Below are 57671 nucleotides of genomic sequence, written 5' to 3' on the forward strand. Positions count from 1 at the left end.
TAATCAGGGATAGTTTTATTATTGTTAACAGCTTCCTGGCAGTGATTGTAGGTCTGAATTCAGAGGCGTTATCCGCCATACCAAGCAGTCCCGTGAACTGGAGTCCGCTTGCGGCGGATTTGAATGCTTTTATTGGCTGGGTCGTGGTGTTGGATTGCCTATTCATCGTATTTACCCCACGCAAGCGGGCGCTGCATGATCTGATGGCCCGAACTTATGTGGTGAACAAAACAGCGCTGGACCGTGATCAGACAGGAAAATTCATAGCATAAGGCAATGTGTATAATACCTGGATCAGGAGGCCTGCACCTGCAACCTTTGTTACAGCCCCTGCGTCATAGGGTACAGTTTAGACACACGAGGATGTTTCCAACAACGAAGGAGATGGCAGCATGACTACATCAATTAGAACAATCACAGGTATTCTTATCATTGGTGCGATGCTAAGTCTTACAGCCTGTAATTCCGGCAAAACGAATACATCGTCAAGCAATACGGCTGCGGCTACAGCGACTGTGCAGACAGGGGATAATGCTTCATCTGCAGCAGAAGGTGCGCGGGTAAGCGGATCTAGTACAGATGACGGCGCTGCTGCGGGTGCAGAGCCTGTAACTGCTGACCCTGAAGCCGCTGCCGGAGCTGCATCAGAGTCTACGGTCACTGAAGCCGCAGGGGCTGAAGCAGATACCGTAGCTCCCGCCACTCCGCAGGAACGCAGCAAGCAGCTGAAGGAGCTGCTGGAGCTTGCTAAGCAGGGCAAGGTGCCCGGCGTCGAATATGCTGCACACACCGGACTTATTGATGAGGTGGAAGCAGCATGGGGAGAGCCGGATCTCAAGGAATCGGCAGGCAAAGGGATCTATTCCACCTATTCAGGCAAGCAGGTGGTAATCGGCTTCAATAAGGGCAGCAAGATTTTCGATGTGCGCTCCAGCGCCCCGGACCTGCGTAACCTGACACTGGAACAGATTGAAGAGGTGCTCGGGAAGCCGGATGCCACCACCGTGAATGGTGAGCATAACATCTATATTTATCAGGCCAACAAGCAGTATCAGCTCAAATTCATCATTCCGGAATCAACAGGAACGGTAGATCATATCTCCGTGTTTTCGGAGCAGGATTCTATTAATAATATGGCAGGCTAGTCAGCTCAGAGCATCTTAGAGCAACTATGATATCCCCTTGCAGCGGCAACTGCAGGGGGATTTTTTCGGTTTACAGCCATGTAATCGGAAAACCGATTACAATGGGACCGAAGGCGGCGCGCAGGTCAAATGTAATCGAAAAACCGATCACAATGGGACCGAAGGCGGCGCGCAGGCCAAATGTAATCGAAAAACCGATCACAATGGGACCGAAGGCGGCACGCAGGCCAAATGTAATCGAAAAACCGATTACAACGGGACCGGGGGGCGGTGCGCAGGCCAAATGTAATCGGAAAACCGATTACAATGGGACCGAAGGCGGCGTGTAGGCCAAATGTAATCGAAAAACCGATTACAATGAGACCGAGGGACGGCGTGTAGGCGAAATGTAATCGAAAAACCGCTGGCGCGTGAGCCAGGCCGCCTTAACCAGTTGCGAGTACTTAAATAAAGTCAACGCATGATGTATACTTTCTCTTATGAAAGAAATCAGAAGAAATGAGGCACGGCCATGCATCTGGAGCTGATCGCAAGTGAATATAAGGTATCCGCCGGAGGATTAACGGTAGAGCTGTTGCCCAAGGAGTTCGCACTACTGCAGTTTCTGTACCGCAACCGGGGGCGGACCTTCAGCCGCGAGCAGCTGCTGGATAAAGTGTGGCCGATGGAGTATCCGGTGGAGCGGACGGTGGACGATCATATCTACAGGCTGCGTAAGAAGCTGAGGCCGTTAGGCGGGATCGACATTAAGACGATCCGCGGCTTCGGCTACAGTCTGACAATTCCAGGGAGTCTGGAAGGCGTAGCGGTGAATCCGGCAACGCATGATTCTGGGCTGCGGGATACCATGCGCGAGGTCTTCTCGAAATTCCATGTGTACGGCCAGGGCAAATCGATGCTCACTCTGGCCCGCCAGCAGGACATCCTTGGCTATGAGCTGGACCCGCATTATGCGATGGTTGTTCATTTCGTGCAGGGAGATCTGGAGTGGCTGATTCATACGGACGAGATACCGCTGAAGGACCGGCTCTTTTACCTCAATCTGTTCTACTTCTTCACTGGCAATCCCAAGGAGAAGGTGGAATACGCCGAGCGCCTCATAGAGCGGAATCTGCTGAACGCCCCTGAACAGCTGGAGCTGGAGATTCTGACGATGCTGGACTTGTACACCCTTGCCGGGTTGCCGGAGCTAGCGCTGGAACGCCTGAAACGAACCTACCAGGTCATCGCTGAACCCGGCTTCGAGAATTTCATACCTGTTACGATGATTACCGAGTTGTTCGTCCGTCTGGTGGCGGGTGCCGGTGAGGAAGAACTGGAACGGCTGGATGAAGCAGTGGGCCGAGTGCTGCGGGATAAGCCTTTTTTGCGCGAGATTGGCAGTTATAAGGTGGTAAAAGGTCTCTGGGCGCTACGGCGTGAACAATGGGCGGAAGGGGATAAGCTGATTCAGGAGGGGCTGCAGGTGATGGAGATGTCCGGCTTCGTTCCGCTGCGGCTCTATTCGATCTACCGGATTCACCATTTCTGCCGCATGTTCCTGGCGGGAAGCTCCTTGGACCGCAAATATGAGGAACTGTTCACTACAGGCCTTGAAGTTTGCGGCCTGCCCCGGCTGGAGCAGACGCTTGAGGATCTGCTGCTGGGATTGCCGGAAGCCCTCTGATATTTCTCTGACAATCCTCCGTTATCTTAGGATCATAGATGGATCATCTAAGATTACAGGTAACCTGGAGGAATGTCAGATGGAGATTTCAACCAAGCAGGGAACAAGCCTGCTGCACAACAAAACGTATATGCGGGTCTACACGGCGTTCGCCACTGCCAGCTTCGGCGACTGGTTCGATGCGCTGGCCATTCAAGTGCTGGTCGGCTACCGCTGGCAGGCCAGTCCGCTGATGCTGGCGCTCATTCCGGTAGCCCTAGCGCTGCCGAGCATTCTGCTCGGCTCGGTTGCCGGCGCGGCCGCCGACCGGATGAACAAGCTGAAGCTGATGCGTATCTGCGACCTGCTGACCGCTCTCTTGACCCTACTGGTGCTGTTCGCTCCGAGTATGGTCTGGCTGCTGCCGCTGCTGGCCCTGCGCTCCGCGCTGTCCACGCTGAATATGCCGGCTCAGCAGTCCCTGACCCGCAGTCTCGTGAGAGAAGACCAGCTGCTGCAAGCCTCATCACTCAACGGACTGGTCAACCAGGGCTCCAAAATCGCAGGTCCCTTGCTCGGAGGTCTGGCCCTCGCCTTCCTTACGCCGCAGTGGTGCATCCTGCTGAATGCCTTGCTGCGCGGCTGCTCTTATCTGTTGTTGTTGTCTATCAAGAATATCCGCACGGATGAAGCAGACAGCAAGCTGTCTGAAGCGCAGGAAGGCAAGCTCCCGCTTCTCACAATGTGGCGGGAAGGCTGGGGCTTCCTGCTGCGCAGCCGGCTGCTGCTGACCGCGATGTTCTTCGGACTGGCCGGATCAATGGTCATTCAGGTGGTTGATTTTCAGTTCACCAGTCTGTTCCGGATCTTCGCACCGGAGCGGGAAGCGCTGCTGGGCTGGATGGTTGCCGCCACGGGAGCGGGAGCCGTGCTGATCATTCTGGTTCTGAACAAGCTGAAATCCGAATACGGGTATGGCTGGAAGCTGGGCCTCGGGTATGTGCTGATTGGCGGGGCGATTGCGGCGCTGGGTCTGCTTCAGCCGGGGGCGTCAATTCTGTGGGTGCTGTTCATCGGCTTTGTGCTGGGGATCGGCAACGGTATGTTTATGGTGACGTTCAATTATTGTCTGCAAAAAGAAACCCCGCCGCACATGATAGGCCGAATCTTCGGGATCCAGAATACCGTACTCAGCGCGGTGCTGATTGTAGCGCCTCTCCTGGGCGGTGTGCTGGTGCAGTATGCGGGTCCGGCCCGTATATTTGTCAACATTGGCTTGCTGCAGGTGCTCCTGGGTCTGACAGGTGTGGTGTTTGGCCGGCAGCTCTGGCCGGTGGCGGGGTCTAAAGCGGAAGCCGCTCATCCGGCAGCAGAGAGTAGCTAAGAAGGTTGATAGATCACTAATGTCTGTATGGACGAACAGGAGGAGCTTATGACTACTTATATCTACATGGTGAGGCACGGGGATTCGCTGCGGACCGGGGTGGATGAATGGACGCGCGGCCTGTCGCCCAAGGGGGAGGAGGATGCCCAGCGGGTCACGGAATGCCTGAAGGATGAAGGCATAGATGCCCTGTACAGCAGCCCGTATATCCGGGCGGTTAATACAATTGCGGATTTGGCGGATAAGCTGGAGCAGGAAATCATTCTGATCGATGATCTGCGGGAAAAGGTCTGGATGGAGGGCAACCAGCAGCTAACCGACGATGACCTGTATCTTGAGCTCCAGAAGATGTACACCGATCCGGATTACGCCCTGCCGGGCGGGGAATCAAACCGGGAGTGCCAGGCACGTGCAGTGAAGGCGCTACAGGACATTCTGCGGACCCATGCTGGGGAGCGGGTGGTCATCGGCACCCATGGCATGGTGATGTCCTTGATGATGGGCTATTTTGACCCGGGATATGGTCTGGACTTCTTACTACAGACGACCAAGCCGGATATCTATGTCATGGAGTTCGAAGAAGATGAAGTACTGGTCCGGCGGATGCCTGTGTAAGCTAAGGGCAGAATAATTACCATTATTACAAAAAATGGTGAAGTAACATGATAGTCATTACGCTAAAAGGTAACAATCGCCCAATAAATTCAAGAAGGCAGCCGACCAAAGTGGTGGCTGCCTATTTAGCTTTTCTTAATCAGCTAGTCGCAAACGGATAATCCGGAATTTCCCTCTTAAAATCATGCGCGCGCCTAACAGCGTCTTCTTGCTCTGCTATAGAGACATCTTCAAAGACTGGGTTCGAAGCGAACATTCGGGGATAGTTGTATTCTATACATTTAAAAACAGTCAAAGGGAAGGATTTCCTCTTCTAGCTGTAGTTTGTACAACTAAATTTGCCCGAGTGGGCGAGATCCCGGATAATGAGGCATTTTATATGTATGAAATACAACTAAACGGTTATTCGGCGGTAAATCAAACGATTTAGTTGTACTAAATACACTTAAGCATTTCGCCTGCACCCTAATCAGTTCTGATGCTGTACTTAAGTAGAGTGGCTAGCCCTATAGCCCATAGAATCGTTTTGTGTTGGCCGTCAGCAGGGCCTGGGCCTCTGGAACGGAATAACCATGCAGTGCTCCCCAGGCGGCAGCAACGTCATGGACCATAGCCGGATGGGTGGTGCGCCCGCCGAACGGTCCTTCAAACGGCCAGGGGCCATCCGTCTCCGCCATGACCAGCTCCGGCGGATAGCGGCGTGCCAGCTCCTGAATCTCCGGTTCGTAGAGGATGTCGGGAGTGAAGGAAATGTAGTAACCGCGGCTAATCATCCGGTCAACGGTAGCAGTGGGGCCCTTGAACCAGTGGAAATGGGCCTGCGCAAGGCCATGCTGCTCCAGCAGATCGCATACGGTCCATGCATCCTCATAGACGGCATGCAGTACTACAGGCTTGCCCAAACGTGCAGCCAGTCCAAGAAGTATGTCCAGAAGCTGAATGTAGGGTGCCATATCCCAAGCTTCGCCACGCTCCACAGCTTCTGCCCGGGAGTAGTAGGGAAGACCGATTTCACCAATAGCGACTATATTGTCCGCATGGGTTGTAATCCAATCCAGTAGTGTATTTAGCTCTTGTTCCGCAGGCAGCACCTGCTCGGGATGGAAGCCGTAAGCCGGCTTCACCAGACCGGGATACCTGGCTGCGAGCTCCCAGGTACGCTTGCTGGAGGCGAGATTCATGGAGACCGCGATCAGGGCCTTAATGCCCTGATCCGGCAGTCCCTCCAGCAGCGAGGACACTGCGTGATCGTCATATCGGTCAAGATGAATATGGGCATCAATCATTGGCAAGTCTCTCCTTCCGGCAGCCGATTATTTCTCCACAATGGCTTCACCCCGTTCATGCGGCTCAAAAGCAATAGACCCCAGCTCCATCCCCGTCTTGCCTGACTTATATTCCAGCTTCAGGGTACCGACACTCTCGGTCATGCCGACCATTAAGCTGGTATCTGCAAGCAGCTTGTTATTCTCAACTTTGTAGTAAGTCACTGCGCCAATGGCCGCTTTGCTGCCGAAATACTTCAGGCCGTCCTCAGCACGGTCCGGGAGTCTCAGCGTCAGTTTGGAGGGCGCGGATCCTGTAAGCTCAAGCTTCAGCAGGACATCGTCCTTATCGAGCGAAATACTGGAGGATACTACAGCAGAAGCCGCCTTGTCCGCAGCAGGCACGGAGAGCTCCTTCCCCTGCTCCGGCTTCACGACATGAACCTCCTGTGCAACCAGCGAGGTTCCGGTTCCCAGAGTGAACACAACCGTAGCCTCCGGTTTGCCGTCCGAATCTACATCGGCATAGAAGAGCTGAGGCGGGTGCGAATAGTCTCTGGGTACGGTCCAGTTGAAGTGTTGCTTCTTGCCGTTAACCTCAAGGATGAAGCCTTTGTAGGTATTGCCGTCCTTCAAGGCAGCATAAAGCTTCACCTTGCTGTTATTGCCGGCAACGGCAAGAGGCTCTGCGGGAACCCTGACCGTGGTGCTCAGATCGCCTGGGGTAACAGTGACCCGGCTTCCGCCAGGCTTGAGCTCCGTGACAGCTCCTGTAAGGGAATCCAGCGTAGCTGCTGCGATATATACACGCCCCGCCTTCAGCAGTACGGGCGCATCCAGCGTTTCATTAGCGCCTCCATCCGTTTGCATGGAAGCGCTGCCGGGCGTAAGAATCGTCTTGTCCCAGCTTGTGGACAGAGTAAGCTGCTTGAGGGTGTTGTTCCATTGCAGCTGCATCGGATAGAACTCCAGCAGCGTGCGGGCCGGAACATACAAGATGCCGCCGGAATGGAAGGGCGCAGCATAGGGCAGGACGGCTTGTCCATCTACAATAAGAGATAGCGGTGCAGGAGCAGAAAGGGCTGTATCTATAGGTGATGCCGCAGCAGCGCCAGCGAGGAGCAGGGCAAGGGCAGTAGCAGCGAGAATTTTTTTCATAAGATAACCTCCGGAGTCTGGAAATTCCAATCTCTTGTATTATAAATGAAAAACGCCGCCTGCGGGTCACGTTCTGTTAACAAAGATAAGACAAGCCTGTTACAGCCCTAGCTCATACAGCCCATACTGCCCATACTGTATTGTGCCTATCCGCCTGCAACTTGCCATCCCTTATATAGTAGTCTTGCAGGAACCTCAAGCTTCAAGCGCCTTAAGGGCAAGCGACACCAGGGATCTGACGGAGGCCTCGCTCAGTTCTCCCCCGGTCAGCAGCAGCCGGTAAAAAATAGGGCCGTAGACCAAGTCGATACAACTCCCGATATCGAGTCCCTGCTTCAGTTCCCCCTGGGCAATCCCCCGTTCGAACAGCTTCCGGGCTTCCTCGCGGCGCGGGCCGAAATATCTGCTCCGGTATGCCTCCGCCAGTCCGGTATCGGATTGCCCTTCACCGATCAGCTCCGTAATGACTTTACCTTCCCGGCTGGTGAGGAACTGCGCGAGCGTCCCCGCATGAATCAGAATGTCCTCCTTGGCGGAACCGGTATCCGGGATCGGAAGTCTCGCATTAGCAGCATACAGATATCCGTCCATCACCACTGCCGCTTTATTCGGCCACCATTTATAGATCGTTGCCTTACTGACCTGGGCCTGCTCCGCAATCTTCTCCACGGTAACTGCGCCGAAGCCGGTCTCCAGCAATAATTCATATGAAGCGTTCAGAATAGCGTTCTTGGCCTCGGTATTGCGCGGGCGGCCTCTTTTTTTCTCCATGATGATTCCTCCTGACAGTGCTGGTTCAACTATAATTGGAGTATAGCATAAAATCGCCTATTTACAATACTGAACGTTTAGTATATTATTTGCTCATAACTAATTAGTGTACTTAGCGTTCAGTATTTAAAAACTGGAAGGTGGCGCTTCAAATGAAAGCTGGAATTCCTGCGCAACAACAATCAGTATCCCCTGTTACTCAAAAGGCTGTTCCCGGCTGGATCACATTTCTGCTGGCTGTCTCCTGCGGACTGATCGTGGCGAATCTCTATTATACCCAGACGCTGGTTGGGCCCATCGGGCAGGCCATTCATCTGTCCGCTGGAGCGACAGGGCTAATCGTTACCCTGACGCAAATCGGTTACGTAGCCGGGCTGCTGTTCATTGTCCCGCTCAGTGATATTATCGAGAACCGCCGGCTGACTGTGATGTCGCTGATTCTGGTTGTGGCCGCCCTGGTGCTATCCGTCCTGGCACCGAATGCACCGCTGTTCCTGGCCGCCTCCCTGCTGATCGGGCTGGGCTCGGTAGCGGCGCAGGTCCTGGTGCCGTATGCCTCCTATCTGGCGACGGAGGAAGATCGCGGCCGCGTCGTCGGCAATGTGATGAGCGGCCTCTTGCTGGGCATTATGTTCGCCCGCCCGGTTGCCAGCTTCATGGCCGGACTCTGGGGCTGGCAGTCCATCTTCATAGTCTCGGCTGTCGTAACTGCGCTGTTGACGCTGCTACTAGCCCGTGTCCTGCCTGCCCGGAAGCCCGCTCCCGGCTTGAGATACGGACAATTGCTCCGCTCTCTGGGCACATTGCTCATGCATACGCCGGTGCTGCGGCGCCGCGCTTTATACCAGGCTAGCCTGTTCGGTGCCTTCAGTCTGTTCTGGACGACAGTTCCCTTGTATCTGTCCAGCGAGTATCATCTGTCCCAGCAAGGAATCGCCCTGTTTGCCCTGGCTGGTGTGGGCGGAGCCGTAGCTGCGCCGATTGCGGGCAGATTGGCTGACAAAGGCTGGACCCGGTTATTGACCGGTCTAGGCATTTCACTGGCCGTTCTCTCCTTTATCCTGGCCTATCTGCTGCGGGATACCTCCAATCTTACACTAGGCCTGCTGGTGCTGACGGCCATTCTGCTCGATATGAGCGTGTCCGGTAATCTGGTGCTGGGGCAGCGGGCGATCTATTCACTGGGCAATGAGACCCGGGGGCGGCTGAACGGCTTGTTCATGGCGATTTTCTTCATTGGAGCGCCGTGGGATCATCACTCGGGGGCTGGGCATATGCTTACGGCGGCTGGAGTCTGACCACCCTAATCGGGCTGGCACTGCCAGTGCTGGCGCTGATCTACTTTTTGACCGAGAAGAAGCAGCGCGCTTGAGAAAAGCAGACATGGCGTTCAGCAATAATCCGCATAGCCAGTAATTCCTAAAAAAACTACAGTAGGCAGAGGAGCTAGATCCTCTGTCTTTTTTTCGAAATATAAGGCGTGTCCAGAAAGCGCGTATCTTCTAACCGGTGAAAGTCCGGTCACGGGAGGGGCCAAGCCCCCGTGTAGCTAGGATGCCTGCGTACGGCGAAATCCGTGCGTAGAAGCGCATCGACAAAAGTCCGGTCAGAGACAGGGCGAGCAACCCGCCAGGCCGTAACATGAAGTGAATCCTGCCGCGTCGTCATAAAGGCCCCGCAAGGGGGAAGAGAGGAAGTCGAACCTCGCTTATATGGGTGAAGACCATGGAAGCTGCAGAGAACTTGGAACGGCAGTGAAGAATCCTCCGGCGTATGGGGATCGGCATGGAAGGAAAGAAGACATAGTGAACTGGGGAGACCCTCCCCCACACGGGAGGATTTTTTTTTTTTTTTTTTAGAAACCCGTAAAAAGACGCTCTATAAGTCCAAAAGATGAAATGAACCGTCTGTGGGAAGGGAGTCCGAGGGGCTCATAGTACCGAGGAACCTAAGGACAACATAACCTTAGGGAGAGAAGGAGCCCTGCTTTGTTTATGCTTTTGGAGGAGGTACGAGTGAGTGAATGCCAGTAGGCTAACGACACCCAAGGAAAAAGTTCAAGAACTCCAAGAAAAGCTAGGTCATGCGGCCAAGGAGAACAACAAGCGTAAATTCCATGCGCTGTACGACAAAGTCTACCGCTGGGATGTGCTGAGCGAAGCCTGGAAACGGGTGAAAGCGAACAAGGGGGCTGCCGGAGTAGATGCGGTGACGCTCGCGGATATTGAGAAACAAGGAGAAGTGCAATTTCTCAAAGACTGCGAGCGAGCATTAAAGGATGGTAACTACCACCCACAGCCCGTACGGCGGCACTATATCCCAAAGAAAGACGGGAAACCAAGACCGCTGGGCATACCCAGCGTGCGCGACCGAGTGGTGCAGATGGCAACCAAACTCGTCATTGAACCGATCTTCGAAGCAGATTTCGAAGAAGTATCCTTCGGATTTCGCCCGAAGCGAAGTGCGAAAGGAGCACTGGATCGAATCCGGAAAGCCTGCAACCGCAAAGGAAATTGGGTAGTCGACGTCGACATCCAAGGTTACTTCGACAATATTAACCAGGAGAAACTGATGAAATTGGTACAAATGCGTATCAATGACAGACGAATCCTGAAGTTAATACGGAAGTGGCTTCAGGCGGGAGTCATGGAAGAAGGAAACGTAAGACGTTCCGATTTAGGCACACCACAAGGTGGAGTGATCTCACCACTTTTGGCGAACATCTATCTGAACTATTTTGACCGACTGTGGGAAAAACACGGGAAAGGAGTAGGTGAACTCACGAGGTATGCAGACGATCTTGTGGTGGTCTGTAAAACTAAAAAGGACGCCGAACACGCGTATGAACTCATACGCAGAATCATGGAACGTCTGGAGCTGACGCTACACCCAACCAAAACCCGTATTGTCGGCTTATGGACAGGAGACGAAGGATTCGACTTCTTAGGAATGCACCACCGGAAAAAGAAGGCAGAAACATCCCAAGGCAAGGTGTATTACACCACGCAGCAGTGGCTAACGAAGAAGGCGGAGGAACGAATTCGAGGCGTGGTTAAAGAAAGATTAGCACCGCCCAGCATGCGTTCGAAATCGTTTGCGGAACACGTGGAATGGCTCAATCCCAAGATTCAAGGATGGAGAAACTACTATTACACAAAGTACAGCCAAAAGAGGTTAGCAAAACTGGATTGGTATATTCTGCAACGATTTACCCGGTGGTATGCGAAGAAGAGACAACGAGGAAGATGGATGAGATCCCGGTCAGAAGTTAGATATTTGACCATCCAATATGGACTAAAAACGCTATTGTAATCTGCATGCCCATGAATGACAAACATCGGAAAGCCGTATGAGGGAAAACCTCACGTACGGTTTGATGAGGAGGGGCTGGGTTGCACCAGCCCTTTACTCTAGAATGTATAGGTTTCACGCTATACATTATCCTTCTATTTCTCGCCGAAACGGTACCGTCCTATAAAAGGACGGCAAAGCCGTTTCCACTTGCCTGCATATGTAATGGATTCGATAGATAGAGCGTATTAGCTCATGTAAATTACTTGGCCAAGTAAATTCAGCCTGGAAGGGAGGGCTTAAGGAATGCAAGAGCGCGCATTGCTGCCTTTGATACATGACAGGGTTCCTGCTCATATAGAGACAGAGCTGGAGTTTGCAGCGGTTTTTGAAGCCTATTATAAACGGATATTCAACTATATCGCCTACCGGGTGAGCTGCCGTTATACCGCCGAGGATCTGGCCAGCCAGGTATTCGAGAAGACGCTATCCAAGCTGCCCGCCTACTCCCCGGAGAAAGCGCCGCTGGAAGTGTGGCTGTTCGCCATTGCCCGCAACGTAGTGAATGATTATTACCGGAGCCGCGCGCGTCAGCGCTTCTTCTCCCTGGACAGTATCCGGGAGCTTGTGTCGGGCAAAAAAGAGCCGGAGAAGCTCATCCTCGGCAGAGAGCGCAGCGATAGGCTACAGGTGGCGCTGGACACGCTCAGCCCGAAGGAACGTAACCTCATCGCTCTGAAATTCGGGGCGGATCTGAAGAATACGGAGATTGCCCGGATTACCGGAATCTCGGAGAGCAATGTCGGAGTCATTCTCTATCGCAGCATGCGAAAACTGAAATCTGAAATAGGGAGTGTGGAAGAGCTATGAATGACAAGAAGAGCGCCGCACAGGCAGATGAACTTGAGCTTCAGGAGCTGGGGGACTATCTGGCCCGCCAGGACTTCTCACGGGAGTCCGATCCGGCGGAGGTTCTCCGCCAGGTGAAGAGCCGCTCCATTCAGAAACAACAGGAGGATGATAGAATGAAGAACAAACAACGGGTCAGACGTCCGGTAATGATTGCAGCTTCCCTGCTGGTAGCTGCCGTGGTGAGTATATCCTTCGTCAGACCCTCGTTCGCACAGGAAATGCTGGAGCGTGTGCTGAATTCAGTCCATCTGGGACATATTGAGGTCGCTCAGATGGACGGGAGCCACCCTAAGGAGTTCCCGGACGACTGGAAGGGCAAGATATTTGACCAAGAGGGTAAGCCCGTCACCTCATTTAACCCCATGCCGGAAGCCATCTTCAATGCAGCCGGGGAGGCCATCGTCAATTTCGACGGGGATAAGCTGATTACCCTGAGCGAGCAGGAGCAGCTTGACAAGGAAGCGTCAGAGCAGAAATTTATCGTCAAGGAGACAGCGAAGCTGGATCAATACGCTCTCTTCAAGGTGAAGCTGCCGGAATACCTGCCAGAGGGCTTTGCCTTTGAACGCGGGGAGTTCTATAAGGATGAGACGGGCGTAAGCGGGCAGATTGTTGAACTGTTCTTCGCTAGCAAAGATAAGGATAAGCGAATCTGGATGCAACTGCGCCTTGCTAATGAGGAGAATGCCTTTTCAATGGCAACTGACGATAAGGTGGAGCAGGTGAAGATCAAGGGGACGGATGCGGTTCTGGTCAGTGACAGAAGCCTGGACTGGGAAGCGAACGGCGTGATGTACGGCCTCAGCACCCGTGGCCTTGACCGGGCTGAGGTTCTGAAGATCGCAGAGTCGATTAACTGGTAAGCCGCTGAGGAGCGGATAAGGGAACAGGTACGAGGCATAGACAGGCATAGGAAGAATCAGAGCATCAGACTGCAACCCCCGAGCATGGGGGATCGCGGGCTGGTGCCTTTTTGTAATAGCGTTTCTACTATATAGAAGGAAATAAGAGGAACCATACATAGATTGTTAGATTCCCGGGTGGCGGGAGCGGATTCGCGGCTGGAATAACACTTCTCTTCATGCTTGTCATGCCCGTCTGCATATTGAGGCCAAGTCCTTCATAGACATGTACTAATCAATGCATTCAAAACAGGTTAAGGGGATGATGTCATGCGCCGGATAACATGGGTACTCGCGATCATTATGAGCGTGGCCTTAGTATTGGCGGGGTGCGGGAAGAAGGATGCCGCCTCTGTAGTCAAGGATCTGAATCAAGTGTCTGACAAGCTGGAGAGCAAGCAGGGAGCTTATCAGGGCTCAGGCACGATGACCTTGTACACCGGGGAGCAGCCGCAGGATTACAAGGTGGAGGTATGGTATAAGAATCCTTCGTATTACCGGATCAGCCTGTCGAATGTACAGAAGGATGTGAAGCAGATTGTGCTGCGCAATGATGAGGGCGTATTCGTCCTGACCCCAAGCCTTGGCAAAAGCTTCCGCTTCCAGAGCGACTGGCCGGACAGCCAGGGTCAGGTCTATCTGTACCAGACACTGCTGAAGGGTATTGTCAACGACAATAACCGGCAGTTCGTGGAGGACGGGGATAATTATGTGTTCGAGGTCGCTGCCAACTATCAGAGCAGTGCGCTGGTCCGCCAGAAGATCTGGCTGAACAAAAAGACCTATGAGCCGAAGCAGGTGCAGGTATCGGATTCTGAAGCCAAGGTTGTGGTGAACGTGACCTTCGACAGCTTCAAGTTCGATCCGGAATTCACAGCAGATTCCTTCGATATGCAGAAGAATATGGCGGCCGGCAGCCCTTCCGAGAACACGATGGCGGAAGTGGACCAAGAGGGCAATCCGGTGGTCTCTGAAGACGGCGAACAGGCCGGTGAGCCGGTTGCGGCCGAGATGGGCGACTTCGGGATCATTGAGCCGGCTTACATTCCGGCCGGTGTTAAGCTGAAGGACACGAACAAAATTGAAGGCAGCAAGGACCATGCGGTGCTGATCCGTTATGACGGCGTCTACCAGTATACGATTATGGAAGCCCGTCCGCTGGACCGTGCGGTGTCCCTGGCTCCCGGAACATTGGTCGATCTGGGCTTCACGGCAGGCCTGCTTAGCGGGGATGAGCAGCAGACGCTGACCTGGATGAGCGAGGGTGTTGAGTACCGGATTACAAGCGCAAATCTGCCAGTTACGGAAATGATGCAAATAGCCGCTTCTATGGAGGAACAATCGGGTAAATAAAAATCAGTGGGCGGATACTGCGCAAGGTGGGAATCATTCCTCTACCCGCGGTATCCGTTTTTTGTCTACATCTGCCCACATTGACAGCGGCCTTCACGAGCATTACCATTGGCAGTAAGACTTCTGATCTGTGCGAATTAGGCAGAGATGTTTTACTACAATGTAAGAAGGTGACCTGAAGTGAAGGCAAGCTATCGGCCGACAGCAGCCGAGATTAACCTGGATGATTTGCGTGCCAACTACGAAGCTTTTCGCGGCGTATTGCCGCAGGAGACCAAGTTCATGGGATGCGTCAAAGCAAATGCGTATGGACATGGAGCAGTGGAAGTGACGCGGGAGCTGGAGCGGCTTGGAGCGGACTACGTCAGTGTTGCTTTTCTGGATGAGGCATTGGAGCTGCGTCAGGCGGGAATACTACTTCCTATCCTGGTGCTGGGCTATACTTCACCGGAGGGCATTGCCGTAGCCTGGGAGAACAATATTACCGTTACACTGTTCACACCGGAGGTACTGGAAGCGGTTAGCACCCTTCCTGTAGAGAAGGAGCACCGGCTGAAGGTACACATCAAGATTGACAGCGGAATGGGCAGACTGGGATTATTGCCGGAGGATGCGCCTGCATTCATCGCTAAGGTGCATTCGGTGGCACAGGCGGAGCTTGAAGGTATGTTCACCCATTTTGCCAGAGCAGACGAACGCAACAAAAGCTATACACTAATGCAGCACCGACGTTTCATGAGCGTGGCGGAAGCGCTTCGGGACATGGACATTACCATCCCGATCATACATACGGGCAATAGCGCTACGGCCATTGATACACCTCTACTATCCATTAACATGGTGCGTGTAGGCATAAGCTTGTACGGATTCTACCCCTCGGCTGAGGTGAACCGTGAGCTGGTGGCCTTGCACCCGGTAATGACGCTGAAGACGCAGGCTGTATATGTCAAAACCCTGCCGCCTGACTCAGGCATCAGCTACGGCACCCGGTACTTCACGGCAGACGATGAGATCATCGCTACGCTCCCCGTGGGGTATGCTGACGGATATTCCCGCATGCTAACAGGCAAAGCGGAGGTGCTAATACGCGGACGCCGCGTTCCTGTCGTCGGAACCATCTGCATGGACCAGTGTATGGTATCACTGAAATCTTTCGCTCTAGAAGCGGAACAAATCAAAGCAGGCGAAGAGGTTGTACTCATCGGCCGCCAGGGCACCGAGTCGATCACGGCAGATGAACTGGCGCTCCATTTAGGGACGATCCACTACGAAGTAATCTGTATGCTGGCTCACCGTGTACCGCGCGTGTATGTACGCGAAGGTACGCTACTAAGCCTCGTCAATCCCTTGCTGCAAGCCTAATACCCTGACCAGATACCTAGTACAGGAACTGAATATAAGGAACGTACCGTATAGAGCTTGTGACTTATAGTCTATACGAACCGCCATTTCTAGTTTATAATGGGATGCAGCATACTTGATATACTGGCGGCATATATTCCTTGTATAAAATTCCTTGTATATTGTAACACTGGAACACAAGGGCAGAAGGTTTGTGGGGGTGGAAGAGAAGGTGGCCAATTTGCAGAACACCAAAAGAATCATGATCAGCTTGCCCGATCATCTCTTGCAGGAAGTAGATGGGATCGTTCAACTGGAGAACTCTAACCGTAGTGAATTGATCAGGCAGGCCATGAAGCTGTACTTGAGCGATCGGAGGAAACGCACCATCCGCGAGTCCATGCAGCGGGGCTATATGGAAATGGCTAAGATTAATTTGACCATGGCATGCGAGGCCTTTCTCGCTGAGGAAGATGCAGACAGTACTCTTGGCCGCTTAGTAAGCGGGGTGTAACTATTGATTGTTAAACGCGGCGACGTTTTTTTTGCCGACCTTTCACCGGTTGTGGGTTCTGAGCAAGGTGGAGTAAGGCCGGTACTGATTATTCAGAACGATATTGGCAATCGTTTCAGCCCGACTGTGATTGTGGCAGCTATCACTGCCCAGATCCAGAAGGCCAAGCTGCCGACGCATGTGGAGATTGATGCAGCTGCTCATGGCTTTGACCGGGATTCCGTGATTCTGCTGGAGCAGGTTCGTACCATTGACAAGCAACGCTTAACGGATAAAATCACCCACCTGGACGATGAGACCATGAAGCTGGTGGATGATTCGCTGCAAATCAGCCTCGGGCTGATTGATTTCTGAACCCTACGGGGATATAACATCAATCATCGTAACAAAAGGCAGGCCGGAGCAACTTCGGTGCTGCCTTTTTTGATATACCCGAGGATAGATGAGCATGGATGATGGGGGTTGTGCGAGGGCATAACTGCGTGCTATAATTGGACCGATCGGTCGGTCTAGAGGAGGGATAACCATTAAGGGACGTTCAGATGGAGAAGAAACGAAGAGCCGGATTCTGGAGCATGCCACCAGTTTATTTGCGCAAAAGGGCTATGGCGCTGTAAGCATGAACGAGGTCTGCACAGCCGCGAAGGTCAGCAAGGGCAGTCTGTATCACCATTTTCCGGGCAAGGATGAATTGTTCCTGTACGTGGTGGAGGTGGATACCCTGAAGTGGCTCAAGGAGTGGGAGGAGCTGCGGAGCGGAATTAGCGGAACGGAAGCCCGTCTATACGCGCTTGGGGAGCATTATGCAAAAGATATCCAGAATCCGCTGATTCATGCCCTGGAGGAATACGGAAGATCCCATACGCTGTCGAAGGAGATCAGCGAGCGCCTTTCACATATTTTCGAATCGGTGACAGATGCCTGCCGGGTGCTGCTTCAGGAGGGGATGGATTCCGGTTACTTGATCCGTGGTGACCTGGATAAGTATGTGATCACGCTTAGCGCTATGCTGGAGGGGATCAGCCGGGTCCATGAGATCACAGGCCGGACCGATACCCCGGAGACGATCAGGGCATACTACCGTGCGGGAATTCAGATCCTGCTTCAGGGGATAGGGTCCGGGAAGATGGAGCAATGAATAGAGATAACTGATGAATTAGAACTAGAGCATATAGCAAGGCTCTGGGATATACGGAGGGAAACACCATGTCATTACTGTTAAAAAACCGGGGAGCGATGCTGCTCCTGATGATGAATATCTTTTTGGCGTTCACGGGGATTGGTCTGGTTGTGCCTATTATGCCTACCTATATGAACGAGCTGGGCATCGGCGGGAGTGTGGTCGGACTGCTGGTGGCAGCCTTCTCGCTGACGCAGCTGCTGGTCTCGCCCTTCGCCGGAAGACTGTCGGATAAGATGGGCCGCAAAAAAATCATTGTCGGCGGGCTGGCCGTATTCGCCTTCTCGGAGCTTCTGTTCGGTCTGGCTAATGCCTCCTGGGTGCTGTTCGTATCCAGAATGCTTGGCGGTATCGGTGCCGCGATGATCATGCCTGCGGTTATGGCTTATGTGGCAGACACCACTACCTCGGAGGAGCGGGCCAAGGGCATGGGCTTCATCAACGCAGCCATTACCACCGGCTTCATCATCGGGCCGGGAATCGGCGGCTATCTTGCGGAGCTGGGCATTCGCGTCCCTTTCTTCGTCGCTGCGGGAGCGGCCGCCATCGTTGCGGTTATTACCCTGCTGGTTCTGCCGGAATCGCGTTCAGCGGAGCTGCGGGAAGAAGCAAGAACGATGGAAGGTAATAATGATAGTCTAATCATGCAGCTCATGCGCTCGTATCGCGAGCCTTATTTTTTCGGATTAATTATTGTATTCGTGCTGTCCTTCGGTCTGGCCAATTATGAGACGGTATTCGGACTGTTCGTAGATCATAAATTCGCGTTCACCCCTAAGGATATTGCGTTTGTCCTGACATTCGGCTCCATTGCCGGGGCGGTGGTGCAGATTACCGCATTCAGCTGGATTCTGAACAAATTCGGGGAGAGCCGGGTCATTTCCGCGTGCCTGCTGATTGCGGGCCTGTCGATTCTCCTGACACTGTTCGTGCATGGCTTCGTAGCGATTGTTTCTGTGACCTTTGTTGTTTTTCTGGCTATGGATATTCTTCGCCCGGCTGTCGGCACCCAGCTCTCCAAGATGGCAGATGATTCGCAGCAGGGCCTGGTGATGGGGATGAATTCTGCTTATACGAGCCTTGGCAACATTGCCGGCCCGATTGTGGCGGGGGTTCTGTTCGACCTGGATATCAATTTTCCTTATGCGGTGGCTGCGCTGGTCTTGTTCATCAGCTTCATGTTGTCGGTTGGCTATGCCCGGCGGAGAAGAAGCAAGCAGGTTACTGCGGTGCGCTAGTATCCGGAGCATGAATAGAATAACGGACTTATGATTATGATTGCGGCTGTGCTATCCCGGTGGGGACGGTGCAGCCGCTTCTTCTTGTGTACGGGGTAAACTTTGGTCCTGCGGCAAACTGTGATAGTATTTCAGTAGAGAGCTATGAACTCAGACTGTGTATAGAAAGAGGGATCTACTTGAGCGTTGATACGAATCAGGCGGCGAAGGCGGCGGAAGATGCCGCTGCCCGTCAGGAGCAGGAACTGATACTTGCAGCGATTGCGAAGGAGCTGAGCATCAGTCTGAAGCAGGTAAGAACTACGGTGGGGCTGCTCGATGAGGGCAACACCATTCCGTTCATCGCCAGATACCGCAAGGAAATGACCGGGGAGCTGGACGAGAATGTCCTCCGCGATGTCGAAGAACGTCTCGGATATCTGCGTAACCTCGGTGACCGCAAGAAGGATGTGATCCGCAGCATCGAGGAGCAGGGCAAGCTTACGCCTGAGCTGCAGGCGAGCATCATGAAGGCGGTGAAGCTGCAGGAAGTGGAGGATCTGTACCGTCCGTTCAAGCAGAAGCGCAAGACGCGGGCCAGTGTCGCCAAGGAACGTGGACTTGAACCGCTGGCGGATTGGGTGATGGAGCAGAGACGCCAAGGGGTTCCGCTGGAAGAGGCTGCGAAGTATATCGATGCGGACCGGGGTGTGGAGAGTGCCGAGCTGGCGCTGCAAGGGGCGATGGATATCATTGCCGAGAATATTGCCGATGATCCGGCGATCCGTTCCTGGGTACGCCAGTATACAGCGAGTCAGGGGATTCTGGTCTCCGAGGCCAAGGATGCCCAGCAGGAAAGTGTATACGAGAATTATTATGCGTACCGGGAGCCTGTGCACCGGATCCCGCCGCACCGTATTCTCGCGATCAACCGCGGGGAGCGGGAGAATATCCTCAAGGTCGGCATCGAGGTGGTGCCGGACAAGATCCATGCATTCATCATCCGTAAGCTGGTGAAGGGGCCTTCTCCGGTCAAGGAGCTGTTGGAAGCGGTGACCGAGGATGCCTACAAGCGGCTGATTGCCCCTTCTGTTGAGCGCGAGGTGCGCGGAGAGATGACAGAGAAGGGGGAGACGCAGGCGATCTCCATCTTCTCGGGCAATCTGCGCAGCCTGCTGCTGCAGCCGCCGGTGAAGGGACGCCATGTTCTGGGCGTCGACCCGGCCTACCGCACCGGCTGCAAGCTGGCCGTCGTGGACGATACCGGCAAGCTGCTGGAGGTAGCGGTCACGTATCCGACGCCGCCGAACAACAAGAAGCGTGAGGCGGCGGCCAAGTTCAAGGAGCTGATCGCCAAATATGGCATCCAGCTCATTGTGATCGGCAACGGCACCGGCTCGCGGGAGACGGAGCAGTTCACGGCCGAGGTCATTGCCGAGGTCGGCGACCCTGACCTGGCCTACCTGATCGTTAACGAGGCAGGGGCCAGTGTGTATTCGGCCTCCAAGCTGGCGCAGGAGGAGTTCCCGGATCTGGATGTGGCGGAGCGCAGCGCCGCCTCCATCGCCCGCCGCGTGCAGGACCCGCTCGCGGAGCTGGTCAAGATCGACCCGAAGGCCATCGGTGTCGGGCAGTACCAGCACGATGTGTCGCAGAAGCATCTCGAAGAGAGCCTGAGGGGCGTCGTGGAGTCGGCGGTTAACCATGTCGGCGTCGACGTGAATACCGCTTCGGCCTCGCTGCTCTCCTATGTGGCAGGAGTGAATACGACGATTGCCAAGAATATTGTGAAGTTCCGCGAGGAGAACGGCAAGTTCACTACGCGCAAGGCACTGCAGAAGGTGCCGCGCCTGGGCGCGAAATCCTACGAACAGTGCATCGGGTTCCTGCGTATCCCCGGAGGGGACAATACGCTGGACCGCACGCCGATCCACCCGGAATCCTACGCGGTGGTGGACCGGTTGTTCCGCGAGCTGGGGCTGGATGTGAAGCAGCTCGGCAGCAAGGAGGTTGCAGAGCAGCTAAGTGCTCTGGATGCGGAGGAACTGGCGGTGAAGCTTGCGGTGGGCGTGCCCACGCTGCGTGACATCATGGAGAGTCTTCAGCGTCCGGGCCGCGACCCCCGCGAGGAGCTGCCGCTGCCCATCTTCCGCAAGGATGTGCTGAAGATGGAAGACCTGCTGCCCGGCATGGAGATGCAGGGCACGGTGCGCAACGTAATCGACTTCGGCGCCTTCGTTGACATCGGGATCAAGAACGACGGGCTGGTCCATATCTCCCAGCTTAGCGGCAGCTATGTGAAGCATCCGATGGACGTGGTCTCCGTCGGCGACAATGTCACCGTATGGGTGCTGGGCGTGGATGTGAAGAAGGGCCGGGTCAGCCTGACGATGCGCCAGCCGCGCGAGGCTGCGGGCAGCGGGGAATAGAGGAAGAGGAAGTTATGGACTCAGAGGACCTTATTTTGCTGAAATCGGCATTTTGTGGGTCGTTGCGGACTCAGGAGCCGCTAATTCAGGCTTCGGAGCCTGTAATTAGGCCTGACAGCCTCATTAACGTCTTCTGAGTCCGTTTAGGCCGACAAAAGAGGCATTTCAAAGAGAATAACGGCATCCTGGTCCGCAAAGACCGGAGAATGAAAATAAGCTGTGCTATCCTTCAACAGGATTGCACAGTTTTTTGCGAAATGGAGCTGATGAATGTGAGCTGGAGATTCACCTCAGCAGTATAAAACAACTATAGTCATTCAAGAACGGAAGCCCCCTGACCGGCAGTGGTATGATGGACAGAAACAGAAGGTGGCGGATGGGAATTGAGCAACAGAGTGATCCGGCAGTTTGAAGAGAGGGATATGGCGGCGCTTGGCGCGATGTACGAGCAGTTGCCGGCGCAGGAGGATGTGCTGTTCTGGTGGGTGGGGGATGCGGATAATTGGGAGAATGTCTTCTGTGCTTTTGAAGGGGAGCAGATGGTGGCCAAAGGCCAGCTGCAGCTCTTTAATGTGGTGCCACCGGGACGCGCGGCGGAGAGTAAACACAAGATGTTCGTGAATCTGAAGACATTGCCCGGACGGGAAAAAGATCTGGAGCTGCTTGACAGTGTCTACGCCCTTCTGCTGGAACGGGCACATGTGCTAAAGCATACGCTTCCTCCAGAATATGGAACCCTCCTGTGCACAGGTAATTATGCGGCGGAGGAGAGCAGCCATGCTTATTTCGAAGAGCACCTTGGTTACCTGCCGGATAGCCGCTTGTATACACTTCAGCGCGATCTTCGTGAACCTATCCATGCGGTGGAACTGGAGGAGGGTCTTGAATTAACTAGTTCGCCTATGGATTCACCGGAGCAGCGGGCGGCTTATCTGGAGCTGGAGGCGGAGATCTGGCCGGAGACCCCGCTTGGAATGGAGCGTCTGCTGGAATATCAGGCGAATCCGCACTGGACATCGATGGTTGTGCGGGATGAAGGCCGGGTGGCGGGCAGTCTGATGGTCTGGCAGGAAGAGGAGCTTGGCATCATTGAGGATGTATTTGTCTGCAAGCCCTGGAGAAGAAGAGGCATTGCCAAGGCGCTGCTGAATCATGCGTTAATGTATCTTCAGGAGAAGGGTCTGGAGCAGGCGCAGCTGGTCGCATTGACCACGAATGATTCTGCACTGTCCCTGTACCGGTCAGCCGGATTCAAGATAGGGCGTCAGGAGATCCGATACGCTAAGGAGCTGGGCTAACGAACGGCCCCCTGATTCATAGTGACTGTGAATATCACTGTGAAAATCGCATATCACAAAAAGCGCACCAACTAAATATCCGGCGGTGCGCTCTTTGTGGTGATCTAGTTAAGCGGAGGCTGTTACTTTATGACTCTGGAAGCAGCAGAGGTTGCCGAGCCTGGTACAGCTTGGGCTACTGCGGTATAGCCTTCCGGCAGATAGGTGACGGCGGTGCCTGCCGAGATGACCTGGGGGTTCATGGAACCGGGCTTCGGTGAGGTTACCTTGAAGTAGATCACTGCGGTTTTGTCAGCGCCGAACTCAATCCGCTCAATGACCAGGCCATATCCCGGGTTCGGCAGGTTGGATACGGTCACCGTAGCTTTGTTGACACCAGCGGCGGCTTTGTCCAGTGTAACAGCGGCATCATAGGTGCTTGACGGAGCTGAAATGTTCTCATCCATCATAATCACTTCCTTCACGAATTTGGCGGCATCGTAGACCAGGACGGCAGCTTCTGCACGGGTCACCGGCTCGTTCGGACGGAAGGTATTGTTCTTCTCCAGCGTGACCAGTCCGGTGTTGATCAGAATCTGCAGACTGTTCATCTCCGCAGCGGATAGCTTGCCGCCGTCCGTAATGTTGGCATACATCTCCGTATACGCGAAGTCCCCTTTGTTCTGAAGCGCCTGAAGCAGCAATTGTGCGAACTGGACCCGTGTCATCACAGCATTAGGGTCAATAGACCGCTCCAGCGGCAAGCCGCTTTCTTTGGCCTTCAGGAATGCGGAGGCATACCAGGCGGTGTTTTTTACATTGTCAAAATAATCGCTGGCCTTCTTGCCGGAGGGGCGCTGCGGAGCAAGCTTCAGGCCGCTTACCATGAACTGCACGCCTTGCGCATACGTAAGGCTGGACTTTGGCGCGAACTTGTCGCTGGTCACTCCGTTAAGGATGCCCTCCTGATGAAGGGCATTGATTTTGGCTTCGGCCGCATGGCCCTTCAGATCCGAGAAAGCGGAAGCCGGTGACCCGATAGCTAAGGTTGCCGCCAGAATGCTGCAAGCCAGCGAGATTTTGGCCGTGCGCATCCGGGTTAATGTATTCTTCATTATACCTCACCTCTTATCCTCATAGATGGGATTCAGGAGCAAAAGGTTGCAGCCAATCACTCCATAGATGGAATTATTATTCTCTATCCCGCCAGCGGTGATTCCCCGTTGTCCAAAACAATTCATCATGTGTCAATTTTCACCTACCGGAAGTCGAATCTTCGCCTGAATTCAGCTCCTCTTGCAGCTAAAAAGGTCAATATACGATGATTAAAAGGTAATATACGGTGAGACAGGGTGCGGAAGAAAAATTATAATAATGATAACGCTTTCGTAAAAAGAGGGGGTAATCAAATGGGAAAAAAGAGTATTCTGGCCTTGGTCTTGGCAGGTTGTCTGGCGGGACTATCACTCGCAGGCTGCAGCAGTAAGGGGAACAGCTCAGATGTGGGGAATGACAGCAGCAACACGCCGGAGGGGAAAACAAAGCTGAAGGCGATTATCGTGAAGCATTCACTGACCAAAGATGTCACGCAAATGAAATGGCTCGCTGAAATAGAAGAGAAGGCGAATGTCGAAATTGAATGGCAGCAAATCTCTGCGGACTGGGATCAGAAGAAAAGTGCCCTGTTTGCCAGCGGTGAAATTCCGGATTTGCTGTTCAATGCGACCTCGAACTCTGATTTTGTACAATTCAACGGGTTGTTCGAGGATCTGGGCCCGTTGATTGAGAAGGACGCTCCTAATATTCAAAAGATGTTCAGCGAGCACCCGGAATTGAAAACGCTTGCTACACAGATCGACGGGAAGCTCTACGGCACTCCGCGTTATAAGGGCATCTGGCCCGGCTCCACCGCCTCGATGTTCATTAACAAAACCTGGCTCGACAATCTCGGCCTGCAGGTTCCAACGACTTGGGATGAGCTAGAGACTGTGCTGCTTGCCTTCCGCGATGGCGACCCGAATCAGAATGGGGACAAGACGGATGAGATTCCGATGGACTTTAACCCGATTGGCTGGGACTTCACGCCGAAGCTGCTGCTGGGCAGCCTGGGGCTGCCTCTGTCCAACGGGGCGAGCGACGGCTACTTCACCGAAGGGGCACAGGTTAAGAATTTCTATGTAGATGAACGGTTCAAGACGCTCATGCAATTCCTGCAGAAGCTGTACAGCCAGAACCTGATCAGCAAGGAAGTGGTCACGCAGGATTACTCCAAATATCAGTCCGTTGCCCGCGGGAATGGAACTACGGCTAAGGTCGGATTCACCTGGGGCTGGGAGACAGGGGACCGCTTCGGCAACGAGTTGAAGGATCAATATGTTACCCTGCCGCAGCTGAAGCAGCATGCAGATTCTACGAATGAGCTGTACTGGAGCAATGACTACTACTACCAGAATTACGGCTCTAATGCGGTGTCGGTCAGTGCCCGCTCCAAGAATAAGGAAGCTGCGATGCGGTTCATTGATGCTTTTTATGAGCCGGTTGTCAGCTTGCAGGTACTGTTCGGCGGGATGAATGACACGGATAAGGGAATCAAGGATAACGGGGATGGCACGTATGCGATTCTTCCTCCGGCGGATGCATCCCTCGACCCGGGCTCATGGAAATGGACGAATTCGTTCGCCGATAACGGCCCGATGTACATTGCCGATGCACTGAAGGACAAGGTGATGCTTGGCTCGGATATGCAGAATGTGCTGAAGGAGAAGGCCGTCTATGATGAGCTGCTGAACAAGGCGGACGAGAAGAGCAATGTCTATCCGCAGAACTTCATGAAATACAGCACGGAGGACACTAACACCCTGGCCATGAATCAGGCGAACGTCAATAATATCACGGATCAAAAGTGGGCGAACTGGCTGACCACCAAGGTTGACATTGAGAAGGAGTGGGCGGCGTATGTAGCCTCAGTCAATAGCTCCGGTCTTGAACAGAACCTGCAAATCCGCCAAAAGGCTTATGACGAATACCTCTCGACCTTGAAATAGTGGACTCGAATGGAAGGGGCGCTCCCAAATGAAACCAGCACAGACCACGGTGCCGCATCAGACGCTGCGCGGGAACGGATGGCTTCGTAAGCAGGCGGGGCATTATCAGCTATGGCTGATGGTGCTTCCTGCGGTCATTTATATCGCCATTTTCTGTTATGGTCCGATGTACGGTATCCAGCTTGCTTTTCGTGAATTTGATTTCAGCAAAGGACTGACGGGCGGGGAATGGGCCGGACTCAAATATTTCGAGCAGTACTTCAACAGCCCGATGTTCTGGCCTACGCTGCGAAATACGTTTATTATTGCCTTTTTCTCCATACTGCTGGGCTTCCCGATGCCGATTCTGCTGGCGCTGGTGGTTAACTCGATCCGCAGCAACAGACGCAAGCGTATCCTGCAGACTACGGTGTATATGCCTTACTTCATTTCTACTGTTGTTCTGGTTGCGTTACTGCAGATTATGCTGTCTCCTACCACCGGGCTGATCGACGGCTTCCTGAAGGCCTTGCACCTGATCCCTGCGGATACGAATCTCATAGGTGACCCTGGCGCCTTCGTTCCGGTGTATGTCATCTCTGCCATCTGGCAGGCCTGCGGCTGGAACAGCATTATCTTCATCGCCGCCCTGTCCTCGGTGGATGCACAGCAGTATGACGCCGCCCGGATTGACGGGGCTAACCGCTGGCAGACCGTCTGGCACGTGGAGATTCCGGCCATCCTGCCGACCATTATTATTTTATTGATTATGAATATGGGCAGCATACTCAGTGTAGGCTTCGAGAAGACTTTTCTTATGCAAAATAGTCTCAACAAGCCCGTCTCGGAGGTCATCTCCACGTATGTCTTCAATGTGGGCGTGAAATCCAACCAGTTCAGCTTCGGTTCTGCGGTCGGACTATTCAATACCCTGATCAACTTCACGTTCCTGATGCTGGCGAATGCACTGGCCAAAAAAACTTCAAAAATCAGTCTGATGTAAGGAGGAAATGGGATGTCAAACAGTCAAGCCGCTCATTCGCAAACGATCAAGCATTCGGGCGGCATCGCAGACAGGCTGTACACGCTGGTGGTTGCGGTCATAAGCATCGCAGCGTTTATCATGGTCGCGTACCCGCTGTATTTCATCATCATAGCTTCCGTCAGCAACTCCACCATGGTGAATCAGGGACAGGTTATTCTATGGCCTAAGGACATTAACCTGTACGGCTATGAGCAGATATTCAAGGACACCCGGATCTGGCAGGGGTATAAAAATACGATTATTTACACGGTGCTGGGTACGCTGCTCAATCTGCTGGTCACGCTCCCTGCGGCGTATGCCTTGTCCCAGCGGAAATTCCGGGCACGCAGGTTCATTATGCCGCTGTTTGTGATCACGATGTATTTTGGCGGGGGCATGATTCCTACCTATCTGCTTATCCGTGACCTGAATCTGTTGAATACGCCCTGGGTAATGATTGTGAACGGTGCCATTAGTGTATACAATCTGATTATTACAAGAACCTTCTTCGAGACCGCTATCCCGGAGGAGCTGCACGAAGCGGCTACCCTGGATGGCTGCTCGCACTTCCGTTATTTCATCTCGGTGGTGGTTCCGCTGTCCAAGGCGGTAATCTCTGTCATCACGCTCTATTATGTGGTGGGTCACTGGAACGACTTCTTCAACGCCTTGCTCTATATCAATACGGATAGCTTACAGCCGCTGCAGATCGTCCTGCGCAATATTCTGTTATCCAATCAGGCGTTCGCGGGCGGAGCCGGATCAGGTGCCGGGGCCGGTGCGGGCAGCTATGCCCAGCAGTTCGCGGATCAGATCAAATATGCGGTCATTATCGTATCGACGGTGCCGGTGCTGATTATCTATCCGTTTATCCAGAAGTACTTCGAGAAGGGCGTAATGATCGGTGCGGTGAAGGGCTGAGCGTATAGCTGACGCTGCGGGCAGCATCCGGTGGGCCGGGAGGGAGGGAACCTCAGTGAAAAAAAGTCTTGAACTGCTCGATTCCATCGGCGAACCTGTATCTCAAGATATGAAGGAAAAGCTTATTCATGGCAGCAGACAATTCCGCATGAGTGTGCATGTAACCAAGGTACCTTCCATGAATAATCTGGTGCTGTATTCCCACTGGCATGAAGAGCTGGAGCTGCTGTTCATGATCAAGGGCACGGCCAAGTTCCATGTGGGGCAGGAGAAGCTGGTTGTTCAGAGCGGAGAGGCGGTCTTCATTCAGCCTAATATGCTGCATTCGGCGATCCGGGTGGATCAGGAGGAGATTATGTTCTGCGCGGTGCTGGTGCATTTCAATTTCCTCTCGAGCCTGGAGAATGACCAGATTCAGCAGCAGTATATCTTCCCGCTCTTCCTCGACAACCGGCGTTATCCGCTGCTGATCGGGCGGGAGCTGGAGGAGAAGCTGCGGCTGATTCCACTGCTGGAGGAGGTACGGGATCTCTATCAGCAAGAATCGCACGGCTATGAGATGCTGATTAAGGCCAGGCTGTTCGAGCTGCTGTACCGGCTGGAAAAGTGTGCGGCTGAGCATCCGCAGGCAGGACTGCCCGGGCAGTCCCGGGGCGGCAACAGCTCGATGCTGGCCAAAAAAACGCTGGCCTACGTCCAGCAGAACTACAGTAAGCGGATCACGCTCTCCGACATGGCGCAGCAGGTCAACATGAGCCCGTCTTACTTTTGCCGGTTCATGAAGAAGCAGTTCGATCTGTCCCCGATGGACTTCCTGAACGAATACCGGATCTCGGAGGCGGTCAGCCTGCTGGAGACCACGGATAAGAAGATCATGGAGATCTCCGGCATGACCGGCTTCAGCAATGTCAACCGGTTCACGGAGATGTTCAAGAAAACCTACGGCTGCCGCCCGATAGATTACCGGAACAGGCTGCGGCAGAGTAAATAGCTTGGACTAGAAGAAAAAGCAGCCCCTATCGCAGGGACTGCTTTTCTTTGTGCTGTGGCTTGTGAACGGAAGAGAGCCCGTGTTACTTCGCTGGAGCCGATGGCTCAAGCCAGCGTGAATCCATTACAGGCTCAGCGGTTGCGGTGTAGCCTTCAGGCAGGTAAGTGGATACCGTGCCTTTGGTAATAACTTGCGGATACATTTTATCCGGGTCAGGCAGGGTGACCTTGAAGAAGATCACTGCTTTGGTGGCACTGGTGAATTCGATACGCTCTACCGTCAGGCCGTAACCGGGGTTAGGCAGATTGTCAACGGTGATGGTGGCTTTGTTGACGCCTTCAGCGGCTTTGGCCAGGACTACATCGGAGACGTAATTGTTAGCCGGAACCGGCTCCGGCTCAGAAGGCTCATTGCCCGGATTGTTCGGCGTAATCACCCGGTCGGCGAATTCAGCGGCATCATGGATCATGACAGCGGCTTCAGCGCGGGTAATCGCATCGGACGGGCGGAATTTGCCGTTATCCAGCGTGAGTACCTTCGTGTTCAAGAGCACCTGCAGGCTGTAATTCACCTCTGGAGTGAGCTTATCGCCATCCTCAATCATGAAGAACATCTTAGTTACCGGGAAATTGCCCTTGCTCTGCAAGGCTTGGGTCAATAAATGGGCGAATTCCGCACGGGTCATCGGTGCATTCGGGTTGATATCCTTTGCCAGCATCAGGCCGCTCTGCTTCGCAAGGGCGAAGGAGGAGGCGTACCAGGCATTATCTTTTACATTGTCAAAGAGCTGGCTGGCCTTAGCACTGCTGTCGGTACCTGCTTTCGGTGCAAGCGACAATCCTTTTACAAGGAACTGTACGGCTTGCGCATTCGTCACTTTGGCATTGGGGGCAAACAGGTCATTCGTAATTCCGTTAATTACACCGGCGTTATGCAGCGAATTGATCTTGGTTTCGGCTGCATTTCCCTTGAGGTCCGTGAAGGCAAATGCGGACGCTCCGAAGGATAAACTGGCAGCCAGGATTCCGCACGCGATGCTCATTTTTTTTGCGTGCTTCGTTAGATTCGTTGGTTTCATTGTGCATCACCTCTATTACTCAGATGGTTATTAGCGGCGAAAGGTTGCAGTTGACCGGAAAAAAATAAAAAAACTTAGGACAACGGGATAAACCGGGTGGACCACAGGTAAAATTTATTTTGCGGATCGGTAAATCCTCTTTTATTCTGATCCAGGGCTGCAATTCTCTTCATCTCTTCGTCCGACAGGGAGAAATCAAACAGCTCCAGATTTTGCTTCAGCCTGGCAGGAGTAACCGACTTCGGAATCACAGCGATATCCCGCTCCAGATTCCACCTCAAGATGACTTGCGCTGCTGTCTTATCATACCTCTCTGCCATTTCGGTGAGCACAGGGTGGGTAAGCATCTCCTGGTTACCGTGTCCAAAAGGGCTCCACGCGACATGCTGGATACCGTGCTTGCTCATATAGTCATGAAGCGACCCTTGCTGGAGCAGCGGGTTCGTCTGAATTTGATTCACTGCGGGGACAATCGTCCCCTGCTTCATGACCTTATCCAGATGCTCCTGCTCAAAATTAGATACCCCAATTGCCCGGATTTTGCCCTCCTTGTATAAAGACTCCAGGATGTGCCAGCTTTCTAGATAGTGCTTGGCCGGCCAGTGGATCAGGTAAAGGTCAACATAATCCGTTTGGAGTTTTTGAAGACTGGCTTCAAAGGCTTTACGGGTCTTTCGCCCCAGGTCAGTGCTCCATACTTTGGTTGTAATAAAGAGCTCGCTTCGAGGTACACCCGATTTCTGAATAGCCCTGGCTATCAGCTCCTCGTTGCGGTAAGCTGCTGCCGTATCCAGATGCCGGTACCCGTTCTGAAGCGCCCATACTAGAGCGTCTTCATTATTGTCTTTGATGTTATACACACCCAGACCCACCTTCGGCATCTGGACTCCATTATTCAAAACGAAATGTTCCATTTAACATCTTCCTTTCTTTTTAAGTTCGTATAACCAGCCCTCTTGGTCAACGATTATAGCATAAGAAGGCAACTAATCATCATTGGGAAAGAAAATCGAGACGGATGCACTTCGTAGGATTTTGAAGGGATGCTCTTTTCCGCTGTCGCACTCCATATAATAATCAGGCTTGCATTCCCAAATATGAACCCATATAATTAAACCGAACAGTCGGTTTTTTGTAGGAGGGATGAAATGAGTACACCAAAAGGTTCAGTAAAGCGGAGTATGATCCTAGACCAGGCGTTGGAGCTTTTTGTGCAGAAGGGATATGCCGCCACCTCGATGGAGGATATCGTCAAGCACACCGGGGTCAGCAAGGGCAGCATTTATTACCATTTTTCCAGCAAAGATGATTTGTTTGTGAGTATGGTCGAAAAAATCAACCGCGAATGGGTGGAGGAGTGGTCGGAGATTCGCCGCCAATTTCCGGAGGTCGGAAGCAGACTAATGGGAGCAAGCTTGCATTTTGTGAACAGCTTCCAGAGTCCTCTGACGAAGGTGGCTGAAGAGTTCTCCATGAATATGCAGGAGGGTTACCAGGAGATACATCAGCGGCTGATTGAGATCTCAATGGTGCAGATTGAAGTATTTACCGAGATCTTCCGGGAGGGGATGGAGCAGCAGGTATTTACTATGGCGGACTCGAGCCGGCTGGCTGTGTTATTCACCAGTATGTTAAGCGGCTTGACGCTGTATCCCCAAGTGTTCCCCAAAGACGGGATGCACCAGCATACGCAAGAAGCGGTAGCTCTGTTATTGGAGGGAATTAAGAAGAAATGAATGAAGCGCAGCCTGTTCGAGTCGTTGAACCGCAGTTCTCGGGCAGGCCCGCTTCATTTGAGAATTATTAAACCGAACGGTCAGTTTTATCGAAAAGGAGGTAATACGATGAAAGAATTGTTGCGAAATCGGGTATTTCTGCTGGTAATGGCCTCGGATGTGCTGCAGCAGGTGGGGATTTGGGTGCGGAATATGGCTTTGCTCTATTATGTGGTGCAGCAGACGCAGGGTGATCCGGTGGCTGTGTCCTTGCTTACGGTGGTGGAATACGCGCCGATTTTCTTATTTTCCCTGGTGGGCGGTGTGCTGGCTGACCGCTGGCGCCCCAAGCGCACCATGATCTGGGGCGATGTTCTAAGCTTTCTCTCCATTGTGCCAATTTTATTTGTGGTGGCATGGGGATACTGGCAGGCGGTTTTTATTGTGACGATGATCTCCGCGATTGTGTCGCAGTTCTCCCAGCCATCCTCGGCCAAATTGCTTAAAACCCATGTTCCTGAACAAGAGCTGACGGCTGCCATGGCGATGACCCAGATGGTCAGCTCGCTGTTTATCATTCTGGGCCCCATCCTCGGCACCTTTGTTTACTACACCTTCGGAGTTATGGTTTCCTTGAGCAGCCTCCTGGTAATCTTTGCGCTTTCCGCTTGTTTTTTGCTCTTCCTGCCGGATTCACCGCGCTCCATGGAAAGGTTGTCAGTGCAGGCTGTGGTCAACGATTTACGCGGCGGACTGCTCTACCTGCGGGAACATGCCAACTTGAAAGTGTTGATGGTGATGTTTGGCGTCCTTGCTCTGGGAGCCGGTCTGACCGCTCCGCTTGACATCTTTCTGGTTACGGAGCGGCTGGGATTGGCAGAAGCAGACTTGCAGTGGTTTACCGCCTTGTCCGGCTTGGGCCTCCTGATCGGGGCAATAATCGCCGCCAGCCTGTCCGGTCGCCTTAAGGGCAAAGGGGTGGTTTTCGCCGGTTTGATTTTGCTCGGGGCGGGGACAATGATTGAAGTATGGTCGGTCTGGCCCATTCTAACAGGCGGGATGCGGCTGATTACCGGTCTGTTCCTGGCTTTGACGCAGACTGTAATTGGCACGTATATGCTGACTTTGGTTCGGGCTGAATATATCGGACGGATTAATGGCCTCATCACTCCAATTTTTACCGGGTGCACGCTGATCGGGACAGGACTTTCTGGTATGCTGGTGGCGCAAAGCTCGCTTATCTTTGTCTATATGCTATCCGGTTTGATTTTGATGCTGGCGGCCTTGGTAGCGCTTCGTCTACGCTTCGACAACCCTGCAGCTAAGCAGGCAGAGGGGGGAGAAGCAGCGGGGAAGTAATGCAGATAGAGGGTTGTCCGTAAAACAGAGGACCGTAGCGAAAATGCGCGGCCCTTTTTTGTTCATTTTTCAAGTAAGAAGCTATGATATTTTTCCTTTTATATCCCAAAAAATACTATATTATAGAAAATGTAATCTTTGTGAAACCGGTAGTATTTGAGAAGAATGGGATTGGAGAGAAGTTCATGCGTGTTGCGCTGGTGTGTTGTGCAGATTCCACAGAGCCTTGTGAGGATTGCAGGTTTAAGAATGTTCATTCCTTTTTTGCACAGGTGTACGGTTGTAAGGTATTGCATTTCAAGGAGCTTGATGCGCTGGTCGATATTGTGAAGGAGGGCCTCCGGCTCGATGGTGTAATCATTAGCACCCCTGACTTCAACCCGGGATTCATTCATAAGATGCAATACCTGCAGCAGATGCATACGCTGAGAATATTCTTCATTGTGGAGGAGATCAGCGCTCACGGCAACCCTGTCCCCTTTCCTTCCAATCATATCTACATCAGCAGCTTTGAGCGCTACGGCTTCCAGGAGGAATTGTTCAGCCGGTTGCGCTGCTGGTTCGACGAAGGACTGGACCCTTATACACATCGCACCAGACAAATCAAGGATATCGCCCTTCATCTACACTCCAAATCCCTGAAGGTCGGAGAATTCGTCATTGAGCTTACCTGTAAAGAATTCGAACTCCTGGATCTGCTGCTGGAATGCCAAGGCCAGTACATCCCCACCGAGCAGATTCTGCACCAGCTGTGGGACAGGTATACATCCCCTGAGATTGTAAGGCAGTACGTATACAAGCTGAGGCACAAAATCGAGATCATCTCCGGACGAAGCGACATCATCCTGTTTCGCCGGGGGATCGGATATTCGGTGAACCCATTGATCTGACAGAGTTCTGTCAGGTCTTTTTTTTGTGCCCCGGGAAACACATAGATTGCACTCTTCCGTATCCTCCCATAAATCAACAATAACTGTAAATTAACGCAAGCTTAACAGCCGGGTTATGTCTCCTTCCGGGCTTAAGCGTTACGATGTCATTAATACGAATGGGGAGGCATATGGAGTGGCAACGATTCAGAACAGTATCTGGATTCACGCAGACCGGATCACCGTATTTGAGCGGACGAATGATATTGCGCACTGGACAGATTTATTCACGGAATACAAGGAGACGCGGGTGCTGGAGCAGGGGGACGCCTACATCCGGTTTGAGCTGACGACACATCCCGAGGGGAACCGCCCTTCACGCACATGGGAATCAGAACGCTGGCTGGACCGGCCGAACTTCCGGATTACGGCCAGACGCCTTGCGCCGCTGCTGCCGTTCAAGCATATGAATCTCGAATGGCTCTATGAGGAGCAGGACGAAGGGACGTATATGACCTGGATTCAGGAATTCGAGGTAGATCCGGCAAGCGGGCTGACCGGGGAGCAGGTGGAAGCGCATCTGAACCGCACGACCAAGGAGCAGATGGCAGCGATCAAGCACAATATCGAGAAGCAAACGGTTCGGAGCTGAGGGCTTACATGGAGAATGTGACAAGAAAAAGAGTCGTAATCACCGGGATGGGGCTGCTTACCCCGCTGGGGAATACGCCGGAGCAGTTCTGGAGGAACAGCCTGCAGGGCAAGGTGGGATATGACCGCTTGCAGGGCTATGAGCATATGGCGCTCAAAAGCCGCGTTACCGGCACCATACCGCAGTTCGAGCATTTGGGCCGGACGGCTGATGAAGCGCAGCGGGCAGGCATGGGGCGGCCGGGTATTCTGGCGGTCAACGCCGCGATAAGGGCGGTTGCCGATGCGGGGCTTGTGTTCACGAAGGAGCTGCGGGAGCGTTCCGGGGTCTGCATCGCCAATGCGATTGCCGACACCCCGTTCTCGGAGCAGACCTTCCTGCGGATGACGGAGGGCGGGCAGGGGCCGATTGATCATGGACTCTGTCAGGAGGATTTGTACCGCAAGGGCATGTTCTCTTATATTGCCTTCGAAGTGGCGCATGAGTTCGGGCTTCAGGGAGAGGCACTGGTCATGTCCACAGGCTGCACGGGCGGCATTGATGCTGTCGGATATGGCTATGAGTCGATTACAGCCGGGGAACATGACGTGATGATCTGCGGCGCAGCGGAAGCACCGGTCAGCTCGATGACTATTTCCTCCTTCGATGCCATCGGTGCGTTAACCTCCAAGTTCAACGATGATCCGCAGCGGGCTTCGAGACCTTTTGAGAAGAACCGCAGCGGCTTCGTTCTCAGCGAGGGGTGTGCCGTCGTTGTGCTGGAGGAGCTGGAGCATGCGCTCCGGCGGCAGGCGCCGATCTATGGCGAGGTGACCGGATTCGCCAGTACGAATAACGCTTTTCATATGACCGATCTGCCGCAGGACGGGGATGCGCTCAGTCTGACGATGAACGAGGCGCTCGGCAACGCGGGTCTGACAGCGGAGGACATTCAATATATCAACGCACATGGAAGCTCGACTCCGCAGAATGATGCTTTTGAGACCGCCGCTTATAAAAGAACGTTCGGAGAGCTCGCCTACTCCATCCCGATCAGCTCCACGAAATCGATGGTAGGCCATCCGCTCTCGGCAGCGAGTGCCATTGAGATTGTACACTGCCTGCTGGCCTTGAACGAGGGCTATATCCCGCCAACCGCCAACCTGGACGAGCCGGATCCGGCCTGTGATTTGAATTATGTGCCGAAAGAGGCGATCCAGCGCGACCTGTACCATATTCTGACCAATGCCAGCGGATTCTCCGGGATTCACTCCGCGATGATTCTGGCCGCGAACGAATACAGCAATCGGGCAGGCAAGCTTCAGACTGAACAATGGATGTGCAGCCTATGAAGAATACAGTATTCGTAACCGGAGTAGGGATGGTGGGGCCGTGCGGGAATAGTGCCGGGGCCTTCTGGGAAGGACTTCTGAGCGGCCGTAATTATATGACTCCGCTTCAGCTTGAGGGTACGACTGGTAACGCGCCTCCCTTCGCTGGACAAGTCAGCGGGATGGAGCCGGAGCGGGTCATCTCGAAGCGTCTGCTCAAGAAATGCTCCCGCTTCTCTGTCATGTCGATTCTGGCTGCGAAGGATGCCATGGATGATGCGCACTGGGAGCTGGATCAGATGCGCCGCGAGCGGATCGGCATCTTCGTCGGCAACAACTCGGGCGGCTGGGAGAGTGCGCGCAATGGCCTGCGTGTCCTCCATACCGAGGGGGCGCCCTTCATTGACCCGAACCTGGCGAGCAACTGGTTCCCGGCGGCGGCACAAGGGCATATGTCCCTGGCCTTCGATATCAGGGGCTACAGCAAGACGGTGATCGCCGACCGGAGCAGCGGGCTGCTCGCCATTGCGTATGCGGCCAGAGCCATCCGCAGCGGGATCATCGATGCGGCGATTGTGGGCGGAGCCGAGACGCCGCTTGATCCGTGGGCGCTGTCCTTCTATAACACGGAGGGGCTGCTGAATCTGAGTGCGGACCGCCCGCAGGCGGCATACCGGCCGTTCGTGGAGGGACGCAGCGGACTGGCCCTGGCTGAAGGAGCCGCGTTCCTCTGCCTCGAATCAGAGCGCAACCTTCAGAAGCGCGAGGCGTCCCGCCGGGTACGGGCGAGCATCCAGGGCTTCGGCTTCACGAATGACGGCCAGGCCGCCGCCCCACCTGAGGAGAGTATAGCGCAGTGTGCCAGGGCGATCCGGCTGGCGATTGGACATTCGGAGACGCACCCGGAGAGAATCGGCTATCTGTCGCTGGATGGGGCCGCCTCCGCCCGCGAAGACGGAATTGAATGCTCGGCCATTCAGGAGGTGTTCGGCAGTAGTACAGAAGCCAAGTGGGCGGGCTGCCCCAAGACCGTCTTCGGCAACACGATTGGAGCGGCAGGGGCGTTCGATGTCGCACTGAGCGTGCTGGCAATGAATAACGGGGAGCTGCCCGGCCTTCCGTATCTGGCAGAATCCGTTCAGGACAATGGCTTGAACTTCGTGCCGGGGATCAGCCGCCGGACCGCTGTGGAGTCTTCGCTGATTCTGTCCAGAGGGAGGGGGGGTGTCTCTTCGGCACTGGTTGTGAACAAGGAAGAGCTGTGAACCGTGAATTGTAAAGCAAGATGCGTAAGGCCCATTAACTCTAAAGGAAGGGTGTATCTAATGGTATTCGAGAAGGTAAAAGCAATCATTGAGGATATTGGCATTGAGGATGAGATTATCGAATCATCACGGCTCTATGACGATTTGGCCCTGGATTCAACAGAGCTGGCGCTGGTCTCTACAGCACTTGCGAAGGCGTTTGGCATCTTCATTGAGAGTAGGGTGCTTAAGACTTATTCTGTAGCCCAAGTGATCGAAGCCGTTGCCTTGAAGGCATGATCAGAGGGATCGGCATGGATCTGGTCAGTATCAGCTTCGTGGAGCAGATGCTGGCCAAGTGCGGTGAACTCTTCATCCAGCAGTACTATTCAATGGAAGAAAGGGAACTGTTCGCCTGTAAAAAAAGACATGCGGAACAGTTCCTGGCCGGCAGATTCGCCGCCAAAGAAGCGCTGCTGAAGGCCTTCGGCACCGGAATGAACTGTGAGCTGGACTGGAATGAGCTGGAGTTCCTCAATCTTCCCAGCGGCCAGCCCTATCTGGTCCGCAGCCGAAGACTGGAGTCTTATATACAGCAGCAGGAGAGCATCCACGTAAGCATTAGTCATCACGGTGATTATGCTGCTGCATTCATCATTATTGAGAGCAGTCAATGACTGTGAGGAGGACGAATCACATGAGCAACAACAAAATATTCACACTTTTGGCCATCAACATTCTGCTTGTATTCTCTATTATGGTCAGCATCTTCCCGATCGCACCCCTGATCAGCAGTGATCTCGGCATGACCTCCGGTGAGATTGGAACCATAGCGGGGATTGCCTCGCTGGTGATGACCTTTCTGTCGATTCCCTCCGGCGTGTTCGCGGACCGCTACGGGCGGAAAAAGATTATTATCGCTTCCATGGCTCTGTCGGCCGTGGCCGTATTTATGGTAGCTGCATCCCACGGAGTCCTGCTGTTCACGGCGGGGTGGCTGCTGTTCGGCTTCGCCAGAGGGTTCGTGTCCACGCCGATCTTCGCGGTGGTGATGGATGTGTGCAAGCCCGAGGAACGGGGCAGAGCGATGGGTATTGTGTCCGGGGCGATTGGCGCCGGGTCGGTGCTGGGGTATGTGGTGAGCGGGCTGCTGAGCAATTATTTCGGCTGGCATACCTCCTTCGCGGTGCTGGCTTCCCTGCTGCTGCTGTCCACGCTGGTTACTACGCTGCTGCTGCGGGAGACCGGAGTCAAGAATACAAGCCGGAGCATCGGGCAAGCCTTCAAAAGCTCCTTCAAATGGCTGGGCGTCCGCGAAATTCTGCTGGCAGGCATTGTGGGAACCCTGTGCTTCATGGTGGGTGTCTTCACTACCTTCCTGGTGCCGTTCGCGGCTAAGGAACAGGATATCTCCCTGGTGCTGCTCAGCTTGCTGTTCATTCCGTATGAAGCGGTAGCCTCGTTCGGGGCGGTCTTCATCGGATGGATCTCGGATAAGGTAGGCAGACATGCGCCCCTGATCTGGGCCCAGTCGATCTGCGTGGGAGCGCTCGTGCTGCTGTATGCACTGGACTTCAACCCCTGGCTGCTGACCTTCGGCTATGCCCTGATCGGGCTTACGGAAGGGCCGATTATTACCCTGGTCAACACGATTATTACGGATAAGGTCATTAAGATTAATCCGATGGAGATGGGCGCGGCCTTAGGAACCTTCCGGACCCTTCAGGGAGTCGGGATTGCGCTGGGGTCCACGCTTGGCGGATTCTTCTACAGCCGGATTGGAACGCATCCCAGCTATCTGGTGGCCGCCGGGCTGATGGTGCTGACGATTCTGATCTCGCTGAGTCTGGGCAAAAAGGAAGAAGCGGGTGTCACCGAATATAAATCTGCGGGATAAGGGGTGCAGTATGAATCAGGTCTACACGAGAACAGTGGTCCATATGGATGAAGTGCCGGTGGTTCATTCCAGAGGAGGACAGATGCGCGTGCTGGCGAGTCCGGCGACTGTCGGGTCCACCCAGCTGATCATGGGCCATGTCCTGCTCCAGCCGGGAGAAGAGATTAAGGAGCATCTCCATGATTACGGCGAAGAGAATGTCTATGTCGTCCGGGGACGGGGAACGGCGTTCATCGAGGATATTCCGCATGCCATCCGGGAGAATAGCCTGTTCATTGCGCGGAGGGGTGAGCGGCACCGGGTAGTCAATGAGGGTCCGGGCGAGCTGGAGCTGGTCTTCGCTACAGCGCCGCTGGCCCCGAGGCCAGAGATTGGGCACAGAGAGGTCTGACCTCCCTTCTAGGCAATACCAATTCTAAGCAAAGTGGTGAGAAGACAAACGTGAAGAGTGAGCTTGTGATTGTAGATACCCATGCCCATTTCGCCGTCAAGGAGAATAAGAGCCGGGAGCTTAGTCTGGCCGCGGCCGGGACCATCCCGGATTACAAGAAGCAGAAGGGCTTCGATGACCTGCAATATTTGAAGAAAATGGTGGGCGCTGACGGAAACGGCTTCGTGGACGAGAACAATATGCTGGAGGATTACCTCGCCTGTATGGACGAGAACCAGATTGCCATGAGCTGGGTCCATCAGCTGAGCTTCGAAGATGTCTACGGCTATGAGGTGCTGTCCAATGAGAAAATCGCCGAGGCGGTCCGCGCCCACCCCGACAAGCTGCGCGGCTTCGCCAGCGTCAATCCCTATAAGGGGAAGGAAGCGCTGGCGGAGCTGGATTATGCCATTAAGACGCTGGGCATGCAGGGCTTCAAGCTGAACCCAAATGATTACGGCGGCTTCGTCCTGAATGACCGGGATTTGCTGTATCCGCTGTATGAGCGTTGCAGCGAGCTGGGCGTTCCGGTCAGCGTGCATACCGGGATTACGCCGGGCAGTATTTTTCGGATGAAGCATAATTACCCGATTCTGCTCGATGATGTGGCTGTGGATTTTCCCGACCTGACCCTAATTGTTGAGCATATGGGCCATCCCTGGAATGACCTGTGCTATTACATGGTCGGCCGACACGACAATATGTATGTGACGATCACGGCGGTAGCCAATATTCTGATTCACAATAACCCGAAGGTATTCAGGATGGAGCTGGCCAAGATGATCTCGGTCTGCGGCAGCCACAAGATCCTCTGGGGCTCGGACTGGACGGTTACCCCGAACATCGCCGAGGTGCTGAATTACATGCAAAAGGTAGTGATCCCGCTGCCCATGAAGCTGATGATGGGGGTGAAGGAGATCAAGCGGGAGGATGTCCAGAACATCCTGGGACGCAACGCACTCAGAATTATGAAGTAGGTGAGAACTTTGGCAGTTCAATTCATTGATTTAAGCGTGCCGATGGAGCAGAATCCGGGCGAGCTGGCCCCGTACGGGTTCGAGCAGACCGACCATCAGGAGGGGGCGGACCGCTTCGCCCGCCAATTCGACGGGAGCCGGAAGGACTTTCCGGGCGAAGAGTTCCTGAACATGGAGATGATCACCGCGTCCACCCATACCGGAACCCATTTCGATGCCCCCCTGCACTTCGGCTCCAGGAGTGAGGGAGAGCCGGCAGCATCCATTGACGAGGTGCCGCTGGAGTGGTGCTTCGGCGACGGGGTGGTACTGGATTTCACCCATATCCAGGCAGGTGAGGCTATTGAGAAGCGGGATATTGAGCAGGCGCTTGAGCGGATCGGTTACCAGCTGAAGCCGCTGGATATTGTACTGATCCGGACAGGTGCGGACCGGCACTGGGGAACCCCCCGGTATCTTACGGATTATCCGGGCATGAGCAGGGAGGCTACGGCATTCCTGACCGGCCAAGGTATCAGACTGATGGGCATCGACAGCTACGGGTTCGACCGTCCGTTCAAGCATATGATCAGTGATTATAAGCGGACCGGGGATAACGCCTATCTGTTCCCCGCTCACTTCTGGGGCAGAGAACAGACATATTGTCACATGGAACGGCTGGCGAATCTGGACCGGATTCCGGTACCGTACGGGTTCAAGGTGGCATGCTTTCCGATCAAGATCAGGCAGGCCGGTGCGTCCTGGGTACGGGCAGTAGCGATTATCGAGTAGCGCATTTCAGTGCAAGTGAAACGAATCACATATTAGATGAGGAGGAATTAGGGATGAATTATGAGTTTGAGCTTAAGGTTACGGGCGTTAAGGGGCATTGCCGGGCAGGACATAAGGAAGGGGATATCATGAAGGTCTCCCCGCTGAACGCAGGCAATCTCTGCGGAACGGCCTTTCATGCGGTCTTCCCTATGCTGCTGGCGCTGAACATGGATGCGAAGCTGCCGTGGGACCCGGAGGGCAATATTGTACACTCGGCTTGCCCGGATATGCGCAACCAGATGACTATGGAAATCCGCCGCATCCCGGTGGAGCCGTCCGGAGATTCTCCATATGCAGGCCGGATGCTGCAATCCAAATGAAGGGAGACCGCTCCATATGAATAATGCGAAGTCATACGTTGAAATGTTCAAGGAGAGAGATTCGATCTGCGTCTCGCATTATCCGGTGCCTGTCTCACAGCACACAGAGCCTGAGGTCCGGTCGCTGATGGAGCTGGAACAGGTGAATACCAAGGATACGCCGGTGGCTCTATATCTGCATATTCCCTTTTGCGATGCCACCTGCTCGTTCTGCCCGTTCAACCGTTATCTGAAGCGGCAGGATCAGGTGGACCGCTACCTGGCTGCTGTCCGGCAGGAGATTGACAGGTATGCGGGAACGCCGTTTGGCAGCAGTGTTACGGTCTCCTCCATTAATCTGGGCGGCGGAACACCCTCCTGCCTGTCCTCGGAAGAGCTGACCGGACTCCTGCAATACATGAAGCAGTCCTTCCGCGTGGAAGAGGAGGCCATGATCTTCATCGAAGGCAACCCCCGTAATTTCACGGCGGACAAGCTGGAGACCTTGGCTTTGCAGGGCCTCAACCGGATCAGCGTGGGCGTGCAGACCTTCCAGGAGGAGCTTGCCGAAGTACTGGGACTGTATCACAGTGTCGAGGATTCGTTCGCATTAGTGAAGAATGCGCGTAACAGCGGTATTGAGAATGTCGGCATTGATCTGATGTACAATCTGCCGGGTCAGACGCTGGATCAATGGCGGGCGGATATCCTCACCTCCATCGAGCAGGAGATTGACCATATCTGTGTGATTTCCTTCTGTGTGGTGCCGCATACGCAGATCGCCTCGCGTATAGCGGACGGGAAGATTCCGGGCATCGGGGATGTCTACCGGGAGATTGAGCTGTATACCATCGCCAAGGAGATGCTGCTGGAAGCCGGGTATGAGCAGTACAGCGTCATTGATTTCGCCAAGCCGGGCAAGACGGACCGGCACGCCACCCTGTACTTCTCGGAGCAGGCGCATATGATCGGCATTGGCGCAGCTGCTTTTGGCATCATTAACGGCTACATGTATATCAACAGCGGCAATCTGAATGAATATATGACCCGCGTGCAGGATGGGCTGCTGCCGGTCAATTGCGGGGAGAAGGCCGACGAGCGGGAGCTGGCGCACGGGGCCATGGCCAAGGGGCTGCGGATGCTGTCCGTGAACCGTGCCGGGTTCGTGAAGATGTTCGGGCAGGAGCCGGAGCAGCTGTTCCCGGAGACGATCGAGCGTCTGGTGCAGGACGGGCTGCTGATTCAGGATGCGGAAGAGATTCGGCTGACTGAAGACGGCATTATATGGGGCAACAATGTGAGTAAGCAATTTTTCTCCGCGAAATATGCGGATTACGGGCTGCAGCACCGGATGAAGCTGGCTAAGGGACGCCCGGTGCAATCGGTACAATCGGTTCAATCATAAGGAGGGTATAGCTGATGAGCGATATGTTGATGAGAGTTAATCCGCAGGTAGGGGCCGCTTTTGATAGCATGTGCAAGTCGATTGAGGATACGGGGACGCTTGAGCCTAAGGTGCGGGAATTGATCCGGCTGGCTTGCGTAGTTACAGACCGTTCTACCTACGGCATCCGGCTGCATGCGCTGAAGGCTTATGAGCTGGGTGCGAGCGCGGAGGAAGTGACAGAGACCGTGATGAATTGTCTGCCGGTGGCAGGGATTGAGGCTGTCTCCTCCGGTCTGGCTGCGGCATTGTCGGCTGTGGAAGCCAAGCGGGGTGTTCATCATGGCAGTTAAGACCACAACCAACGAATCCTTCTACAACGTCTATCCCCATAGAGATCCAATCTGTGTGTCCCACTATCCCAATCCTGTGACCGAGGTTACCCCGGCTGATATTTACGGAACAATGGGCCTTGGTGACCAGCCTCCGGCGCATAATGTCGGCGCAGTCTATGTCCATGTTCCCTTCTGTGCTTCCGTCTGTATCTTCTGTCCCTTCAATAAGATGGCCTATCAGGAAAAGCAGGTCGAGCAGTACATGGAGGCCGTCAAGGCCGAAATCGGCATCTATGCCTCTTCCCCGTATGGTTCGCAGTCCACGATCAGTGCGGTGACGTTCGGGGGCGGAACGCCTTCGGCTCTGTCTGCCGGGCGGATGGTTGAGATGCTGAAGAGCGTCCAGGAGAATTACCGGGTGACGCCGGATGCACAGATCTCATTCGAGGGCAGTCCGGCAACCTTGACGCTGGAGAAAATGCAGGCCATCCGTGCCCAGGGGGCGAACCGGATCAGCATCGGTATCCAGACCTTCAATGACAAGATGGGGCAGCATCTGCGGATGAGCCATGATTCCCGGCGGGCCTTCGAGGTGCTGGAGGAAGCGAAGGAGGCGGGCTTCGGGAACATCGGCATTGATCTGATGTACAACCTGCCTGAGCAGACCATGGAGGAATGGCTGGAGGATGTCCGTACGGCTGTACGTCTGGGCATTGACCATATCACGGTATTCTCTCTGTGTGTTGTACCCTTTACGGCACTGTTCAAAATGATTAAGGAAGGCAAGATTCCGCCAACCGGCAGTGTCGAGCTGGAAGTGGATATGTACCTGGAAGCCAAACGGCTGCTGCAGGAAGAGGGTTATGTCCAGTACAGCGTGTGGGATTTCGCCAAGCCGGGGTTCGAGGACCGGCATGTCCTCTTGTACTATACCCAGCAGAAGGATCTGTTCGCGCACGGCCCGGCCGCCTTCGGTTATGTCAACAAGCTGATGTATATCAACCAAGGGGATATTCAGGAGTACAGCGACCGGCTCCAGCAGCAGTTCCTGTCCGTCTTCATCGCAAGTCAGGCGGATGATCTGGAAGCGATGCACGGGATGATGGCCAAGGGCCTGCGGATGCTGTCCGTGAAGCGGAAGGATTTCACCGGCATGTTCGGATTCCAGCCGGAGGAGGTCTTCGGTACGACGATCGATGAGCTGGTAGCCAAAGGCCTGCTGGAAACGGATGAGCATGAGATCCGCCTGTCCGCGAGAGGTATTGTCTGGGGCAACAACGTCTGTAAGGAATTCTTCTCGGAAGCGAACCAGCAGACCTTCGAGAGCCGTGTGAAGCTGGCACGCGGACAAAAGCCGGCTGAGGCTGCCGGAGAGGAGCTGAAGGGATGAAGCTGTCTGTCGGCACGAACTTTGATGCCCGGTTGCCCATCCTGCTGAAGGATTCGCATGTGGATGTTTTCTACGGCAAGCTGTCCTCTGATCTGGTGGGCGGCGGAAGACCGACCTTTGCACTGCCTACCATAGACCGGGCGAGGGTGGAGGAGCATGTGAAGCTCCTGCATGCCTACGGGTTCAAGTTCAATTATCTGCTGAACGCTACCTGTCTGGATAACCTGGAGACGACGAAGGATTTCCATTACCGCCTGCGCGAGCTGCTGGAATGGATCGGCACGCTGCAGCCGGAATATGTGACGGTATCGCTCCCGATGCTGATTGACATGGTGCGCACCGCGCTGCCGGATGTGAAGATCAGCCTGTCTACCTTTGCTAATGTGAACACGCTCAGACAAGCCCAATATTTCGAGGAAAAAGGCGTCAGCGAGATTACCCTGCCCGAGAGCCGGAACCGTGACTTCGCCTTCCTGGAGAGCCTGCGCAAGAATACCCGCTGCGACTATCAGCTCATTGCGACCAATGACTGTATGCTGGATTGCCCGATGCGCCATAATCATGCGAATTTTCAGAGCCACGCCTCGCAGTGCAACCATGTGACGGACGGCTTCGCGCTGGATTATTATATGCTGCGCTGTACGGAGCGTAAGCTCCAGCACCCGGAGGAGCTGCTGAAGTCGCAGTGGATTCGCCCGGAGGACATGTATATCTATGAAGAGCTGGGCTATCACAAGTTCAAGCTGACCGAGCGGATGAAGACCACGGAGAAGATTGCGGCTACTGCGCAGTCTTACTCCGGGCGGAAGTATCAGGGCAACCTGCTCAGCCTGCTCAATTCGCGGATGGCGGAGGCCGACTTCGAAATGCCGAACTTCTCGAAGAACATCAAGGAGGATTTCGCACCGTCCGACAAAATGAGACAGGTCTACCGCCTGCTGTTCAGCTTCCAGGCCAGCATCGACAACGAGAGTCTGGAAGGCTTCCTGGAGGGCTTCCGCTCGAAGCGCTGCGACCGGATGGACTGTGACAAGTGTGGCTACTGTGCCGAATGGGCCAGCCGGACCGTGTCCATGGCAAAGCCCGGGGATGAGGCGCTGAAGGAATTCGAGCAGCTGTTCGCGGCGCTCGCTTCGGGAAGCTTCTTCGAGTCAGCGCCAGGAGCGAAGGCGGTCTGGAGCGCGGAGGGCGAGAGTCTCCTGGGCGCGGTCATTGGGCGCAAGCCTGAGTTCATCCGCGATATGGCCGGTCCTGAGATCCGTAAGAAGTCTGAGGAGCTGGCGGCTGCCCGGGGAAGTGCCCAGGTCTTACGGCAGGATGTCGCCAAGGCCAATGTACTGTGCACCCCGGCAGATTTCCGGATGTTCGCTCTTAGCGATCTGCGGGCGCTGGGCTTCGATACGGCTGAGCTGGACTTAGAGGAGGCAGCCGGATGAAGAAGATCATCGGGCTTGCCGGGTCCATGAAGAAGCATCACAGCTCCAGCGAATATCTGCTCTCTGTTGCGCTTGAAGCCGCAGCGGAGCAGGGGGTGCAGACGGAGCTGCTGCGGCTGAATGATTACAACATTCTGCCCTGTGACGGCTGCGGCAACTGCATGAACGGCAAGCACTGCCACCTGCTGAAGGACCCGGAGGATCAATTGACAGAGCTGTACGACAAGCTGAAGGAGGCGGACGGGTTCGTCTTCGCCTCCCCGGTCTATGCGCTCTCGCTTCCGGCCGTCTGGAAGAACTGGATCGACCGCTGCGAGCCGTGCAGCGACGAGGATCTGGACTTCGAGTACTACAATTATGACCGGGTAGCCGGAGTGAAGGGTAAGGCGTTCAAGGGCAAGGTAGCCGGACAGATTGTTGTCGCAGCGGGACCCGGGCATGAATGGGCGCTGGCCTCGCTGATGCCCTGCTTCACGGCGATCAAGCTGTCGATGATTGCCAGCGCGGGCATCAGCCTGATTGAATATGACGGCCAGCCGGGTATCCGCAAGCGCTCCTGGAGCAAGCCGATTGAAGAAGCGGAAGAGGCGAAGATGATGGCCCGGGCGGTCGGGATGCGGGTGGCCTCCTCCTTGGGCTTCTCTTACTTCGACCTTCCCGGGCAGTCGGGGGCAGGGCAAGGACAGGGAAGCGGGGGGCAGGACCCTATGGAGCAGAGCCAGGAACGCGGGGTGCAGGCTGAAGTCTGGTCTGCCTTCACTGTGCAGGACGTCCGGGATGAGGAGGTTACGCTCGGTGAACTGGCTTCGATTCAGCCGCGCATCTTCGTTATCGGCGATCAGCAGGCCAGCCTCCGCTGCGGTCCGCTGCTGGAACAGCTGGAGCAGCAGTTCGGCGGGAGCGCAGACTGTGCGCTGATTGCAAGAGTGGGGCAGCTGCCCCACTTCATCACGCATGAATTCGTGAAGGAGAAGACAAGCCAGACCGTTCCCGGCTTCACGCTCTACTATGACTGGGAGGATAAGCTGGCCTCACGCTGCACCCTGGCGCCTGGACAGCCGGCTATCCTGGTAGGCAGAAGCCCCGGGGAGTGGCGGCTGTTTGCAGTCGATGAAGCAGACGGCCGGGATATAGACCGGGTCGTGGACTATCTGGAGGAAGCCGTCGTATGAGCGGCCTGGCCGGGAAGTTCAAGGGAGGATACACACTACATGCTGAAGACTAAGGGGATACCTTTACATTACAGTATTCAGGGCGCCGGGGAGGCTGTGCTGTGTCTGCACGGCAACCGGGACTCTTCGCTCGTCTTCGGGGACCTGGCCCGGGCGCTGGAGCCTCATTACCAGGTGCTTCGCGCGGACTTGCGCGGACACGGCCAGTCGGAATACTCCGGTCCGGCCTTCACTCTGGAGGACATGGTTGATGATATTCTCAGGCTGCTGGAAGAGCAGGGGCTGAAGCAGGTCTCGATCATCGGGCATTCCCTGGGCAGCACGCTTGCGCTGCTGCTATCCGCCCGTGAGCCGGACCGGGTGAAGAAGCTGGTGCTGATGGGGGCCGCCGCCACCTTCGCGGTTCCGTTCAAGCGGCCGGAGCACGGGGAAGAGATTACGCCGGAGGCTGTGCGGCAGACGAATGCGGCGGCGGTTCCGTATTTTTTCACCGAGGGGCATGAAGCGGTTCAGCATCAGATTCTGGAGGGCTGGTCCCGGCTGCCTGCCGCGACCCACCGTCTGATGATTCAGATCAAGCATCCCGATCTCCGGCCGCTCCTTCAGGGCATCCGGCAGAGAACGCTGATTATTAGCGGGGAGGCGGACCGGATTACGCCGCTGCACAAGGCGCTGGAGCTGAACCGGTATTTGCCGGACTCCCGGATGCATTCGGTTCCAGGCGCTGGACACTTTATGTTTCTTGAGGCGGGCGAAGACGTAGCTGCTGCCGCGCTTACTTTTCTTAAGGGGGAGTGAGCATGGGCAGAGTGCTGCTGATCTCGGCGAATACGGAGAAGCGGCCCCCTGTATTCCCGTTGGGTCTTAGCTATATTCACGCCAGTCTGGTCGCTTCCGGCTGGGAGGCAGGCATGCTGGACATGACCCAGCTGGAGTACACCCGGGAGGCCGTTACGAATTACCTTAATGCCTATGCGCCTGATTACATTGGCTTGTCGATCCGTAACCTCGATAATTGCTGCATGCAATACCCCCGGAGCTTCGTGGATCAGGTCTGCTTGATGGTGGATTGGGTGCGTGAATGGAATAGCAGGGCTGGTATCATTCTGGGCGGGGCGGGCTTCTCGCTACTGCCCAGGCAATGGCTGCAGGAGACGGGAGCCGATTACGGCATTGTCGGTGACGGCTGTGACAGTATCGTGGAGCTGCTTAACCAGCTGGAGGCGGGGCAGGTGCCGTCCGCAGTGAGCGGGCTGATGTTCAGGACAAGGGCCGGGGAATGGAATTACTGGTCGCCGTATGCGCCTGAACAGCTGGACCAGGAGTATTTTCCCAGCCGCAGCGGGTTTCTGCACAGCTATGATGTGGAGCGTAGGGTCCGCCATAATGTATTGACCAAAAGGGGCTGTGCGCTAAGCTGCACCTATTGTGCTTACCCGTCACTGGAGGGCCGGGCCGTCCGTCTGCGGTCGCCGAAGGGGGTTGCCGATGAAATTGAGCAGATGGTGGTTCAGTATGATATCGGCTCTTTTGATTTCGTGGACAGTGTGTTCAACTATCCGCTGGAGCATGCCGAAGAGATCTGCCGGGAGCTGATCGGGCGGACGCTTCCGTTGTCCTGGGGCTGCTTCCTGAATCCGAGGTTCTTCACGGCAGAGTTCGCAGGTCTGCTTAAGCAGGCCGGGTGTACAGAGGTGGAGTTCGGCATTGATTCAGGCAGCGATATCTGCCTCAGGTCGTTCAAGAAGAACTTCCGGCAGGCCGAGATCCGGACAGTGGTCCAGCTCTGCCGCGACCAGGAGCTGGAATTCAGCTTCTGCCTGCTGATCGGGGGACCGGAGGAGACGCCGGAGACCCTGCACGAGACGCTGGATCTGATGGAGGAGCTATCGGTGCAGCGCATCTTCGGCTTGTTCGGCATCCGTATTCTGCCGTCCACTGATATGTACAGCTATGTCGGTTCCCCTGAGCCGGATGATCTGCTCCATCCGAAGTTCTTCATGTCTCCGCAGCTGAGTCTGGAGCAGGCGAACAGCATCTGTGCGCCGTACCGGGAGCGTAACCCGGACTGGATGTTCATATGAAAGAGGAAGAGCGGGTGGAGTGAAGCATGAGAATACTGGTGGTGTCTACGAATACACTGCTGAAGCCGCTGCCAGTTCTTCCGGTTGGGGCGGGAATGGTCTATTCGGCTCTGACCGCTGCCGGATTCAGGACACGCTTTCTGGATCTGGCCTTTATGGCTGAGCCGCTGGAGGCACTCCGCGAGGAGCTGCGGGTTACCGGAGCGGATCTGATCTGCCTCTCGGTACGCAACATCGACAACCAGGTGATCCAGCAGCCGGAGAGCTATCTCTCTTTCTTACAGCAAATCATGCAGGTATGCCGTACCTGCAGTTCGGCCAAGGTACTGCTTGGCGGGGCTGCCATGCTGGTAATGCCGGGCGAGCTGGTGAAGGAGCTGGGGGCGGATTACGGCATCAAGGGGAGCGGGGGCGAAGCGGAAGCGGTGCGGCTGGCCCGTGAGATTGAGCGGGGGCAGGCCCCGGCGACAGGTACGGTACGTAATGCAGATCCCGCCTATCATCCGGTGTACAGCCGTATTCCGCCGAAGCCGCTGTTCGCTCCGCAGTATTTTATCCCGAACCCCCGGATCAAAAAAGCCTCGATGGGCTATCAGGCCTCCAGAGGCTGCAGCCGGCACTGCATCTATTGCTCGGAGGGCTACATGAATGCCGGCGCCTGCCGGATTCCTGCGGAGCAGTTCAGCGAAGATATGAAGATCCTGGAGAATGACTATCAGGTGCATAATATTACTTTTGTAGACGGTGTGTTCAATCATGATGTGGAGGAGACGATGGAGTTCTGCCGGCTGATCGGCCGCACCAGCCCCTTGCTGGAATGGAGCTGTGCCCTGACTCCGGCCCATATTACCGGGGACCTGATCCGCTTGCTGAAGGGGAACGGCTGCCGCTTCGTGGACATCGGGGCCGACTCGGGTTCGCGGCAGCTGCTCCGGCGGATGGGCAAGCAGTTCACCCCGGAGCAGCTTGTTGAACTGGGACACCTGCTGGAGCAATATCAGCTTCCCTATTCAGTATCGCTGCTGTTCGGCGGGCCGGGAGAGAATGCGGAGACGGTGCAGGAGACGGTGCAGCTGGTCAATCAGATGAATCCGGTCTATATTCTGGCCAGCCAAGGCATCCGTGTCTACCCTCACACCGCACTCTACAATATCGCTCTACAGGAGCAGGTGATCCAGGCTGAGGATAACTTGCTTTTTCCGGCCTATTACCAGTCTAAGGACTACAGCGCTGACTTGCTCACCGATGCTCTGTCCGCATCACGCCACATCTATAAGGATATGCTTATGAATTCAATTGGAGGAAGGACTTGATAGAATGAACAAGCCAGTGTACCCGTTCCGGGAGATCGGGATCGGACATTATCCCATGGGGAACACTCCGGTGTCGTCAGAGGACAGCGCACGGTTGCCGTCCCTGATGAACCTGAATCAAGCTGCGGCAAGCTCCAAGCTGGCCTATGTACATATTCCGTTCTGCGATTCCATCTGCCCGTTCTGCCCGTACCCGAAGGCGTTCAACGAGCAGGGAGCCCGCCAGGAATATCTGGCTGCGCTGTTCCGTGAGCTGGAGATGTACGGGATGACGCCGCAGATCCGCAATTGCTCGGTGGAAGCGCTATATATCGGCGGCGGGACGCCAAGCGTGCTGGACGAGGAAGAGATCACCGCATTATTCGAGCAGCTACAGGCTACACTTCCTATGCAGAGAGTTGAAGAGATTACGTTCGAGGGTAACCCTGCTTCCTTCACCGCCGCCAAGCTTAAGCTGCTCCATGCGCTTGGGGTGAACCGGATCAGTCTCGGGGTGCAGACGTTCAACGATGAGCTGGGCAGACGTCTCGGGCTGCTTCAGACCGGTGAGGATTCCCTGCGGAGTATTCAGGATTCCAGAGAGGCGGGCATTGCGAACGTCAGCCTGGACCTGATGTACAATCTGCCGGGCCAGACGATGGAGGAATGGCTTGCGGATCTGGCGAAGGTAGTGGAGCTGGAGATCGGTCATGTCACACTATTTCCGCTGAAGATCATTCCCGGCTTCGGTCTGGCGAAGCGCATTGCCAGCGGTGAGCTTCCGGCCTGCGGCGGACTTGAGCTGGAGCAGCAGATGTATATAGAGGCTTGCCGTTATCTGGAGTCGCAGGGCTATTCGGTGGAATCCACGTATGATTTCGTCCGGCCGGGAGGCCATCATGTGTATAGCCGCAAGCATTTCGATGATTACCTGGACCTGCTCTCTGTGGGGCTGGGGGCGTTCGGCGATGTGGGCGGCTATGCCTACCAGAATGTGAAATTACTCCCTGAATATGTGAAAAAGATTACATCCGGCGACCTCCCTATTGCTTTAGGCTACGAAGTGAAGGCAGAGGATCTGCCTAACCAGTTCCTGGCGATGGGCCTACGCCGTACAGCGGTTGACCGCCAGCAGTTCCGCCGCAAATTCGGAGTTTACCCGGAGGAGCATTTCCCCGAGCTGTTCGACAAGTTCGTGAAGGAAGGGCTGGTGGAGATCCGCGAGGACACGATTGCGCTCACGCGTTTCCACGGGTTGTTCTGGGGCAACAATGTATGTAAGGAGTTCTGCGAGGAGCAGATCAAGATGGCTTTTCCAAAATGATGGAGGGGTACTGAAATGAACAGTAAAGTGAGTAAAAATGTCTTCTATGGCGATCTCCAGGAGGCCGGGAAGTATGCGGAGCTGGAGCAGCGTCTGCTCGGCGAGTCGAATCTGCCGGGGCCGCGGGCGAATCTGGGGGCGGCTTCCACCTTCGCGGATGCTTTCGCGTCGGATTGGGTGGCCAGTGAAGCCTGGGAGCTGCTTGTGCAGTGGACGGGCAAGACAGAGGCGGAAGCTCCTACAGATGATCCCCGCGAGTTCCTGCCGTTCTGCGCGCTCCAGGCGATGGGCAGCTATTACCGCTATGCGGAGCCTGCCCGTCAGCAGATCATTCTGGAGCGCTGCCGGGCGGCGATGAACGATGCACGCTGGCGGATGCGCGAGGCGGCAGCGATGGCGCTGCAGCGCATCGGGGAGCAGGACTTCGGCGTGCTCCGCGCACTGTTCGACGGCATGAAAGGCACGGCTAACGCGCTGGAGCAGCGGGCCTTCGTCGCTGCCCTGGCCCACCCGCCGATGCTGAAGGAGCAGGCCAATGTCCTGTATGCACTGGAGCTGTCCGAGGAGATCCTGGACGGCATTGCTGAAGGCCGGACCCACTGCAATGCGGAGGAATTCCGCGTGCTGTCCAAGGGTCTGGAATACGCAGTTAGCGTCTTCGTGGAACGCGCCCCCGAAGCCGGCTTCCGCATGCTCGCCAAGTTCGCTGTAACCGATGACAAGCGCATGCAAAAGATCGTAAAATCCAACCTCGGCAAAGCCCGCCTGGCCAAAAAATTCAGCCAGGATGTGGAGCGCATTCAGGTGTTGATGAATGCTTGATGCGTGGGGCGAGGGGTGAGTGATGCGGCCTCGTGGTGGATTGGAGGTGCAGCGTATTGCTCCTGGGAAATATGCCCGTAGAGAGAGCGAACCCGCCTGGTCACCCGAGTCTGCTCCTCCGCGGACCTGAGGGCCGTTATTTTCAAAGAATGGTTACTTCTTTGCCGGTTTGCGGACTGTGGTGCGCTTATTGTCTCACTGCGAGGCGTTTTCAGGCGGCATATCCATCAATAACGGCCCTGTAGTCCGCGAATGCTGGAAAAGTTGGATTTTTCGCGGAATAAGGGCCTCTGAGTCCACTACGAAAGTGGGAGAGAGCACCATGCTGAGGGTCTAGTCAAGTAAAGGGAACAGAGATAGCCGGCCTGCATACTGAAGTATGCGGTCCGGCTTATTTGCAGTGTGTTGAAATACCCCGGCCGATACCATGTGGAGACAATTTAGGATTATGCAGAATGTGGCCGAAGAGGTACAATAGAAACAAAAAGTCGGTGCGAATGCCAAGCTCTCATGAAATCCTAGGGGGTTTCGCACCTCAGAATTTGTCGAAACTCTCAGGAATCGAGGGAGTTCTTGAAAAGTCAAGGGTGGACAGATACCTTTTCTAGATTGGAACAAAGGGATATATAGTGTATGTATACGGGAAAAGCATAGGTTGTGCTGTTTTCCGCTGTCGCACTCTACGTGAGTGCGTGGATTGAAATATAGCTTAAAGACTCTCATATAATCATCTATAGTGTCGTCGCACTCTACGTGAGTGCGTGGATTGAAATCAATACCAGAAATCATGTCCTCCGGGTCTGGTTAATGTCGCACTCTACGTGAGTGCGTGGATTGAAATTATCTGCTATACCTGTCGAATCAAATCGCATCCATGCTGTCGCACTCTACGTGAGTGCGTGGATTGAAATGCATTAGATCTTTGCGTCAATACATTTGCGTCATTGTCGCACTCTACGTGAGTGCGTGGATTGAAATCTCAGCTCAAATAGCGCAGGAATACAGACGGGAACGGTCGCACTCTACGTGAGTGCGTGGATTGAAATTTTCAGCATAATCCTTAGAGTTTGGATCAAGTCTGTCGCACTCTACGTGAGTGCGTGGATTGAAATACGGTGGATCTCTCTCTCTTCGACCCGGTAGCTAGTCGCACTCTACGTGAGTGCGTGGATTGAAATGCGGCAACTGATCCGATTACCGTAGATGCTGCGGTGAGTCGCACTCTACGTGAGTGCGTGGATTGAAATATTAATGAGTTTAACAAAGTGAGTGACGAAAAATGTCGCACTCTACGTGAGTGCGTGGATTGAAATGCATGGTATGAGTGCCAATAGCATCCAAGCCAACGTCGCACTCTACGTGAGTGCGTGGATTGAAATATTTTTGTAATAGGCGAGCAGGATCTCGATCTCGTCGCACTCTACGGGAGTGCGTGGATTGAAATCCTAAATAGGGATGGCGGAACAGAAACGGGACGAGTCGCACTCTACGTGAGTGCGTGGATTGAAATTGGCCCCCCATGGCCGTAAATGTAGATGTTGCAGTCGCACTCTACGTGAGTGCGTGGATTGAAATTTGAGACGCCTGTGCGGAGCCGGCGGGAAATTTCTGTCGCACTCTATGTGAGTGCGTGGATTGAAATCATGGGGGTTTGTCCCTGCTGGATGAATGTAAACGTCGCACTCTATGTGAGTGCGTGAATTGAAATCTCCAGGTCAGACAAAAATGAATCCGCATTATGTGGTCGCACTCCGTGTGAGTGCGTGGATTGAAATGCACCAAAAAGGCCGACCGCTATGCGACCGACCAAGGGGATATTCAACCACTCCTATCCTGATACATCTGCATTGTGTTGCCCGGAATTTTCCAATGCCGCTGTAAGACGCGGCAACGGTATCCCTAATTTTTTCGCTTCCCGCACAACTTCATGGATTGCAAAACCTGCTTTACTATTGTTGTATTCCATGAAAAGCCGTGCTAAGCTGCCTTTTGCTAAAATAACCTTGTTAAACAGGATGCCGAGAAGTGCGGGCGGAGTCTTGGTTAACAGTAGAGTGATCATATCCATTTTTGCGCCTCTTGCTTTCAGTACAGGGATAATCTCTCTCATATGCTTGCCGACATTCGCGAAGGAGTCGCTATGATTCATGATTGCCGGAAAGCTTCCCCGTCTCAATACCTCGGTCTCCATAGCGGCATTCATGGCAAAGTGATTCCATAGCCAGCTTTGCATATCCTTAATCCAGCTAATTTTAAAATAGGCACTTTCAAATAGCGCTTTGACCTTGTTATTAATAGGTTCAGTACCTGCCCGTGGCTGTTCCAGAAACAGCATTTTTAAAAAGCCGCCTCTAAGCCTGTTGTCCTCAATGCCACCGCCGCCTCCCGGGAACCCAAAGACCACATTGTCCATAGACAGGGGGGAGATCGAAGAATTCAAATCCTGCCAAAGGTTATTGAAGATGAGGACAGGCGTGCTCCCAGCAGTAGTCGATATTAGTTGTGTTGCTGCCGGAAGCTGCTCCGTGTTGACACTCACAATAATGAGATCATAATTTGGTCGAATCTCTTCGTGTAATTTGACGTTCCAGCTTTCTTGGATGAGCTGCTTCCCTTTTCGTGCGTCCCACATTTCAAGCTCAATGCTGCTGCCTAAGGTTTCCTTTCTCCCTTTTCTAACGTAGAACTCCACTGTATGTCCTGCCTGTTCAAAAGCCCAAGCATATTGGGTCGATATGACACCTCTGCCGAAGAATAAAATTCGCATATTAGCCTCCTGAGCCTATATATTAATCCTTGTTAATAATCCAACAACGTGTTGTATAATTTATTGTATAGAAGCTCTATAGGACCATCAACCATCAGATTTTTAAGATCTGTCGTGTAATCGATGTACGGAAACTGGAGGCAAATAATGAAAAAGCAACCTGAACTTACGGATAAAACAAGGCAAACCTTTATCAATGTATTCTGTGATTTATATAGCCAGAAACCAATCGAAAAAATAACCATCCAAGAGATCGCTAAGCGATCAGGATATAACCGCAGTACCTTTTATCAATACTTTACGGATATCTATGAATTGTTGGACTGCGTGGAAGAGCGTGTCTTCAAATCCATTAAAGAGGAAATGGCAAGCAGAGAGTTCTCCACACATACCTTCCAAGATGCACTTCAATGCCTGGAGAATGCAGAGGAAATTTCAATACTGAAAGCCCTCTTGGGCGACTATGGTTCTGTTCATTTTATTGAACGGCTGAAAAGAGAAATTCCCTTGGAGAGATTGATTGTGGACCTTCCGGCAGATGAAGCTTTAGCACCGTATATCATTGAGTTTTACATATCCACACTAATGTCGATGTTTCGCCTTTGGATACGGAATGACAAAGATCTGTCGTCGGAAGAATTGGTCAAGCTGGTAGATACCCTGTTTACAAACGGAATTGGGACTACGGTGATTCCTTAATGTGTTAAGATACCGCTTATTCGAAACCGATACTGTTTAAGTTCGTTGTATAAGGAAAGGAGGTGTGGATGATGAACAATAAGTCTCTTTTAACCGGTACAGCTTTAGGCTTGTGTTTTGGCGTGGTATTTGGTGCAGCCCTCCATAGTATTCCACTTGGCATTGCTTTCGGGATTATCTTTGGGGTTGTCTTCTCCATGACGGTAAAACCTGAAGAAGGATGATTTTATGCTACGTGGGGCTATAACAGCCCCTTTTTTATGTATGCTTCTATATAGAGGATTTTTACTTAAAAGGGTGAAGCCTCCTCTGTGATAAGAAAGGGTAAAAAACGTAGAGGATGGGATGCCATGAAAGCGTTAAAATCGATGTACTATCAATTTATTAGGGAACCGCTGTGGTTTAAAGTGTTAATATCTTTGACTTTACTTGCTTCTATTCTCTTTAGCAGTTCAATGTTTTCGGATCATGTCTATTTTAATATTATTGCCAAGTTAGCGGCCGCAATCTTTTTTTGCTCATACGGAATCAAAATGCACAGAAACCGTCAAATTTCTGTTATTTTCTTTGCGCTAACTGTTTTGAGTATTATTCTGGCAGTTATCCAATTCTCACAACTAAACTAAATCAACAATTAAAACATTACCGAGAAGCCATTTCGTGACATGAATTCACAGCTCTTGTCTTAATGGGGGGTCGCATTATGAATTTTTGGCCGATGAAATTCATTTCAGTTCTAATTTGTTTTGCATTGACGGTATGGGGATGTGCTGGCTTGAAAAGCAATGGAACGGAGCATGTTAGGGCAAGTGATTTCATTATTCCCTTGAACGTTAACGAAATGTTGAAGCGTCCAGAGACTGGGGTTATTAAATATTTTCAAAACCGTCGTGAAGATTTTGAAATTCTAGGCAGTTATCTGTTAGAGAATGAAAACGTGTTCCAGACTCGGCCTGTCATACTTCAACAAGATTATTCCATCGAGAACATCCAAGACCCTGAAATTCAAGAAATCGCTCAAACATTGTTTCAAGAAGGTATTGTAAAAAGGATATCCTCCTTAAATGATGCCCCTAGTAAAAGTATTGACTTTTTGTTTGATGCCGAAGACAACTTGTATCAACAAGGCATAACCTACCTCAGCCTACCAGAGATGGCCAAAGGGGATCCTTCGAAATTCAGCTATGTGAATGACTATAAGAATCTGGGCGGCGGCTGGTACTATTATGTCTTCCACTATGACAAACTTAAAAATGAAGATGAATTTCGGAATCTAGCTTGGGCCCAAATCTCAAAAAAGGAAAGAAGCACTTTAACCACGCAGAAAGAGAAAGCCATAGTGATCCTAGAGTCTGGAAAAAACATTGGCTATTGGATTGATGACAGAAAGTCAGAGGTTGTTGTATCCGTTCAACTTGATACGGAAATGAACGGCCCACTGGGACCGATTACAATGTTTTTTGATCCAATGACCAAAGATTTGATCGGGGGCAATCTGCGTTTTTAATAGGCAAGAAATTAACTGTTCTGCTTGCAAAAGAAGAATGGCACTATTAAGACGTTATGGAGAGAAGATTGCGGTGGCGCACATCAGTTTTCGAAGATAAAGAGAGGACGATCAGAACATGAATGTGGAAGTGTATACGTTAAATGCGTTTACGAAAGGGGGGCGTGGCGGTAATCCGGCAGGCGTTGTCTTGGAGGATGGCCTTTCTCTGGATGCTGCCCAAATGCAGCTTATAGCGAAGGAATTGGGCTTTTCAGAGACGGCTTTTATGGAAAAATCCCTGCTTGCGGATTACAAAATCCGCTATTTCACCCCGGCCAGCGAAGTTAATCTGTGCGGACACGCCACGATTGCTGCGTTTGGGCTAATGCATTCGCTGGGTTTGTCAAAGGAAGGGACCTCCTATTCAATTGAAACCAAGGCAGGGATTCTGGAAGTCGATATTAGCTCCGAGGGTC

At 53.8% G+C, this 57671-nt stretch carries 55 protein-coding genes, 1 pseudogene and 1 CRISPR repeat array (2 of these 57 running past the window's edge); of the genes and pseudogenes, 48 read left to right on the plus strand and 8 right to left on the minus strand.

All coding sequences use genetic code 11. From position 1 onward, the window contains the following. Positions 1 to 272: the end of an RDD family protein gene (locus MKX51_RS04155; protein WP_340991307.1), read on the plus strand. It extends 298 nt beyond the left edge of the window; 272 of the gene's 570 nt are visible here — the last part of the coding sequence; the start codon falls outside the window, past its left edge; the stop codon is at positions 270 to 272. A 120-nt stretch (positions 273 to 392) separates the two neighbouring features. Next, positions 393 to 1145, plus strand: a complete 753-nt coding sequence (locus tag MKX51_RS04160) for a YjgB family protein (protein WP_340991308.1) — start codon at positions 393 to 395, stop codon at positions 1143 to 1145. A gap of 70 nt (positions 1146 to 1215) precedes the next feature. Here the strand turns inward: MKX51_RS04160 and MKX51_RS04165 are convergent, their stop codons facing one another. Continuing rightward, complete coding sequence (locus MKX51_RS04165; RefSeq protein WP_340991310.1) at positions 1216 to 1428, minus strand: hypothetical protein; 213 nt, start codon at positions 1426 to 1428, stop codon at positions 1216 to 1218. A gap of 228 nt (positions 1429 to 1656) precedes the next feature. On the opposite strand from MKX51_RS04165, the gene MKX51_RS04170 reads away from it, so the two are divergent. From MKX51_RS04170 to MKX51_RS04180, 3 genes are all read left to right on the plus strand, one after another. After that, positions 1657 to 2811 (plus strand): winged helix-turn-helix domain-containing protein, encoded by a 1155-nt coding sequence (locus MKX51_RS04170; RefSeq protein WP_340991311.1) that lies wholly within the window; start codon positions 1657 to 1659, stop codon positions 2809 to 2811. A 79-nt stretch (positions 2812 to 2890) separates the two neighbouring features. Then, the gene (locus MKX51_RS04175; protein ID WP_340991312.1) at positions 2891 to 4174 is read left to right on the plus strand and encodes an MFS transporter; all 1284 of its coding nucleotides are present in this window, start codon (positions 2891 to 2893) and stop codon (positions 4172 to 4174) included. Between the two features lie 48 nt (positions 4175 to 4222). Then, positions 4223 to 4789 (plus strand): histidine phosphatase family protein, encoded by a 567-nt coding sequence (locus tag MKX51_RS04180; protein ID WP_340991313.1) that lies wholly within the window; start codon positions 4223 to 4225, stop codon positions 4787 to 4789. Between the two features lie 506 nt (positions 4790 to 5295). Here the strand turns inward: MKX51_RS04180 and MKX51_RS04185 are convergent. The 3 genes from MKX51_RS04185 to MKX51_RS04195 all read right to left on the minus strand — a co-directional run bounded on the left by MKX51_RS04185 (position 5296) and on the right by MKX51_RS04195 (position 7983). After that, positions 5296 to 6075 (minus strand): TatD family hydrolase, encoded by a 780-nt coding sequence (locus MKX51_RS04185; protein WP_340991314.1) that lies wholly within the window; start codon positions 6073 to 6075, stop codon positions 5296 to 5298. A gap of 27 nt (positions 6076 to 6102) precedes the next feature. Further along, positions 6103 to 7212, minus strand: a complete 1110-nt coding sequence (locus MKX51_RS04190) for a stalk domain-containing protein (protein WP_340991315.1) — start codon at positions 7210 to 7212, stop codon at positions 6103 to 6105. Positions 7213 to 7407: 195 nt separating this feature from the next. Beyond that, a complete protein-coding gene (locus MKX51_RS04195; RefSeq protein ID WP_340991316.1) occupies positions 7408 to 7983 on the minus strand; it encodes a TetR/AcrR family transcriptional regulator in 576 nt (191 codons plus the stop codon). 152 nt (positions 7984 to 8135) lie between these two features. Between MKX51_RS04195 and MKX51_RS04200 the strand changes: the two are divergent. The 12 genes and pseudogenes from MKX51_RS04200 (at position 8136) to MKX51_RS04255 (ending at position 22420) form a co-directional block, all read left to right on the plus strand. Next, positions 8136 to 9355 (plus strand): annotated as a pseudogene (locus tag MKX51_RS04200) (MFS transporter). Between the two features lie 647 nt (positions 9356 to 10002). Next, a complete protein-coding gene (gene ltrA, locus MKX51_RS04205; protein WP_340991317.1) occupies positions 10003 to 11295 on the plus strand; it encodes a group II intron reverse transcriptase/maturase in 1293 nt (430 codons plus the stop codon). A 285-nt stretch (positions 11296 to 11580) separates the two neighbouring features. Further along, positions 11581 to 12144 carry a sigma-70 family RNA polymerase sigma factor gene (locus MKX51_RS04210; protein ID WP_340991318.1) on the plus strand — a complete coding sequence of 188 codons (564 nt, stop codon included), beginning with the start codon at positions 11581 to 11583 and terminating at the stop codon, positions 12142 to 12144. Beyond that, positions 12141 to 13049: a DUF4367 domain-containing protein gene (locus MKX51_RS04215; RefSeq protein WP_340991319.1), complete on the plus strand. Its 909-nt coding sequence runs from the start codon at positions 12141 to 12143 to the stop codon at positions 13047 to 13049. Before MKX51_RS04210 ends, MKX51_RS04215 begins: the two co-directional genes overlap by 4 nt. A 309-nt stretch (positions 13050 to 13358) precedes the next feature. After that, positions 13359 to 14441, plus strand: coding sequence for a LolA family protein (locus tag MKX51_RS04220; RefSeq protein WP_340943605.1), 1083 nt, complete (start codon positions 13359 to 13361; stop codon positions 14439 to 14441). Between the two features lie 180 nt (positions 14442 to 14621). Beyond that, positions 14622 to 15803 carry an alanine racemase gene (gene alr, locus MKX51_RS04225; RefSeq protein ID WP_340991320.1) on the plus strand — a complete coding sequence of 394 codons (1182 nt, stop codon included), beginning with the start codon at positions 14622 to 14624 and terminating at the stop codon, positions 15801 to 15803. A 211-nt stretch (positions 15804 to 16014) separates the two neighbouring features. Continuing rightward, positions 16015 to 16296 (plus strand): CopG family ribbon-helix-helix protein, encoded by a 282-nt coding sequence (locus MKX51_RS04230; protein WP_036697455.1) that lies wholly within the window; start codon positions 16015 to 16017, stop codon positions 16294 to 16296. A 3-nt stretch (positions 16297 to 16299) separates the two neighbouring features. Continuing rightward, the gene (locus MKX51_RS04235; RefSeq protein WP_036697332.1) at positions 16300 to 16650 is read left to right on the plus strand and encodes a type II toxin-antitoxin system PemK/MazF family toxin; all 351 of its coding nucleotides are present in this window, start codon (positions 16300 to 16302) and stop codon (positions 16648 to 16650) included. 214 nt (positions 16651 to 16864) lie between these two features. Next, complete coding sequence (locus MKX51_RS04240) at positions 16865 to 17434, plus strand: TetR/AcrR family transcriptional regulator (RefSeq protein WP_340995496.1); 570 nt, start codon at positions 16865 to 16867, stop codon at positions 17432 to 17434. A gap of 68 nt (positions 17435 to 17502) precedes the next feature. Beyond that, complete coding sequence (locus MKX51_RS04245) at positions 17503 to 18714, plus strand: MFS transporter (protein ID WP_340943597.1); 1212 nt, start codon at positions 17503 to 17505, stop codon at positions 18712 to 18714. A 245-nt stretch (positions 18715 to 18959) separates the two neighbouring features. Continuing rightward, the gene (locus MKX51_RS04250; RefSeq protein ID WP_340995498.1) at positions 18960 to 21122 is read left to right on the plus strand and encodes a Tex family protein; all 2163 of its coding nucleotides are present in this window, start codon (positions 18960 to 18962) and stop codon (positions 21120 to 21122) included. Between the two features lie 383 nt (positions 21123 to 21505). Then, positions 21506 to 22420 carry a GNAT family N-acetyltransferase gene (locus MKX51_RS04255; RefSeq protein ID WP_340991321.1) on the plus strand — a complete coding sequence of 305 codons (915 nt, stop codon included), beginning with the start codon at positions 21506 to 21508 and terminating at the stop codon, positions 22418 to 22420. Between the two features lie 122 nt (positions 22421 to 22542). On the opposite strand, the gene MKX51_RS04260 is transcribed toward MKX51_RS04255, so the two are convergent. Continuing rightward, complete coding sequence (locus MKX51_RS04260; RefSeq protein WP_340991322.1) at positions 22543 to 23514, minus strand: S-layer homology domain-containing protein; 972 nt, start codon at positions 23512 to 23514, stop codon at positions 22543 to 22545. A gap of 294 nt (positions 23515 to 23808) precedes the next feature. Between MKX51_RS04260 and MKX51_RS04265 the strand changes: the two genes are divergently transcribed. Genes MKX51_RS04265 through MKX51_RS04280 form a run of 4 tightly spaced genes read left to right on the plus strand, consistent with a single transcriptional unit; the run spans position 23809 to position 28358 of the window. Further along, positions 23809 to 25443, plus strand: a complete 1635-nt coding sequence (locus MKX51_RS04265) for an ABC transporter substrate-binding protein (RefSeq protein WP_340991323.1) — start codon at positions 23809 to 23811, stop codon at positions 25441 to 25443. 28 nt (positions 25444 to 25471) lie between these two features. Next, positions 25472 to 26425, plus strand: coding sequence for an ABC transporter permease (locus tag MKX51_RS04270; RefSeq protein ID WP_445321983.1), 954 nt, complete (start codon positions 25472 to 25474; stop codon positions 26423 to 26425). A 12-nt stretch (positions 26426 to 26437) separates the two neighbouring features. After that, the gene (locus tag MKX51_RS04275) at positions 26438 to 27367 is read left to right on the plus strand and encodes a carbohydrate ABC transporter permease (protein WP_340943588.1); all 930 of its coding nucleotides are present in this window, start codon (positions 26438 to 26440) and stop codon (positions 27365 to 27367) included. 55 nt (positions 27368 to 27422) lie between these two features. Next, complete coding sequence (locus MKX51_RS04280) at positions 27423 to 28358, plus strand: AraC family transcriptional regulator (RefSeq protein WP_340991324.1); 936 nt, start codon at positions 27423 to 27425, stop codon at positions 28356 to 28358. Positions 28359 to 28440: 82 nt separating this feature from the next. Here MKX51_RS04280 and MKX51_RS04285 read toward each other — a convergent pair whose 3' ends face one another. Beyond that, positions 28441 to 29436 (minus strand): S-layer homology domain-containing protein, encoded by a 996-nt coding sequence (locus MKX51_RS04285; protein WP_340991325.1) that lies wholly within the window; start codon positions 29434 to 29436, stop codon positions 28441 to 28443. A 74-nt stretch (positions 29437 to 29510) separates the two neighbouring features. Then, the gene (locus tag MKX51_RS04290; protein WP_340943583.1) at positions 29511 to 30350 is read right to left on the minus strand and encodes an aldo/keto reductase; all 840 of its coding nucleotides are present in this window, start codon (positions 30348 to 30350) and stop codon (positions 29511 to 29513) included. Positions 30351 to 30584: 234 nt separating this feature from the next. On the opposite strand from MKX51_RS04290, the gene MKX51_RS04295 reads away from it, so the two are divergent. From MKX51_RS04295 to MKX51_RS04405, 23 genes are all read left to right on the plus strand, one after another. Further along, positions 30585 to 31172: a TetR/AcrR family transcriptional regulator gene (locus MKX51_RS04295; protein WP_076079584.1), complete on the plus strand. Its 588-nt coding sequence runs from the start codon at positions 30585 to 30587 to the stop codon at positions 31170 to 31172. Between the two features lie 108 nt (positions 31173 to 31280). Further along, positions 31281 to 32510: an MFS transporter gene (locus MKX51_RS04300; RefSeq protein WP_340991326.1), complete on the plus strand. Its 1230-nt coding sequence runs from the start codon at positions 31281 to 31283 to the stop codon at positions 32508 to 32510. Positions 32511 to 32695: 185 nt separating this feature from the next. Continuing rightward, positions 32696 to 33400: a winged helix-turn-helix domain-containing protein gene (locus MKX51_RS04305; protein ID WP_340991327.1), complete on the plus strand. Its 705-nt coding sequence runs from the start codon at positions 32696 to 32698 to the stop codon at positions 33398 to 33400. A gap of 175 nt (positions 33401 to 33575) precedes the next feature. Further along, on the plus strand, positions 33576 to 34031 hold the full coding sequence (locus tag MKX51_RS04310; RefSeq protein WP_340991328.1) for an SRPBCC family protein: 456 nt from the start codon (positions 33576 to 33578) through the stop codon (positions 34029 to 34031). 8 nt (positions 34032 to 34039) lie between these two features. Next, positions 34040 to 35362 carry a beta-ketoacyl-[acyl-carrier-protein] synthase family protein gene (locus MKX51_RS04315; RefSeq protein ID WP_340991329.1) on the plus strand — a complete coding sequence of 441 codons (1323 nt, stop codon included), beginning with the start codon at positions 34040 to 34042 and terminating at the stop codon, positions 35360 to 35362. Then, the gene (locus MKX51_RS04320) at positions 35359 to 36606 is read left to right on the plus strand and encodes a beta-ketoacyl-[acyl-carrier-protein] synthase family protein (RefSeq protein ID WP_340991330.1); all 1248 of its coding nucleotides are present in this window, start codon (positions 35359 to 35361) and stop codon (positions 36604 to 36606) included. Before MKX51_RS04315 ends, MKX51_RS04320 begins: the two co-directional genes overlap by 4 nt. 60 nt (positions 36607 to 36666) lie before the next feature. Continuing rightward, positions 36667 to 36885, plus strand: coding sequence for a phosphopantetheine-binding protein (locus tag MKX51_RS04325; protein WP_036723283.1), 219 nt, complete (start codon positions 36667 to 36669; stop codon positions 36883 to 36885). Continuing rightward, the gene (acpS, locus tag MKX51_RS04330) at positions 36882 to 37262 is read left to right on the plus strand and encodes a holo-ACP synthase (RefSeq protein WP_340943567.1); all 381 of its coding nucleotides are present in this window, start codon (positions 36882 to 36884) and stop codon (positions 37260 to 37262) included. Before MKX51_RS04325 ends, acpS begins: the two co-directional genes overlap by 4 nt. Before the next feature lie 20 nt (positions 37263 to 37282). Then, positions 37283 to 38482 (plus strand): MFS transporter, encoded by a 1200-nt coding sequence (locus tag MKX51_RS04335; RefSeq protein WP_340943565.1) that lies wholly within the window; start codon positions 37283 to 37285, stop codon positions 38480 to 38482. A gap of 10 nt (positions 38483 to 38492) precedes the next feature. After that, on the plus strand, positions 38493 to 38873 hold the full coding sequence (locus MKX51_RS04340; protein WP_340943563.1) for a cupin domain-containing protein: 381 nt from the start codon (positions 38493 to 38495) through the stop codon (positions 38871 to 38873). 50 nt (positions 38874 to 38923) lie between these two features. Further along, positions 38924 to 39889, plus strand: coding sequence for an amidohydrolase family protein (locus tag MKX51_RS04345; protein WP_340943561.1), 966 nt, complete (start codon positions 38924 to 38926; stop codon positions 39887 to 39889). A 9-nt stretch (positions 39890 to 39898) separates the two neighbouring features. Next, on the plus strand, positions 39899 to 40660 hold the full coding sequence (locus tag MKX51_RS04350) for a cyclase family protein (protein ID WP_340991331.1): 762 nt from the start codon (positions 39899 to 39901) through the stop codon (positions 40658 to 40660). Positions 40661 to 40713: 53 nt separating this feature from the next. After that, positions 40714 to 41022: a TIGR04076 family protein gene (locus MKX51_RS04355; protein WP_339254113.1), complete on the plus strand. Its 309-nt coding sequence runs from the start codon at positions 40714 to 40716 to the stop codon at positions 41020 to 41022. Between the two features lie 16 nt (positions 41023 to 41038). Beyond that, the gene (gene hemW, locus MKX51_RS04360; protein ID WP_340991332.1) at positions 41039 to 42406 is read left to right on the plus strand and encodes a radical SAM family heme chaperone HemW; all 1368 of its coding nucleotides are present in this window, start codon (positions 41039 to 41041) and stop codon (positions 42404 to 42406) included. A gap of 14 nt (positions 42407 to 42420) precedes the next feature. Continuing rightward, the gene (locus tag MKX51_RS04365) at positions 42421 to 42738 is read left to right on the plus strand and encodes a carboxymuconolactone decarboxylase family protein (protein WP_209878720.1); all 318 of its coding nucleotides are present in this window, start codon (positions 42421 to 42423) and stop codon (positions 42736 to 42738) included. After that, complete coding sequence (gene hemW, locus MKX51_RS04370; protein WP_340943553.1) at positions 42728 to 44110, plus strand: radical SAM family heme chaperone HemW; 1383 nt, start codon at positions 42728 to 42730, stop codon at positions 44108 to 44110. The genes MKX51_RS04365 and hemW (MKX51_RS04370) overlap by 11 nt, the downstream gene beginning before the upstream one ends. After that, a complete protein-coding gene (locus MKX51_RS04375) occupies positions 44107 to 45546 on the plus strand; it encodes a U32 family peptidase (protein ID WP_340991333.1) in 1440 nt (479 codons plus the stop codon). Before hemW (MKX51_RS04370) ends, MKX51_RS04375 begins: the two co-directional genes overlap by 4 nt. Beyond that, complete coding sequence (locus MKX51_RS04380; RefSeq protein WP_340991334.1) at positions 45543 to 46718, plus strand: flavodoxin family protein; 1176 nt, start codon at positions 45543 to 45545, stop codon at positions 46716 to 46718. Before MKX51_RS04375 ends, MKX51_RS04380 begins: the two co-directional genes overlap by 4 nt. 39 nt (positions 46719 to 46757) lie before the next feature. Then, positions 46758 to 47516: an alpha/beta fold hydrolase gene (locus tag MKX51_RS04385; RefSeq protein ID WP_340991335.1), complete on the plus strand. Its 759-nt coding sequence runs from the start codon at positions 46758 to 46760 to the stop codon at positions 47514 to 47516. A 2-nt stretch (positions 47517 to 47518) separates the two neighbouring features. Continuing rightward, complete coding sequence (locus MKX51_RS04390; RefSeq protein ID WP_340991336.1) at positions 47519 to 48802, plus strand: B12-binding domain-containing radical SAM protein; 1284 nt, start codon at positions 47519 to 47521, stop codon at positions 48800 to 48802. Positions 48803 to 48828: 26 nt separating this feature from the next. Continuing rightward, the gene (locus tag MKX51_RS04395; protein ID WP_340991338.1) at positions 48829 to 50115 is read left to right on the plus strand and encodes a B12-binding domain-containing radical SAM protein; all 1287 of its coding nucleotides are present in this window, start codon (positions 48829 to 48831) and stop codon (positions 50113 to 50115) included. Positions 50116 to 50119: 4 nt separating this feature from the next. Further along, complete coding sequence (gene hemW / locus MKX51_RS04400) at positions 50120 to 51418, plus strand: radical SAM family heme chaperone HemW (protein ID WP_340991339.1); 1299 nt, start codon at positions 50120 to 50122, stop codon at positions 51416 to 51418. Between the two features lie 15 nt (positions 51419 to 51433). Beyond that, positions 51434 to 52240 (plus strand): hypothetical protein, encoded by an 807-nt coding sequence (locus MKX51_RS04405; RefSeq protein ID WP_339254131.1) that lies wholly within the window; start codon positions 51434 to 51436, stop codon positions 52238 to 52240. 672 nt (positions 52241 to 52912) lie between these two features. Further along, a CRISPR array of direct repeats spans positions 52913 to 54015; the repeat unit is 32 nt; unit sequence GTCGCACTCTACGTGAGTGCGTGGATTGAAAT. Between the two features lie 53 nt (positions 54016 to 54068). Here MKX51_RS04405 and MKX51_RS04410 read toward each other — a convergent pair. Then, a complete protein-coding gene (locus MKX51_RS04410) occupies positions 54069 to 55007 on the minus strand; it encodes a ketopantoate reductase family protein (protein WP_340991340.1) in 939 nt (312 codons plus the stop codon). A 147-nt stretch (positions 55008 to 55154) separates the two neighbouring features. Between MKX51_RS04410 and MKX51_RS04415 the strand changes: the two genes are divergently transcribed. The 4 genes from MKX51_RS04415 to MKX51_RS04430 form a co-directional block, all read left to right on the plus strand. Then, on the plus strand, positions 55155 to 55706 hold the full coding sequence (locus tag MKX51_RS04415; RefSeq protein WP_340991342.1) for a TetR/AcrR family transcriptional regulator: 552 nt from the start codon (positions 55155 to 55157) through the stop codon (positions 55704 to 55706). 68 nt (positions 55707 to 55774) lie between these two features. Beyond that, positions 55775 to 55930 carry a hypothetical protein gene (locus MKX51_RS04420; RefSeq protein WP_340943530.1) on the plus strand — a complete coding sequence of 52 codons (156 nt, stop codon included), beginning with the start codon at positions 55775 to 55777 and terminating at the stop codon, positions 55928 to 55930. A gap of 479 nt (positions 55931 to 56409) precedes the next feature. Next, positions 56410 to 57213 carry a hypothetical protein gene (locus MKX51_RS04425; RefSeq protein WP_340991343.1) on the plus strand — a complete coding sequence of 268 codons (804 nt, stop codon included), beginning with the start codon at positions 56410 to 56412 and terminating at the stop codon, positions 57211 to 57213. 118 nt (positions 57214 to 57331) lie between these two features. Continuing rightward, positions 57332 to 57671, plus strand: the beginning of a protein-coding gene (locus tag MKX51_RS04430) for a PhzF family phenazine biosynthesis protein (protein ID WP_340991344.1). It continues 539 nt past the right edge of the window; 340 of the gene's 879 nt are visible here — the first part of the coding sequence; the start codon lies at positions 57332 to 57334; the stop codon falls past the right edge of the window.

It is taken from the genome of Paenibacillus sp. FSL M7-0420 (assembly GCF_038002345.1).
In the GTDB taxonomy this organism is placed as follows: Bacteria; Bacillota; Bacilli; order Paenibacillales; family Paenibacillaceae; genus Paenibacillus_AQ.

Excerpts from the sequence above, each read along its gene's own strand:
- MKX51_RS04160 (WP_340991308.1), top strand. The coding sequence starts at position 393 with ATGACTACATCAATTAGAACAATCACAGGTATTCTTATCATTGGTGCG.
- MKX51_RS04170 (WP_340991311.1), top strand. The coding sequence starts at position 1,657 with ATGCATCTGGAGCTGATCGCAAGTGAATATAAGGTATCCGCCGGAGGA.
- MKX51_RS04175 (WP_340991312.1), top strand. The coding sequence starts at position 2,891 with ATGGAGATTTCAACCAAGCAGGGAACAAGCCTGCTGCACAACAAAACG.
- MKX51_RS04180 (WP_340991313.1), top strand. The coding sequence starts at position 4,223 with ATGACTACTTATATCTACATGGTGAGGCACGGGGATTCGCTGCGGACC.
- MKX51_RS04185 (WP_340991314.1), bottom strand. The coding sequence starts at position 6,075 with ATGATTGATGCCCATATTCATCTTGACCGATATGACGATCACGCAGTG.
- MKX51_RS04190 (WP_340991315.1), bottom strand. The coding sequence starts at position 7,212 with ATGAAAAAAATTCTCGCTGCTACTGCCCTTGCCCTGCTCCTCGCTGGC.
- MKX51_RS04195 (WP_340991316.1), bottom strand. The coding sequence starts at position 7,983 with ATGGAGAAAAAAAGAGGCCGCCCGCGCAATACCGAGGCCAAGAACGCT.
- MKX51_RS04210 (WP_340991318.1), top strand. The coding sequence starts at position 11,581 with ATGCAAGAGCGCGCATTGCTGCCTTTGATACATGACAGGGTTCCTGCT.
- MKX51_RS04215 (WP_340991319.1), top strand. The coding sequence starts at position 12,141 with ATGAATGACAAGAAGAGCGCCGCACAGGCAGATGAACTTGAGCTTCAG.
- MKX51_RS04220 (WP_340943605.1), top strand. The coding sequence starts at position 13,359 with ATGCGCCGGATAACATGGGTACTCGCGATCATTATGAGCGTGGCCTTA.
- MKX51_RS04245 (WP_340943597.1), top strand. The coding sequence starts at position 17,503 with ATGTCATTACTGTTAAAAAACCGGGGAGCGATGCTGCTCCTGATGATG.
- MKX51_RS04260 (WP_340991322.1), bottom strand. The coding sequence starts at position 23,514 with ATGAAGAATACATTAACCCGGATGCGCACGGCCAAAATCTCGCTGGCT.
- MKX51_RS04265 (WP_340991323.1), top strand. The coding sequence starts at position 23,809 with ATGGGAAAAAAGAGTATTCTGGCCTTGGTCTTGGCAGGTTGTCTGGCG.
- MKX51_RS04270 (WP_445321983.1), top strand. The coding sequence starts at position 25,472 with ATGAAACCAGCACAGACCACGGTGCCGCATCAGACGCTGCGCGGGAAC.
- MKX51_RS04275 (WP_340943588.1), top strand. The coding sequence starts at position 26,438 with ATGTCAAACAGTCAAGCCGCTCATTCGCAAACGATCAAGCATTCGGGC.
- MKX51_RS04285 (WP_340991325.1), bottom strand. The coding sequence starts at position 29,436 with ATGAAACCAACGAATCTAACGAAGCACGCAAAAAAAATGAGCATCGCG.
- MKX51_RS04290 (WP_340943583.1), bottom strand. The coding sequence starts at position 30,350 with ATGGAACATTTCGTTTTGAATAATGGAGTCCAGATGCCGAAGGTGGGT.
- MKX51_RS04295 (WP_076079584.1), top strand. The coding sequence starts at position 30,585 with ATGAGTACACCAAAAGGTTCAGTAAAGCGGAGTATGATCCTAGACCAG.
- MKX51_RS04300 (WP_340991326.1), top strand. The coding sequence starts at position 31,281 with ATGAAAGAATTGTTGCGAAATCGGGTATTTCTGCTGGTAATGGCCTCG.
- MKX51_RS04305 (WP_340991327.1), top strand. The coding sequence starts at position 32,696 with ATGCGTGTTGCGCTGGTGTGTTGTGCAGATTCCACAGAGCCTTGTGAG.
- MKX51_RS04315 (WP_340991329.1), top strand. The coding sequence starts at position 34,040 with ATGGAGAATGTGACAAGAAAAAGAGTCGTAATCACCGGGATGGGGCTG.
- MKX51_RS04320 (WP_340991330.1), top strand. The coding sequence starts at position 35,359 with ATGAAGAATACAGTATTCGTAACCGGAGTAGGGATGGTGGGGCCGTGC.
- MKX51_RS04325 (WP_036723283.1), top strand. The coding sequence starts at position 36,667 with ATGGTATTCGAGAAGGTAAAAGCAATCATTGAGGATATTGGCATTGAG.
- acpS (WP_340943567.1), top strand. The coding sequence starts at position 36,882 with ATGATCAGAGGGATCGGCATGGATCTGGTCAGTATCAGCTTCGTGGAG.
- MKX51_RS04335 (WP_340943565.1), top strand. The coding sequence starts at position 37,283 with ATGAGCAACAACAAAATATTCACACTTTTGGCCATCAACATTCTGCTT.
- MKX51_RS04340 (WP_340943563.1), top strand. The coding sequence starts at position 38,493 with ATGAATCAGGTCTACACGAGAACAGTGGTCCATATGGATGAAGTGCCG.
- MKX51_RS04355 (WP_339254113.1), top strand. The coding sequence starts at position 40,714 with ATGAATTATGAGTTTGAGCTTAAGGTTACGGGCGTTAAGGGGCATTGC.
- hemW (WP_340991332.1), top strand. The coding sequence starts at position 41,039 with ATGAATAATGCGAAGTCATACGTTGAAATGTTCAAGGAGAGAGATTCG.
- MKX51_RS04365 (WP_209878720.1), top strand. The coding sequence starts at position 42,421 with ATGAGCGATATGTTGATGAGAGTTAATCCGCAGGTAGGGGCCGCTTTT.
- hemW (WP_340943553.1), top strand. The coding sequence starts at position 42,728 with ATGGCAGTTAAGACCACAACCAACGAATCCTTCTACAACGTCTATCCC.
- MKX51_RS04375 (WP_340991333.1), top strand. The coding sequence starts at position 44,107 with ATGAAGCTGTCTGTCGGCACGAACTTTGATGCCCGGTTGCCCATCCTG.
- MKX51_RS04380 (WP_340991334.1), top strand. The coding sequence starts at position 45,543 with ATGAAGAAGATCATCGGGCTTGCCGGGTCCATGAAGAAGCATCACAGC.
- MKX51_RS04385 (WP_340991335.1), top strand. The coding sequence starts at position 46,758 with ATGCTGAAGACTAAGGGGATACCTTTACATTACAGTATTCAGGGCGCC.
- MKX51_RS04390 (WP_340991336.1), top strand. The coding sequence starts at position 47,519 with ATGGGCAGAGTGCTGCTGATCTCGGCGAATACGGAGAAGCGGCCCCCT.
- MKX51_RS04395 (WP_340991338.1), top strand. The coding sequence starts at position 48,829 with ATGAGAATACTGGTGGTGTCTACGAATACACTGCTGAAGCCGCTGCCA.
- hemW (WP_340991339.1), top strand. The coding sequence starts at position 50,120 with ATGAACAAGCCAGTGTACCCGTTCCGGGAGATCGGGATCGGACATTAT.
- MKX51_RS04405 (WP_339254131.1), top strand. The coding sequence starts at position 51,434 with ATGAACAGTAAAGTGAGTAAAAATGTCTTCTATGGCGATCTCCAGGAG.
- MKX51_RS04410 (WP_340991340.1), bottom strand. The coding sequence starts at position 55,007 with ATGCGAATTTTATTCTTCGGCAGAGGTGTCATATCGACCCAATATGCT.
- MKX51_RS04415 (WP_340991342.1), top strand. The coding sequence starts at position 55,155 with ATGAAAAAGCAACCTGAACTTACGGATAAAACAAGGCAAACCTTTATC.
- MKX51_RS04420 (WP_340943530.1), top strand. The coding sequence starts at position 55,775 with ATGATGAACAATAAGTCTCTTTTAACCGGTACAGCTTTAGGCTTGTGT.
- MKX51_RS04425 (WP_340991343.1), top strand. The coding sequence starts at position 56,410 with ATGAATTTTTGGCCGATGAAATTCATTTCAGTTCTAATTTGTTTTGCA.